Here is a 55,854-nt window from a genome sequence, read left to right on the forward strand (position 1 = left end):
TGACAGATCTTCCGTTCCGTCGCCTGGTCAAACGCAGCGGCGCGGGTCTCGTCGTGTCTGAAATGATCGCGTCCGAAGCGATGGTGCGCGCCTCGCGCCAGTCGCTGAAGATGGCGGAGAACACGCCCGAAGAATTTCCGATGTCGGTGCAACTCGCTGGCTGCGAAGGCCATGTGATGGCCGAAGCCGCGAAGCTGAACGAAGACAGCGGTGCCGCCATCATTGACATCAACATGGGCTGCCCGGTGAAAAAGGTGGTCAACGGCCATGCCGGCTCCGCGCTGATGCGCGATCTGGAGCATGCCAGGACGCTGCTGACGGCCACAGTGAAGGCCGTGAAGCTGCCGGTCACGCTGAAGATGCGCACCGGCTGGGACGATGCCAACCGCAACGCGCCGGAACTGGCCCGCATCGCGGAAGGCGAGGGCATCCGGATGCTCACTGTGCACGGCCGCACGCGGAACCAGCTTTACAACGGACATGCCGACTGGGCCTTCGTCCGCAAGGTGAAAGAGGCCACCAAACTGCCGGTGATCGTCAACGGCGACATCACCACGCTGGACGAAGCCAAGGACGCGCTGGAGCAATCGGGTGCCGATGGCGTGATGATCGGCCGCGGCGCGTATGGCCGGCCGTGGTTCCTGCGCCAGGTGATCGAATTCCTCAAGACCGGCGTGCGTCTGCCCGATCCGGCGCTGGCCGAACAGCAGGCCACCGTGCTGGAACATTACGACGCGATGCTGGCGCATTACGGCGTGTCCACCGGCCTGAAGATCGGCCGCAAGCACGTGGCCTGGTATTCCAAGGGCCTGCCGGGTTCGGCCGAATTCCGCACCCGGATCATGCAACTGGAAGAGCCGCAGCAGGTGCGTAGCGCGATCCACGATTTCTATGCGCCGCAGCTCGATCGGATGGCCGCATGATGGCGACGACGGACAGCTACGAAAGCAACGCCATCGACGCTGCACAGGTCCTGGGCGCCATTCCCAATCCCATTCTCGTTGTCGGCCGCCAGGGCGACATCAGCTACGCCAACCCTGCCGCCGAGCAGTTTTTCGACAGCGGCGCGGCCGTGCTGTGCCGGCAGAACCTGCGCGACCTGGTGCCCTTCGGCAGCCCGGTACTTCAGTTGTTCGCGCAGGTGTTCCGCGAGCGCTACAGCGTGGCGGAATACGATGTCGATCTCGGCTCGCCGCGTATCGGCGAGCGGCTGGTCGATGTGCAGGTTTCACCGGTGCCGGAAGCGCAGGATCATGTGATCGTGCGCTTCGACGAACGCACCATGGCGGCCAAGATCGACCGCGCGCTGACCCATCGTGGCGCGGCGCGTTCGGTCACCGGCATGGCCGCCGTGCTGGCGCATGAAGTGAAGAATCCGCTGAGCGGCATTCGCGGCGCGGCGCAGTTGCTGGAAGCCAATTGCAGCCAGGCCGATCGCGAACTGACCCGTCTGATCTGCGACGAAACCGACCGCATCTGCGCGCTGGTCGACAGCATGGAAGTCTTCACCGACAAGCGTATCGACCGCGGTCCGGTCAATATCCACCAGGTGCTGGAACATGTGCGCAAGGTGGCACAGGCTGGCTTCGGCAAAAACGTCCGCTTTATCGAGCGCTACGATCCTTCGCTGCCGCCGGTGAATGGCAGCCGCGACCAGCTGGTGCAGGTTTTTCTCAATCTGGTGAAGAACGCGGCCGAGGCGCTGGGCGATGATCCCAATGGCGAAATCACCCTGACCACGGCCTACCGTCATGGCGTGCGACTCGCGGTTCGCGGTTCGCGCGACAAGCTGCACCTGCCTCTGGAGGTGACAGTGCAGGATAACGGCCCCGGCGTGCCGGAGGATATTCGTCCTTATCTGTTCGACCCCTTCGTTTCGACCAAGGTGAGCGGTTCTGGCCTCGGTCTTGCATTGGTTGCCAAGATCATTGGCGATCACGGCGGCGTCATTGAATGTGACAGTCGTCCGCGCCGGACAGTTTTCAGTGCCCGTCTGCCGGTTCACAGCCTGGCGGCGGATGAAGCCGGAGAGTTTGAAGAATGAGTAACAAGGGCACCATTCTAGTTGCCGACGACGACCGCTCGATCCGGACTGTACTGGATCAGGCGCTGGGCCGGGTCGGCTACCAGGTGCGCTCGACCGGCAATGCCGCCACGCTCTGGCGCTGGGCCTCGGAAGGTGAGGGCGAACTGATCATCACCGACGTGGTGATGCCTGACGAAAACGGTCTCGACCTGCTGCCGCGCCTGAAGCGGATTCGCCCCGACCTGCCGATCATCGTGATGAGCGCGCAGAAGACCCTGCTGACCGCCGTGAAGGCAGCCGAGCGCGGTGCCTACGACTATCTGCCCAAGCCCTTCGACCTGAAAGAACTGCTGCGCGTGGTCGAGCGCGCGCTGAACCAGCCCAAGCCGGTCCTGTCCGAAGAGGCCGAGGCCGCCGCCGACGAAGAGAAGCTGCCGCTGATCGGTCGCTCGCCGGCGATGCAGGAAATTTACCGCGTCATGGCGCGCCTGATGGGCACCGACCTCACCGTGCTGATCTATGGCGAGAGCGGCACCGGCAAGGAGCTGGTGGCGCGCGCGCTGCATGATTACGGCAAGCGCCGCAACGGGCCGTTCGTCGCCCTCAACATGGCTGCGATCCCGCGCGAACTGATTGAATCCGAGCTGTTCGGCCACGAGAAGGGCGCCTTCACCGGCGCAGCCAATCGGTATGCCGGCCGCTTCGAGCAGGCCGAGGGCGGCACGCTGTTCCTCGATGAAATCGGCGATATGCCCATCGAAGCCCAGACGCGTCTGCTGCGCGTGCTGCAACAGGGCGAATACACCACGGTGGGCGGTCGCACGCCGATCCGCACCGATGTCCGCATCGTGGCCGCCACCAATCGCGATCTGCGGCAGGCGGTGAACCAGGGCCTGTTCCGCGAAGATCTGTTCTATCGCCTCAACGTCGTGCCGCTGCGTCTGCCACCCTTGCGCGAGCGCAGCGAAGACATCCCGGATCTGGTGCGCCATTTCCTCAATCAGGTGTCAGCCCAGGGCCTGCCGACGAAAACGATATCGGCCGATGCGATGGACAGGATCCGCCGCTATCGCTGGCCGGGCAACGTGCGCGAACTGGAAAACCTGGTCCGCCGCCTGGCGGCACTCTATGCCGATGACGTGATCGGCGTGGAGGTGATCGACAACGAACTGGCCGAACCGCCGCAGGCGCCGCGCAACGCCGAGCCAAGCGAGGAAGAAACCCTGACCGGCAGCATCGAGCGCCACCTGACCAGGTTCTTCTCGACCCAGGGCGACGACCTGCCGCCGCCGGGCCTGTATGACCGCATGCTGCGGGAACTGGAAATTCCGCTGATCTCGCTCAGCCTGGCTGCCACCCGGGGCAACCAGATCAAGGCGGCGCATATGCTGGGTCTGAACCGCAATACGCTGCGCAAGAAGATCCGCGACCATAACATCCAGGTCATCCGGGGCCTGAAGTAGGCCCAGCGCAGACCCTGGGCAGACCTGGGCCGGCGGCAGACCATCGAGTCTGTCCGGAAATCGCCGGAAAGCTGCCACCGGACGGATGCGGAGATCGGCCCGGAACGGGTGCCGACCGGCTGCGGCTGGGGTATGATCCGCCGATGGCCGCCTATTCGATTCACCGAGCATGATTCCTGACAGGGCAGGCAAGACGGGTGCCGCATCCGGCGATGCGCCCGGCATGGCGACTGGCGTGACGGGGGAAACCCTTACGCCGGGCCGTCGGCTGTTGCGCGGTGTCCTTAACTGGGCGCAGCGCCATCACCTGCTGCGCCAGCTGGAAATCGCGCTGGCGATCGCCGCGCTGGTGGCCGGCACGCTGACCTATCTGGCGATGACGCCGGGTGCCAACCGCGACCTGACGCCGCGCGAAGTCCAGATCCTGCTGCTGGCCGACCTGATCATCCTGCTCGCACTCACCAGCCTGGTGGCGCGGCGCATGGTGGTGTTGTGGATGCAGCGCCGGCGTGGTGCGGCCGGCTCGCGCCTGCATGCCCGCATGGTGATGCTGTTTGCCGGCGTCACGGCGCTGCCCACCGTGCTGATGACGCTGTTCGCCGTGCTGTTCTTCAATCTCGGCCTGCAGACCTGGTTCAGCGAACGCGTCAATGCGGCGGTCAATGCGTCGGTGGCGATTGCCGAAGCCTATATCCAGGAACACCGCAAGACGATCCGCGCCGATGTACTGGCGATGGCTGTCGATCTCAATCGCGCGGCGCCGAACCTGACGCGCAACCCTTATGCCTTCCAGCAGGCGGTGCGCCAGCTGGCGCGCATCCGCGGTCTGGGTGAGGCCATCGTCTTTACCTCGACGGGCGAAATCCTTGCCCGTAACGAACTCAGCCTGCTGATGGAATTCGATCGCGTGCCGCCGCGCGCCATGGAAGATGCCAATGCCGGCCAGGTGGTGATCATCACCGCTGAAACCGATGACCGCGTGCGCGCGCTGGTGCGGCTCGACGGCTATCTCGATGCGTATCTTTTCGTGGGCCGCTTCATCGACGCCAAGGTGCAGTCCGAGATCGAGCGCACGCGGCAGGCGGCACAGCAGTACAATCGCCTCGAACGCGCCCGCGCCACGCTGGAAATCAACTTCGCCGTCCTGTTCCTGCTGGTCTCGCTGCTGCTGCTGCTGGCGGCGATCTGGTTCGCACTGCTGATCGCCAACCGGCTGGTCACCCCGATTGGCGAGGTGGTGACGGCGGCAGAGCGCATCCGCGCCGGCGATCTGTCGGCTCGTGTCACCGAACGTGCCGATGAGGACGAGATCGCCACGCTGGGCCGCACCTTCAACCGCATGACCGGGCAGCTGGCCGCGCAGCAATCCGAACTGATTGCCGCCAACCGCCAGCTGGACGAGCGCCGCCGCTTTACTGAAACCGTGCTGGCGGGTGTGTCGGCCGGTGTGATCGGCATCGATCCGCAGGGCATGGTCACGCTGCCCAACCCTTCAGCGCAGGTGATGCTGCAGCAGAACCTCGACGATATGGTCGGCCTGCCTTTCGTTGAGGTGGCGCCCGAGATGGCAGAACTGTTCGAGCGGGCGGAACAGCGTCCGGCCGAAGGCGCCGAACGCGGACAGGTGGTGGTGCAGCGCGGCAACGGGGCGCGTACCCTGCTGGTGCGGATCGCACGCGAAGTCACCGGCAATGAACTGCTGGGCTATGTCGCCACCTTCGATGACGTGTCGGAACTGGTGGCGGCGCAGCGCAATGCGGCCTGGGCCGATATCGCGCGCCGCATCGCGCATGAGATCAAGAACCCGCTGACGCCGATCCAGCTGTCGGCTGAGCGGCTGAAACGCAAATACATGAAGGAAGTGCAGACCGATCCGGACGTCTTCGCCGAGTGTACGGATACGATTATCCGCCAGGTTGGCGATATCGGCCGCATGGTGGACGAATTCTCCACCTTCGCCCGCATGCCGCGTCCGGTGTATCGCGAGGAAGACCTCAATCAGCTGGTGCGGCAGGGCGTGTTCCTGCAGCAGGTGGCGCGGCCGGAAATCCAGTTCGAGACCGATATCCCGTCGGTACCGATCCGCATGAATGTTGATGCGCGACAACTGGCGCAGGTGCTGACCAACATCCTGCAGAACGCGGTGGACGCCATCGATGGCCGCGACCGCGTGCCCGGCGAAGCCGTGCTGCCCGGCCGCATCTCGGTCGGCCTGCGAGTGAACGGCACCGCCGCCGATATCACGGTACTGGACAATGGCAGGGGCCTGCCGGTCGAAAACCGCGACCGCCTGTTCGAACCCTATGTCACAACCCGCAGCAAGGGGACGGGGCTTGGGCTTGCCATCGTCAAGAAGATCATCGAGGAACATGGCGGCAGCATTGCGCTCACCGATGCCACCCTGTTTGATCCGGCCCTGAAAAATGGTAGCTTGGCGCGCATTCACCTGCCGGGCGTCCTGACCGGCGGCGAACCCGCCCAAAGCGGGGCTGCCGAAGGTGCGGCAGCGGACAGCCAGAAATCCGGGAAACAGGACGCTCCGCTCGCGGAGATTCAGGCAATGCGGAAGGTTTTAGGGTCGGGCGGTCATGGCGCGTGACATTCTCATCGTCGATGACGAAGCGGACATCCGCAATCTGATTTCGGGCATCCTACAGGACGAAGGCTATGAAACCCGCATGGCCGGCGATTCCGACGGCGCGCTGCGTGAAATGGAAGCACGGCGGCCGAATGCGGTGATCCTGGATATCTGGCTGCAGGGCAGCAAGATGGACGGCCTGGAGATCCTCGACCGCATCATGCGCGATCACAGCAGCGTTCCGGTGATCATGATTTCCGGCCACGGCAATATTGAAACCGCTGTGTCGGCGATCAAGCGCGGCGCTTACGACTATATCGAGAAGCCGTTCAAGAGCGACCGCCTGTTGCTGCTGGTCGAGCGCGCGCTGGAACAGGCACGGCTCAAGCGCGAGAACGAAGATCTGCGCCAGCGCTCGGGCAATATCGCCGAACTGGTTGGCTCCTCTCCGGCCATCGTGGCCCTGCGCCAGGCCATCGAACGTGTCGCGCCGACCAACAGCCGCGTGCTGATCTCCGGCCCGCCAGGCTCGGGCAAGGAACTGGTCGCGCGCCTGCTGCACCAGCGCTCGCGTCGTGCCGGCGGGCCTTACGTTGTGCTCAATGTGGCGGCGATGACGCCCGACCGGATCGAACATCAGCTGTTCGGCATCGAGGAGCAGGTCAACGGCCAGCGCCAGCACAAGATCGGCGTCCTGGAAGAGGCGCATGGCGGCACGCTGTTCATCGATGAAGTGGCCGAGATGTCGCCCGAGGCGCAGGCCAAGCTGCTGCGCGTGCTGACCGAACAGAGTTTCGAGCGTGTCGGCGGCCGCACCCGTGTGCAGGTCGATGTACGCATCATCTCGGGCACGGCGCATGATCTCACCCTGCGTGTCGGGCAGAACCAGTTCCGCCAGGACCTGTTCCATCGCCTGAATGTCGTGCCGCTGAAGGTGCCCGCGCTGCGTGACCGCCGCGAAGACATTCCGATGCTGGCCAAGCAGTTCATCCTGATCGAGGCGCAGCGCCAGGGCGTTTCGGTACGCGACCTGGCCGAGGATGCGTTGCTCGCTTTGCAATCCGCCGAATGGCCTGGCAACGTGCGCGAACTGCGCAATGCCATCGCGCGCCTGCTGATCATGCTGCCGGCCGACCAGAGGGGCGCCGCGATCCACGCCGATATGATGCCGTCCGATCTTGGCGCCACCCCGCCAGTGGCGCTGCGGCCCGAGACGACGACGGAAGTGATGGGGCTGCCGCTGCGCGAGGCGCGCGAGATGTTCGAGCGTGAATACCTGCTGGCGCAGATCACGCGTTTCAGCGGCAATGTCTCACGCACCGCAAGTTTCATTGGCATGGAGCGTTCGGCACTACATCGCAAGCTGAAGGCGCTCGGGGTGATCACCCTCGACCGCAACGGCGGTTAGGAATGGCTGCGTCATGAAGGTCATCGTCTGCGGCGCCGGCCTGGTCGGCTCCACCATCGCACGCCAGCTTGCCGCCGAAGGCAACGAAGTGACGATGATCGACGTCTCGGCCGATCGCGCCAACAAGGCAGCCGAGAGCTACGACCTGCGCGCCATCGTCGGCCATGCCTCGCATCCCGATGTACTGGAGCAGGCCGGCGCATCCGAGGCCGACATGCTGATCGCCGTCACCTTCGCCGACGAGGTGAACATGGTGGCCTGCGAAGTGGCGCATGCACTGTTCAAAGTGCCGACCAAGATCGCCCGCATTCGCGCACAGGGCTATCTGCGGCCGGAATGGTCGGACCTGTTCAACGAAAAGCATATCTCGATCGATTTCATCATCTCGCCCGAGATCGAGGTGGCGCGCGCCATCCATCGCCGCATCCTGACGCCCGGCGCCTTTGACATGATCCCTTTCGCGGGCGACCGGCTGCGTCTGGTCGGTATCCGGCTGGAGGAAGACTGCCCGGTGCTGAACACGCCGCTGCGCCAGCTCACCGGCCTGTTCCCCGATCTGGCGCTGAACATCTGCGGCATCATCCGGCACGGCGCGATGCTGGTGCCGGATGCCGACGATCATCTGGAAGCCGACGACGAAATCTATATCTGCGTGCTGTCCGCGCATCTGCCGCGCGCCATGCGGATTTTCGGCCATGAGGAGCGCGAGGCACGCCGCATCGTGCTGTCGGGCGGCGGCAATATCGGCCTGTTCCTGGCGCGCGAGATCCAGGAGAGCCAGCCCTCGGTGTTGCTCAAGGTCATCGAAGCCAATCGCGAACGCGCCGAGTATATCGCCAGCGCGCTGAAGAATGCCGTGGTGCTGCATGGCGACGCGCTGGATCAGGAAATCCAGCAGGAAGCCAAGGTCGGCGCCGCCGAGACCATCATCGCGCTGACCAACGATGACGAGGTGAATATCCTCACCTCGCTGCTGGCTAAGCAGGCCGGCGCGCAGCGCGCCATCACGCTGGTCAACAATCCGGCCTACGACACGCTGATCGGGTCTCTCGGCATCGATGTCGTGGTCAATCCGCGCTCCACGACGGTGTCGTCGATCCTGCAGCATGTGCGCCGCGGCCGCATCCGGGCCGTCCATTCGCTGTATGACGGCGCCGCCGAAGCCATCGAGGCCGAAGCCCAGCAGACAAGTGCGCTGGTCGGCAAGCCGCTTTCGGAACTCGACCTGCCGGATGGCCTGAAGATCGGCGCCATCCTGCGCGGCGACACGGTGGAGATCGCGCGCGGCGACAGCGAGATCGAGGCGGGCGACCGCGTCATCCTGTTTGCGCGCCGCGATGCCGTGAAGAAGGTGGAAAAGCTGTTTGCCGTCCGCCTGGAATTCTTCTGAGATAAAAGCAAAAAGCCGAGGCCTTTCCGATGTCGCGTATCGCTTATGTCAACGGTCAGTATGTGCCCTATGCCCAGGCAGGCGTGCATGTGGAAGACCGCGGCTTCCAGTTCGCCGATGGCGTTTATGAAGTTGTGGCCGTTAAGGACGGCGGCTTCGTCGATCTCGAAGGCCATCTGGTGCGACTGGAGCGCAGCCTGGACGAGTTGCGTATCGACCGTCCGATGTCGCGCGCGGCGTTAAGCGTCGTGCTGGCCGAAACCGTGCGGCGCAACCGCGTGCGCAACGGCAGCGTCTATCTGCAGATCACGCGCGGCGCGGCGCGGCGCGAATTCCCGTTCCCCGATGGCGTTGCGCCGACATTTGTTGCCATCGCGCGGCATCTCGACTGGGCCAAGGGTGCGGCCAATGCCGCCAGGGGCGTCGCCGCGATCACGCATCCCGATATCCGCTGGGGCCGCTGCGACATCAAGACCGTCGGCCTGCTGCCCGCGGCGCTTGCGAAGCAGGCCGCGAAAGAGTCCGGCGCCTACGAGGCCTGGCTGGTCGACGACCAGGGCTTTGTCACCGAAGGCAGTTCGTCGAATGCCTGGATCGTGACGAAAGACAATGTGCTGGTCACCCGCAAGCCGACCCATGAAATCCTTAGCGGCATCACGCGCTCCGCCGTGCTGGAACTGGCGAAGCGGGAAGGGCTGAAGGTGGAGTTCCGGCCCTTCACGGTTGCCGAGGCGCAGGCCGCCAAGGAAGCCTTTGTGTCCTCGGCCACGTCTTTCGTCATTCCGGTGGTGACGCTGGATGGCAAGCCGATCGGCAATGGCGGTCCGGGTGTCGTCGTCGCCAGGTTGCGCAGCCTCTATGAAGCGCATGCCGCGACCCACAGCACCGACTGGCAGGCGCCTTTCCTCGCTTCCTGATGGCGCGCCCGTAACCGGCGTCACATCCGCGTCACTTCGGCGTGAGTCAGTGGCCGGCGTGGCCTGATGCCGCACTGCACGCCATTGTTTTGCCACTTTCGGAAATTAATGGTTTAATTCATGGGCGAGGGGCAGCGGCCGCCGCCCCCGCAGCACTGGTGGCTGCGTTTTGAAGGACAAATCCCGGGACGCAGTCGGCAGAAGCTGAAAAAAACAAAATAACTACAACAACATAAGATAAGAAACGAAAGGTCCAAACTATGGCCGCCGACAAGCCCCAGAACGTCCAGGACGTTTTCCTCAATCACATCCGCAAGACCAAGACCCCGGTGACCGTCTTCCTGGTCAACGGCGTGAAGCTGCAGGGTATCATCAGCTGGTTCGACAATTTCTCGGTGCTGCTGCGCCGCGACGGCCACATGCAGCTGGTCTACAAGCACGCCATTTCGACGGTCATGCCGTCCGGCCCGATTCAGCTCTTCGACCCGGCCGCCGCCGGCGAAAAGCCTGCTGCCGGGGAACAGGGCTGAGCCGAGCGGGTTTTCATCCTCAACCGGTGCCCATCAGCGGAGCATCGTGTAAGTTGGGCTGATGTCTGATCACGAAACTCTGGAAGACGAGCGCCCCCGCAAGGCGCTCGTCCTGCATCCGTCTCTGAAATCCACCCATGCCAAGGCGAAAGCGGCCGACCTGCGCCGCCGGCCCGAGGCGCGGCTGGCCGAGGCCGTGGGGCTGGCTGCCGCCATCGACCTGCAGCCCGCGCGTGCCGATGTCGTGCCGGTCTCCACCTGGCGACCCGCCACGCTGATCGGCCCGGGCAAGATGGAAGAGCTTGCCGCCTGGATCGCCGAGAATCCGGTGGATGTGGTGGTGGTGGATGCCGCCGTCACGCCGGTGCAGCAGCGCAATCTGGAAAAGGGCCTTAAGGCCAAGGTGATCGATCGCACCGGGCTGATCCTGGAAATCTTCGGCGCGCGTGCGCGCACCAAGGAAGGCCGGCTGCAGGTCGAGCTCGCGCATCTGAATTACCAGCGCTCGCGTCTCGTGCGGTCCTGGACCCACCTCGAACGCCAGCGCGGCGGCTTCGGCTTCCTCGGCGGCCCGGGCGAAAGCCAGCTGGAAATGGATCGCCGCCTGATCGGCGACCGCATCATCCGCATCAAGGAAGACCTCGCGCAGGTGGTGAATACCCGGGCGCTGCATCGTCGCGCGCGGCAGAAGGTGCCCTATCCCGTGGTGGCGCTGGTGGGTTACACCAATGCCGGCAAGTCAACGCTGTTCAACCGGCTCACCTCGGCCGACGTGATGGCGAAGGATCTGCTGTTCGCCACGCTGGATCCCACCATGCGCACGTTGCGCCTGCCGTCGGGCCGCAACATCATCCTCAGCGACACGGTGGGGTTCATCTCCGAACTGCCGACGCATCTGGTGGCCGCCTTCCGCGCCACGCTGGAAGAGGTGATCTCGGCCGACGTGATCCTGCATGTGCGAGACCTGTCGCATCCCGACACCGACGCGCAGGCTGCCGACGTGGCTGATGTGCTGGCCTCGCTCGGTGTTGCCGAAGACAGCCGCCACCGCCGGCTGGAGGCGTGGAACAAGGCCGACCAGTTGCCGGCCGAGATGCGCGAGACGGTGCAGAACCAGGCCGACCGCCAGGACAATGCCGTGCTGATCTCGGCACTGACCGGCTATGGTTGCGACACGCTGCTGGAGCGGATCGACGGCATGCTGGATGCCGACCGGGTCGAAATGGATGTCACGCTGGATGCCGGCGACGGCGCGGCGATTGCCTGGCTGCACCGTCATGGCGAAGTGCTGGAGATGACGGAAGAGGGCGGCAGCCTGAAGCTTTCCGTGGCGCTGTCACAGGCAGAAGCGGGCAAATGGCTCAAGCGTCAGGAGACTGGCCGCGTATGAAGAAGAAGGGGCGAGTATGAAAGTCGATATGGACGCCGTACGGCTGCTGATGGAAGAGGCCGCGACCACCACCATCCTGCCGCATTTCCGCAAGCTTGAAAGCAAGCAGATCGACCAGAAGGCCGGGCCGCATGATGTGGTCACCGTGGCCGACAAGGCCTCGGAAGAATTTCTCACGCCGCGCCTGCAGGCGCTGATCCCTGGTTCCACCGTGGTGGGCGAAGAAGCCAGCAGTGCTGACGAAAGCATCATGGATGCCCTGCGCCGCCCCGGATATGCGTGGTTGATCGATCCTATCGATGGCACCGCCAATTTCGCCGTCGGCAGCCAGCTGTTTGCCGTGATGGTGGCGCTGGTGAAGGACGGCGACGCTGTCGCGGCTTGGATCTACGATCCCATCCGCAACATCTGCGCCATGGCCGAAAAGGGCAAAGGCGCGGTGATGCGTGAGGCCGATGGCAGCACGCGCAAGCTCAGCATGCCGAAGCCGCCGTCGCTGGCGCATATCTCGGGCGCGCCCAACCTGCGCTACGGCGACCGCGATTTCGCTGCACGCATCGCGTATCGCATGGACAAGACCGCTGGCGTGATGATCCTGCGCTGCGCCGGCCAGGAATACCTCGCCATGCTGGACGGCCATTTCCACTACGCGGTTTATAACCGCGCCATGCCATGGGATCACACGGCCGGCTGTCTGCTGATCACCGAAGCCGGCGGCATCGCCAAGCGGCTGGACGGCAGCCTGTATCGCGCCGCCGACAAGCCCTGGGGCAGCCCGCTGGTGGCGGCCTGCGGCGAGGAGCAGTGGAACTGGCTGAAGCAGGACATCTTCGACGCCTGACGCCTGCCTGATTCCGGGCCTGATTCGGGTCTGGATCAGGCCAGAAAACCGCACCCGCGTACCGGGCGGTAGCCCCCGGCCGGGGCGGCCAGGTGTGCGCCATATAAACATTTGAAATATATATGTTTTTAGCCCCTGTTTTCGGCCTTCGCGGCAGGGGTCGAAACGTTGCTGCCATACCCCCGTCATGGTAGTTTCTGCGACCTGATTCCAGGGCCGAATCCGGGCCCTCTCGGGTGGCCTGAGTCGCCCGATTTCAGACCCCAAATTCACTGTTTTTTTGGACGCCGTTTCGTGACCGAACAGCCGAAGCCTCCGCACGATATCCAGCCGATCTCCATCGAAGAGGAGATGCAGCGCTCCTACCTCGGTTACGCGATGAGCGTGATCGTCTCGCGCGCATTGCCCGATGTGCGAGACGGCCTGAAGCCGGTACATCGCCGCATCCTCTATTCGATGCACGAGAACGGCTACACCGCCGAGAAGGCGTATCGCAAGTCGGCCCGCGTGGTCGGTGACGTGATGGGTAAATACCACCCGCATGGCGACCAGTCGATCTACGACGCCATGGTGCGCATGGCGCAGCCCTTCTCGATGAGTCAGCTGCTGCTCGACGGCCAGGGTAACTTCGGCTCGATGGACGGCGATAAGGCCGCGGCGATGCGTTACACCGAAATCCGTCTGGAGCGCGCCGCCGAGGCGCTGCTGACGGATATCGACAAGGACACCATCGATTTCCAGCCGAACTACGACGACAGCACGCAGGAACCCACTGTGCTGCCGGCGCAGTATCCCAATCTGCTGGTCAATGGCGCCAACGGCATTGCCGTCGGCATGGCCACCAATATCCCGCCGCACAACATGGGCGAGGTGATCGACGCCTGCTGCGCCTATGTCGACAACAACGACGTGACGCTGGAACAGCTGCTCGAAATCCTGCCGGCACCCGATTTCCCCACGGGCGGCATTATTCTCGGCCGCGCCGGCGCCAAGTCCGCCATGTGGACCGGCCGTGGCTCGGTGATCGTGCGCGGCAAGGTGCATTTCGAGGAAATCCGCAAGGACCGCGAAGCCATTATCATCACCGAGATTCCGTATCAGGTGAACAAGGCCTCGATGATCGAGAAGATGGCCGAACTGGTGCGCGCCAAGAAGATCGAGGGTATTTCCGATCTGCGCGACGAGTCCGACCGTGACGGCGTGCGCGTGGTGGTCGAGATCAAGCGCGATGCCATGGCCGACGTGGTGCTGAACCAGCTGTATCGCTTCACGCCGCTGCAGAGCAGCTTCGGTGTCAACATGCTGGCGCTGAATGGCGGCAAGCCCGAACTGCTGAACATCAAGCAGATGATCGCGGCTTTTGTGAACTTCCGCGAGGAAGTGATCCTGCGCCGCACCCGTTTCCTGCTTGGCAAGGCGCGCGACCGCGCCCATGTCCTCGTCGGCCTGGCGATTGCTGTCGCCAATATCGACGAAGTGATCAAGACCATCCGCAGCGCGCCCGATCCGCAGACCGCGCGCGACCAGCTGATGACCCGCGAATGGCCGGCGTCCGATGTGGCCGACATGATCGGCCTGATCGACGACCTGAGCCACAAGGTGATCGACGGCAAGTACAAGCTGTCGGAAACCCAGGCCCGCGCCATCCTCGACCTGCGCCTGCAGCGCCTGACTGCGCTGGGCCGCGATGAAATCGGCGACGAGATGAAGAAGCTCGCCGAAGAGATCAACGAGTACCTCTCGGTGCTGGGCAGCCGCGCCAAGCTGATGGGCATCCTGCGCGACGAGTTGGTCTCGATGCGCGAGAAATTCGCCGTGCCGCGCCGCACCCAGATCGCCGAGATCGAATTTGAGCAGGACGACGAGGACCTGATCCAGCGTGAGGATATGGTCGTCACCGTCAGCTTCGGCGGCTACGTCAAGCGCACGCCGCTGTCGACCTATCGCCTGCAGAAGCGCGGCGGCAAGGGCCGCACCGGCATGAGCACCAAGGACGAGGATTTTGTCACCGGCGTGCTGGTGGCCAGCACCCATACGCCGGTGCTGTTCTTCTCCAATATCGGCCGCGTCTACAAGATGAAGGTCTACCGCCTGCCGGAAGGCACGCCGCAGTCGCGTGGCAAGGCCTTCGTCAACCTGTTGCCGCTGGCCGCGGGGGAAAAGATCACCGAAGTGCTGCCGCTGCCCGAGGACGAGACCAAGTGGAGCGAACTGCATGTCATGTTCGCCACCGCCAAGGGCTACGTGCGCCGCAATGACCTGAGCGATTTCGTCTCGATCAATGCCAATGGCAAGATCGCGATGAAATTCGAAGGTGAAGATGCCGACGACAGCCTGGTTGGCGTGCTGCCCTGCACCGGGCAGGACGACATCCTGCTGGCCTCCTATGAGGGCAAGTGCGTGCGCTTCCCGGTCGATGATGTCCGCACCTTCCAGAGCCGGTCGTCGACCGGCGTGCGCGGCATGAAACTGGCCGATGGCGACCGTGTCATCTCCATGTCGGTGCTGCGCCATATCGAAGTGGCACCCGAGGAGCGCGAGGCCTTCTTCAAATACGAAGATGCCCACGAGCGTATCCGCAATGGCGAAAGCGGCGTGGTTCTGCCTGAGGATATCTCGGTGCAGCGCTTCACCGAACTGCAGGCCGCCCAGCAGTTCATCCTCACCGTGACCGAGAAGGGCTACGGCAAGCGCAGCTCGGCCTACGAATACCGCATCACCAGCCGCGGCGGCTCGGGCATCATCAACATCGAGACCACGCCCAAGAACGGCAATGTCGGCGCCGCCTTCCCGGTGGAGCATGACGACCAGATCATGCTGGTGACCGATGGCGGCCAGGTGATCCGCTGCCCGGTGCACGATATCCGCATCGCCGGTCGCAATACGCAGGGCGTCATCATCTTCAAGCTGGGTGACGGCGAGAAGGTTGCGTCGGTCGCGCATTTGCCGGAAAGTGGCCCGAACGAAGCCGGCGAAAGCACGGCGGAGGACGGTGATGCGCCTGGTGAGACTGCGGGCGATACGCCGGAGTAACCTCGCTTACGTGATCTGAGGGGGAGCGGATGACCAGGCAGCGGATCGGACTATACCCGGGTACTTTCGATCCGGTGACCAAGGGCCATTACGACATCATCAAGCGTGCGGCCAAGCTGGTCGACAAGCTGGTGGTCGGCGTTGCCGTCAATGTCGGCAAGGGACCACTCTTCTCGATGGAAGAACGCGTCGAGATGGTGCGCGAGGAAATCGGCCCGCTGATGCCCGGCGCCACCGAGTTCGAGGTCAAGCCGTTTTCCAACCTGCTGATGCATTTCGCCATGGACCTCGGCGCGGTCATGATCATCCGCGGCCTGCGCGCGGTGTCGGACTTCGAATATGAATTCCAGATGGTCGGTATGAACGCCCGGCTGAATTCCGAGATCGAAACCGTCTTCCTGATGGCATCCGACAACCACCAGTTCATCGCCTCGCGCCTGGTCAAGGAAATCGCCACGCTGAACGGCGACATCAATCCCTTCGTTTCGCCGCGCGTGGCGGAACGGGTGCGCGTTGCCCTGCAGAAGCAGAAAGACGAAGCATGATTCGCCGCAGTTTCCTGACGCTTGCTCTGTTTGCGGCTTTCGCGCCCTTCGCGGCGAAAGCGCAGCAGACCGATCCCGAGAATACCCTGATCATGGAACTGCGCGACGGCCGGGTGGTGATCGCCATGCGGCCCGATCTGGCGCCCACGCATGTGGCCCGCATCAAGGAACTGACCCGCAAGGGCTTTTACGACGGCAGCGTGTTTCATCGCGTGATCCGCGGTTTCATGGCCCAGGTCGGCGACCCGACCGGCACCGGTGGCGGCGGCTCGGGCCAGAAGCTGCGCGCCGAATTCAGCCGTGAAACCCATCGCCGCGGCACCGTCTCGATGGCGCGCACCAGCGACCCGAACAGCGCCGACAGCCAGTTCTTCATCTGCTTCGACGACGCGCCGCATCTGAACGGCCAGTATACCGTCTGGGGCCGGGTGGTGAGCGGCATGGAATTCGTCGACAATATCAAGAAGGGCGCGCCGGGCAGCGGCGCCGTCACCGATCCCGACAGGATTGTCCGCATGCGCGTTGCGGCGGACGTGAAGTAACAAGGATTTCTCCATGAGCGCCGATCTCGAAAACACCCTCTATCTCGAACTCAAGGATGGTCGCGTCACCATCGCGCTGCGCCCCGATCTGGCGCCGAACCATGTCGAGCGCATCAAGACGCTGGTGCGGCAGAATTTCTATGATGGCCTGAAATTCCATCGCGTGATCGAGGGCTTCATGGCCCAGACCGGCGATCCGCGCGGCGATGGCACTGGCGGTTCGGGCGAGAACCTGAAAGCCGAATTCAACGACGAGCCGCATGTGCGCGGCACCTGCTCGATGGCGCGCGCCAGCAGCCCGAACAGCGCCGACAGCCAGTTCTTCATCTGCTTCGCCGATGCCCGTTTCCTCGACAAGCAATACACCGTCTGGGGCCAGGTCACCGAGGGCATGGAGCATGTCGACAAGATCAAGCGCGGCAGCCAGGCCAAGAACGGCAGCGTGACCGATCCCGACAAGATCGTGTCGATGCGCGTTGCCGCTGACGCCGAGTGATCGCCGGCCTCCAGAATGGGGGCTAATCCGATGCTGGTTTCCGATTTCGATTTCGAACTGCCGCCGGCGCTGATCGCCGAGCGGCCGGCCGTGCCGCGTGAAGCAGCAAAGCTGCTGCTGCATGCGGGCGGCATAGATCCGCGCACGCTTACCGTGGCCGATCTGCCCGGCCTGCTGCAGCCGAACGACCTGCTGGTCTTCAATGACACCAAGGTGATTCCCGCGCGACTGTATGGCCGGCGCGAGCGCGATCCCGAAGTCCGCGTCGAGGCCTTGCTGCTCAAGCCGATCGGCGAGCGGCGCTGGACCGCGATGGCCAAGCCGGCCAAGCGGCTGAAGCCCGGCGACCGTGTGCTGTTCGACGGCGGGCTGGTGGTCGAGGCGCTCGGCCGCGAAGACGACCAGATCGTGCTGCGTTTCGACCGCGACGATGCCGAGGTGCTGACCGCGCTCGAAACCGCCGGCGCCATGCCGCTGCCGCCCTATATCGTGGCGCAGCGAAAGGCCGATGCGCAGGACAGGACCGACTACCAGACGGTGTTCGCGGAGAAGACCGGCGCGATTGCCGCGCCCACCGCCGGGCTGCATTTCACCCCGGCCCTGATCGAGACGCTTAAACGTCAGGGCATCGGCTTCGCCCGTGTCACGCTGCATGTCGGGGCCGGCACCTTCCTGCCGGTCAAGGTGGATCGCGTCGCGGATCACAAGATGCATGCCGAGTGGGGCGAGGTGACGGACGGCACCGTTGCGGCGATCCGGGCGGCAAAGGAAAAGGGCGGCCGGGTGATCGCCATCGGCACGACGTCCTTGCGGCTTCTTGAGTCTGCGGCCCGTGATGGGACCCTGAAACCTTTCCGGGGCGACACCGATATTTTCATCACGCCCGGCTTCCGTTTCCATGTCGCCGACGGGCTGATGACCAATTTCCACCTGCCGAAGTCCACGCTGCTGATGCTGGTGGCCGCCTTCGTGGGGCTGCAGGAGCAGCGGACGATCTATGCCCATGCGGTGGAGAAGGGCTTCCGTTTCTACTCCTACGGCGATACAAGCCTGCTGTTCAGACAGGCCGGTAAAAAATGACCCTCCGTTTCACCGTTTCCGCCACCGATGGCGCCGCCCGCCGGGGCCGGCTCGAAACCGCGCATGGCGCGATCGACACGCCGGCCTTCATGCCGGTGGGCACGGCCGCGACCGTGAAGGCGATGACGCCGGAGGCCGTGGTCGAGACCGGCGCGCAGATTATTCTGGGCAATACCTATCACCTGATGCTGCGGCCGAGTGCCGAGCGCGTGGCAAAACTCGGCGGTCTGCACAGGTTCATGAACTGGCCAGGTCCTATTCTGACTGATTCCGGCGGCTTCCAGGTGATGTCGCTGTCGCAGCTCAATAAGGTCAGTGAAGCCGGCGTCAGCTTTCAGTCGCATATCGACGGCGCGAAATATGACCTGACGCCGGAACGCTCCATCGAGATCCAGCATCTGCTCGATGCCACCATCACCATGCAGCTGGATGAATGCGTCAAGCTGCCGGCCGATGACAAGCGCGTATCGGAGGCGATGCAGCTGTCCTTGCGCTGGGCCGAACGCTGCAAGACGGCGTTCAAACTGCGTGACGGCTACGGCCTGTTCGGCATTGTTCAAGGTGGAACGAATGGCGCGCTGCGGGAACAATCCGCCAAGGGCCTGATCAAGACCGGCTTCGATGGCTACGCGGTCGGTGGCCTCGCGGTGGGCGAGACACAGGCTGAGATGTTCGCCACGCTGGATGTCACCACGCCGCATTTGCCGCAGGATCGCCCGCGCTACCTGATGGGCGTCGGCAAGCCGTCCGACCTCGTGGGCGCGGTGCAGCGCGGCATCGACATGTTCGACTGCGTGATGCCAACGCGGTCCGGGCGCAACGGCCAGGCCTTCACCCGGCGTGGCACCATCAACATCCGCAATGCGCGCCATGCAGAAGACCCGCGGCCGATCGACGAACATTGCCGCTGCCCGGCCTGCCGCAATTACAGCCGCGCCTATGTGCATCACCTGGTGCGTTCCGATGAAATCCTGGGCTCGATGCTGATGACCGCGCATAACCTGACCTACTACCAGGATGTGATGCAGGGCCTGCGCGCCGCCATCGCCGAGGGCCGGCTGGAGGCTTTCGCCGCCGGGTTCCATGCCGGCGAGGCCAGCGGCGATATCCCGCCGCTATAAATGCTGCTGCGCCACCTCAAGGTTTTCGGCATCGCGGCTGTCTTCGCCGCCATTGCCTATGGCCTGACGCATCTGGTCTTTCGCCTGATTCATCATTGGTGATAGCGTTCTCTGCCTCCAAGGGTGGAACTGCTGGAACAGCCTGGCCGACTACAGAACGATCGCTGCGCTCAGGCGGCAGGCAAATTTGAAAAAATAATCCCCCATAAGTTGCGTTCATGCGAAGGGATATTTATCGTCCCGTCTGCACAGGCAGTGCATGTATCTCGATGGGGGAAGTCTTAAATGAATCGTATTCTGGGAAGCCTTCTGGCTATGTCCCTGCTGGTTGGTTGCGCCGCTGGCGGCGCGGTACAGCAGACCTCGGCGACCTCGGTGGCCGTGGACAGCACGAAAACGGGTGGCGTGGTTGTAAAGAGCTCGGTGAAGGACCGCGAAACCGTGGTCGAGGGCCTGCGCCAGGCCATCAACAGCCAGCTGCTGAACAAGCGTGTGTTCGCCAGTCTGCCGGGCGACGTCACGGTCGCTGACATCCGGCTCGATGTCACCATCATCGAAGTCTCGGAAGTCAGCCAGGCCTCGCGCATCCTGTTTGCCGCGCTGGCGGGGCAGGCCAAGATCGTGGCCGATGTCGATGTCATCGATGCACGCACCAACACGTCGCTCGGTCAGATGCGTGCGGAGGGCAAGTCCTCGGGCGGCCATGTCTTCGCCGGCACCACGTCGGAAGCGCTGGACCAGATGGCTTCGCAGGTGGCGGATTATCTGCTGCGTAATCGCAAGATCTGATGCAGATGGCGGGGGAGTGGCAACGGCTACTCTCCCGTCAGCATCTCAGACGCTGAACGCGTCGTCGTCCTTGTGCAGGTGCAGGAAGCGCCCGATCTGGGTTTTCAGCGTTTCCGGATCGTAAGAGTCGTTCACCTTCAGCGCATGCAGGAACAGCTCGCGCTGCAGCGACTGCGGCAGGTCGTTCCAGGTCAGCACCACGGCGGCGCCCAGGCATTTCAGGATATTGGTTTCCGACAGCGCGAAGTGATGGTCTTCCATGGCGCCGCCTTCGCCTTCCCAGCGGCGGAGCGCCCGGGTCAGTTGTGCGTCGGTGTCGAAACGCGCCTTGTCGTCAGCCATGTCTACGCCTCGTCGTTGTAATAGGTGATGTTGAGCAGCTGCTCGATGCTGCTGCTCCGCCCGATGGTCAGCGGCAGCGTGACCGATTCAAACTGCACGAAACTGCGATCGACAAAATAATAGGTGCCGGCGGCACGCAGGGGCCTGGCATTGTCGGCGGCCCAGGACAGGCCGCGGTCGAAATCGGCATAGGCCTGCTCGGTCATGATCTCGTCAACGAATTTGCCGGTAGAGTCGCGACCGGAATACTGGCTGATCAGCGTGCCGTAGAGCCGGATGCGAAACCGTCGCCGGCCGGGTTCCTGCACGATTTCGTAGATCAGCACGCGGGGCAGGTAAGGGCGCAGCACGAAGGGCGAGAAATCCGCGCGGTCGGGCGCAATGCGGCCCGCGCGCTTTTCGTCCCAGAGCGCGGCTAGCAGACGGAGTTCTGGACGCTGGAACCGCAGCTCGGGGTCGAGGCGGAACCTGCTTTCGACGATCTGCCGGTTCACGGCATCTCCTCCGGTTTGCTGCAGCATATACTGCAGGGCAACCCGACGTCGGGATATTCAGTCAACGATTGGAGAGAGGTGGTGAGCCCGCCGGGATTCGAACCCGGGACCTCTCGATTAAAAGTCGCTTGCTCTACCAGCTGAGCTACGGGCTCACAAAGCCCTTTCCGTCGGTCCCCGAAGGCGACCCTGGCCGGAAAAGCGCCGCGACCATAGGTCGTCGGCCGGTCCCCGTCAACCAGCCGGGATTGTCTGTGGAATGAAGCACTTAAGTCAGGTTCCGAGGTGTCAGCGGGCGCGACTCAGCCGACCTGCGCCAGCAGAGCGACACTCCGGCGTTTTCAGCGGAAACCGTAGCGGCGGTTACCGGATTACAACCTTTGAGGGGCTACAAAATATTTCGCAGTTGCGGGATACTATTCCGGTCCGGCCCGTACAGCCCGGAGGATGAGGATCATGACGAATTTTTACGTTGAAGGCGGGATTTTCAAGGACCTGGCAGACCCGGCGCCGATTTCCGGAACCGAGGAGCGCTACGGCCCGTTCCCGTCTGAGCAGGAAGCCGACAAGGTCTGGCGTGCCCGCATGGCGGACAAGATCGACATCTGCAACCACCGCCTGCGCGTGATCAAGCGCGACGCCTGAGTCGCAGCTCTCGGTTTGCCGATTCCCGGCCGGAGTCGCAGTTGGTCCACCAGGCCGCGCCGCGCTTTCCCTGTTGCTAAGCAGTTTGCCTGCCACGATGATTTCATGGCGGACCATCCGATTCGGCCCATTCTGGCTGTAAGCGGCGCTGGACCGCATGAGTGGCCTGGAACGCGAGACACGGTCAATGTTCGATCCTTACGCTGCCGGACGGCTGATTGCCAACCGGGGCGATTTGAAACGCAAAGCGGTGAATTACGCCCGCGGCCAGGACGTGCGGCTGAGCGCGGAATTGCGTGGCAAGATCGAGAAGGTCATTGTGAAGAACCAGGCTGAATTCGAAGCTGCTGCGCGCGAGACGCTGGTGACCCTGAAGGACGCCTGGGGATCGGCGTCGTTCAATTCGATCGGCCGCGCGCGCTACTACGAATGGATCCGCGACCTGGCGCTGGAACTGAAGGGGCAGGGCAGCCTGTTCGGATATCCACTGGTCACGCTGTATGCTGACTCCCTGAAGAATCTCTGTGATGGCCTGACCAGTCCCAGCCATCGCCTGCATGCCATCATCGGCCTGAATATCGACGCGCTGAATATCATCGTGCGCCGCCGCATCAGCGGGCCGGGCAGCATGCTGGAACGCCGCGTGGCCGAAGCCTTCCGCGAGGCCTACACCAAGATGCGCCTGCGCCAGCCGTCCGAAGTGGCGATGGAGCACAAGGTGGCGGATGCCGTGCGGCAGCTGGATGGCAAGCGCGAACCGTCGGTGAAATCGCCGGATTTGAAGAATACCGGCCGCGAATGGCCGAATGGCGTGCGCCTGACGGCCGATTGAGGCAGGCGTGACTGATTCCGACGACCGCAACAATCCGAACGGACCGCCGGAAGGCTTCAACTGGAAGCCGCAGGCGATCAAGCCGATTGCCGCGCAGGAAGTGATCGCCGAGGCGATCAAGGAAGCCGACAACAGCTATTTCTTCGAGAATTACACCAAGCAGTCTGCCGCGGTGATCGCGGCGCTGCGCAAGCATGGCTATGTGATCGTGCCCTATTATCCCACGGTCGGCATGGTCAAGGCGGCGATGGACGAGCTGCAATACGGCCAGAACCGGTTCACCAATGTGGTGATGCCGATGTATCTGGCGATGATGAAAGCGGCGCCCAAGCCGAAGGGCTGATGTGGGCTAACCCCGCATTAACCGTGATCTGGTATTGCTGCGAAACTGCGGTAGACTACGGGCGGATCGAGTGTCCGGGTCGGCCGTTTCTCAGGAGTTGACCAACGATGAGCCGGGACAAGCTGGTGGCTTTCCTGCGCGTGGCGGGGCCGCAGCGCACCGCTGAAATCCTCAAACGTCTGCCGCCGCAAGAGGCGCAGGCGGTGCAGCAGGCGCTCGACCAGTCTCCGAACATTGCCTCCACCCAGGTGGATGTCGCCGCCGATGCGGCCGCCACCTTTGTTGCCGCGGTCGGCCGCAAGCGCTGATGCGCAGACGTGTTGGCTGGAAGGCCGCGCTGGCGACTGTGATCGTGCTGCTGATGGGCGGTGATGCCCAGGCGCAGCAACTGGCGCAACAACAGGAAGGCCTTCGGGCCGCCAGCCGGCCGAAGCGACCGGATATCTGTTTCAATCGTCCCGAAATCGAAGCTGAAGCCATCGTGCGGGCCGGCATGATTATCCGCGATCATGCGCGCGCCTGCGCCCGTCGCGGTCATGACACAGGCATTCTCCAGCTCTGGGCTGCGTTCGACAGCGCCAATGCCGACAAGCTGCAGGATGCCGTGCAGGTGCGCGCCCAGGCCTACAAGCGCAACTGGCCCAAGGATCCCAACATCGCCCAGCGCTATGCGAATGAGTCGGTTGCTTCGCGCCAGCTCGTCGATTTCGCGCCGGAGGAATGCATGGCGCTGCGCGATCTGGTCGAGGGCTTCAAGATCTGGCCGGATTACATGAAGCATGTCCGCAGCGTCGAGGTCGGACAGGTCCTGGTGCTGATCCGGCAGTGTCCGCGGCGCTCGCCCGGCGAGCCGGGCGCCAGGCTGGACTGAGCCTAGCTCCCCGGCACCACGACGATGCGGTTATTTTCCAGCAGCAGGCTGCCGGCGCGGAAGACCGGCGTGCCGTAAGGATCCATCTGGCCGATCGCCCGCACGCGGTCGCCGGCCTTCACCTTGGTCAGGTCGCGCCAGGTCGGGCCGATCACGATCACCTGGCTGGAATTGCCGTCATTCAGCACAAAGGTCGTGGCCTGCGGCGACAGCACCACACCCTGGATCGTCACGGCCTTGCCGCGCGGGATTTCTGAAATCGGCACCAGCGGCGGCACTTCAAAGGCCATGCTGCGCGTCGTGCCGCGCTGGTTGTTCTGCTGCGTGCCGCTGGGCGCTTTCTTCTCGTCCTTCTTCTCAGTCTGCTGTGGCTGGCCCGGCTGTGCCGGTTGCGACGGCTGCGGCACGATGGGCTGGCTCGGCGGCTGCGCGGCGCGCGGATCGGCCTGGCTCGGTGTCGCCGGCGGTGTCACCGGGGCCGGCTGCTGCGCCAGCGCGGGCGCGGCGATCAGGATGGCTGCGCCAAGGATGAGAAGAGGCTTTAGATGCATCGGCCGCCATCGACCTCCATGCAGACACCGGTGATGAAATTCGCCTCGTCCGAGGCGAGATAGAGCGCGGCGTTGGCGATATCGGTCGGCGTCGAGAAACGGCCGATCGGGATGGTGCTGACGAATTTCGCCTTCATCTCCGAAGTCTCTTCGCCACCCATGAATTCTTTCAGCATCGGCGTCAGGCCGGCCACCGGGTTGAGCGCGTTGACGCGGATCTGCTCCGGCGCCAGTTCCACCGCCATCGCCTTGGTCAGCGTGATCACCGCGCCCTTCGAGCCATTGTACCAGACCAGGCCGGGGCGGGGCCGCACGCCGGCGGTGGAGGCGATGTTGATGAAGCAGCCGCCGCCGCGCTTGCGCATTTCCGGGATCGCATGCTGGGCCGAGAGATAGATGCTTTTCACGTTGACGGCGAAGAGCTTGTCGAAGGTGGCTTCGTCGGTATTCAGCAGCGATGCGTTGCGCTGCGGCATGCCGGCATTGTTCACCATGATGTCGAGCCCGCCGAAAGCTTCGACAGTCTTTTCCACCAGCGCCTTCATCTGCAGGTTCTGGCTGACATCGGCGGCCACCGGCAGTGCCTTCTGCCCGGCCTTGTTGATCTCGCCGGCGACTTTTTCGGCAGCCGCGAGATTCAGGTCGCCGATCACCACGGATGCGCCCTCGGCCGCGAAACGCTTGGCGATGCCTTCGCCAAAACCCGAACCGCCACCCGTTACGATCGCAACCTTGCCAGCCAGACGCATGAACCCGATTCCTTCCCTAAAAAAGCCATTCCGTTCACTCTAGCTTGCCGGCCGGGGCATGCAAGCGCCTGATTCCCCTGCTAGACTGCCAGGTATTAGATTGGGACATATCCAGGAATAGGGAGGCGCAGGTGCTGTTTCCGGGTTTCGAGCAAAAGCGTGTGGCCGGTGAGGGCGCCGAGATCAACCTGCGGATCGGCGGCAAGGGGCCGGCGCTGCTGCTGCTGCATGGCTACCCGCAAACCCATGCGATGTGGCACCGGATCGCGCCGAAACTGGCCGAAGACTTCACCGTGGTCTGCGCTGATCTGCGCGGCTATGGCGACAGCGGCAAGCCGGCCACCACGCCCGACCATGCCCCCTATGCCTTCCGCGCCATGGCTGCCGATATGGCAAAGGCGATGGCCACGCTGGGCTTCGACCAGTTCTTCCTCGCCGGCCACGACCGCGGCGCCCGCGTGTCGCATCGCCTGACGCTGGATCATCAGGCGCGCGTGAAAAAGGTGGCGCTGATGGATATCGTGCCGACGCTGCATCTTTACGAAAACATCGATCAGCAGGTGGCGACCGGCTACTACCACTGGTTCTGGCTGATCCAGCCGGCGCCGTTCCCCGAGAAGATGATCGGCTCCGATCCGGAATTCTATCTGCGCAAGAAGACCGGCCACTGGTCAGGCTCGAGCTTCAAATTCGATGACGCGGCCATGGCGGAATATCTGCGCTGCTTCAAGGAAGAAACCATCCACGCCTCCTGCGAGGACTATCGCGCGGCTGCCACCATAGATCTGGTGCATGACCGGGCCGACCGCGACGCGAACAAACGCGTGACCTGCCCGATGCTGGTGCTGTGGGGCAGCAAGGGCCTGATGGGCAAGGCCTATGATGTGCTGGGCGCATGGCGCGACCGTGTGAGCGGCAGCCTTGAGGGTCATGCCGTCAACAGCGGGCATTTCCTGCCCGAGGAAGCGCCGGACGAGACCTACGCGGCGATGCTCAAATTTTTCAAGGCCTGATCAAAGATGACCGAGACGCCGCCGCCCAATCCTGAAACCGAACTGCCGCCCCTGATCGCTGCCGGCATTGCGCCGGCGCCGAAGATCAGCCCGTTCACCCGGCTGCGCAACTATTTCCTCGCGGGCATCATCGTCACCGCGCCGATCGGCCTGACCATCTATCTGGTCTTCATCACCATCGAGGCGATCGACCGCAACGTGCGCAGTCTGGTGCCGCTGGGCTACCAGCCGGAACGCTTCATCCCCTACGACCTGCCGTTTGGTATTCCGGGGCTGGGCCTGATTGCCGCCCTGGTGATTCTGACCCTGATCGGTTTCCTCGCCACCAACCTGATGGGCCGCACGCTGCTCTCGCTGGGCGAGCGGATCGTGGCGCGCATGCCGGTGGTGCGCGGCGTCTATTCGGCGCTGAAACAGATTTTCGAAACCGTGTTCAGCCAGTCGGGCAATTCCTTCCGCCAGGTGGCGCTGGTGCCCTGGCCCTCCACCGGATCGTGGACCATCGCTTTCGTCACCAATTACATCCAGGGCACCGAGATCGCCGGGCATCTTGGCGAAGAGATCGTCACCGTCTATGTGCCGACCACGCCGAACCCGACCGGCGGCTACATGACCTATTATCGCCGCCGCGACATCCATATCCTGTCGGTGAGCGTGGACCAGGCGATGAAGCTGATCATTTCCTGCGGCGTGATCGTGCCGCCGGGATTGGTGACGGAACTGACGGCCGCAACGAAGACGGCCGAAGGAGGAAAGCCCAGTGGCAAGTCCGGCCCCGGAAACACAAGCCCAAACACCGGCACAGACGGCAACTTCACGCCCTGATCTGCCTGGCCAAGAAGAATTGGGCAGGGTCAGCCGTTTCGATCTGCGGGCGCTGGACAGGGATTTTCTCGACAATCCCTATCCGGTCTACCACCTGCTGCGGCAGCACGATCCGGTGCGTCACATGCCGGACGGCAGCTGGTTCCTGACCCGATACGACGACCTGCACGCGGTCTATAGGGATAATCGGCGGTTTTCTTCGGACAAGAAGATCGAGTTCGGCCCGAAATACGGCGAGGGCACACCGCTGCATCGCCACCACACCACCAGCCTGGTGTTCAACGACCCGCCGCTGCATACCCGCGTGCGGCGACTGCTGGCACCGGCCTTCACGCCGCGCGCGCTGAAACTGCTTGAACATCGCTTCGTGGACCTGGTGGCGCGCATGCTGGATCGCGCCGCGCAGCAGGGTGGCATGGATGTGATCGCCGATTTCGCATCGGCGCTGCCGGTCGAGATCGTCGGCGACATGCTTGCGGTGCCGCATGAAGACCGCCACCTGCTGCGCGACTGGTCACTGGCCATCCTCGGCGCGCTGGAGCCGGTCTTGACACCGGAACGGGCCGAGCAGGGGCATCGCGCCGTCCGTGAATTCGAGACCTATCTGGAGCGTCATATCGCCGACTGGGAAACGCGCATGGATGCGCGCGAAGTCGAGGATGCCTATGGCGATGTGCTGGCCGGGCTGATCCGTGGCGAGAATGGCGAAAAGCTGACCTCTGCCGAACTGGTGCAGAACTGCATCTTCCTGCTCAATGCCGGCCATGAAACCACCACCAACCTGATCGGCAACGGCATCGCCGCACTGCTGGACTGGCCAGACGAAAAGCGCCGGCTGACCGATGATCCCGGACTGATCAAGACAGCGATAGAAGAATTCCTGCGCTTTGAATCCTCCAACCAGCTCGGCAACCGCCGCGTGGTGGAGCGCGTCGAGATCGGCGGCGTCACTTTCGAGCCCGGCGCGCTGGTCACGCTGTGCATCGGCGCGGCCAACCGCGATCCCGCGCAGTTCCCCGATCCCGACCGGCTCGATGTCGGCCGCACACCGAACCGGCATCTGGCCTTTGGCGCCGGCATTCATGCCTGCGCCGGCATGTCGCTGGCGCGGCTGGAGGGCCAGATCGCCGTACAGCAGTTGCTGGCGCGCTTCCCCGGTTTCCGCGCCACCGGCAAGGCCGTGCGCGGCGGCCGCGCGCGGTTCAGGGGCTACCTGTCATTTCCAGTTGAGTTCAGTTGAGCATGACCCGGAGAAAACGTCTCGCCGTTGCCCGCCTCTGGCATGAGGGCAACAGCTTCACCCCGTTGCCGACGACACTGCCCGATTTCGAGCGCCGTGAATGGTTCGAGGGCAGCGAGGGCCTGGCGCGCTATCGCGGTACGGGCACCGAGCTGGGCGCGGTCGTCGCCTTTGCCGATATGCATCCGGACTGGGAGGTCACTGTGCTGCGCTGCGCCTCGGCGCCGCCGGGCGGGCCGGTGGAGGACGCGCTGTATGAACGCATCGTCGCCGACATGCTGCGCGGTCTCGAGGGCCAACACTGGGATGCTGTCTATCTGTCGCTGCATGGCGCGCTGGTGGTGGAGAGTGAGCCGCAGGCGGACCTGATGCTGCTGCGCCGGGTGCGCGCGGTGATCGGCGACGCGGTTCCGCTGGGCGTCAGTTTCGACCTGCATGCCAACATCTCGACCGAACTGCCACGACTGATCGATTTTGGCTCCGGCTACAAGACGCATCCGCATATCGACATGGACCAGACGGCGGCGCGCGTTCTGGCCGAGCTGGCACGGTTGGTGAACGGTGGCGCGAAACTGTCGGGCACGGTGAAAAAGCTGCCGGTGCTGCTGCACAGTTTCAACATGCGCACCGCCGCCGGCCCGATGGCGGATACCGTCAGCGATGCGAAGGCGGCGACCACGGGCAGCGTGAAGGACATCACTGTGTTCGGCGGTTTCGTCTGGGGCGACAGTCCCGATGCCGGCGCCAGCATTCTGAGCTGGGCCGAGACAGAGACGGCCGCGAAAGCTGCCGCTGATGATATCGCGCAGAAGCTGTTTGCGCGGCGCGAAGAATTCCGCACCTCGCTGCCGACGCCGGCGCAAGGTCTGCAGGCCGCGCTGCAGAAACCCGGCCTTGTCTGCGTGGTCGAGCCGAGCGACAATCCGCTGTCGGGCGGTATCGGTGACACCACCGGATTGCTGCGCGCCCTGCTCGATATGAAGATCGATGGCGAGGCGGTCTTCGCCTTCCTCTACGATCCCGATCTGGTGCAGGCCGCGACGACGGCCGGCATCGGCAAAACGATCACGGCCAAACTTGGCGGTCGCATCGCGCCGCATTTCGGCGCGCCAGTGGAGGCGAGGGCCGAGGTCGTGGCGCTGACCGATGGCCGTTTTGTCAATGAAGGTCCGTTCGAGACCGGCATGGCGGTCGATCTGGGCGAGACGGCAGTGCTCAAGACCGGCAACGTCAAGGTGATCGTCACCTCCAGCAGTCAGGCCGGCATAGATCCGGCCTATTTCCGGCTGCATGGCATCGACCTGGCGAAAATACGTCTGATCGCCGCCAAGGCGAAGAACCATTTCCGCGCCGCCTTCGTCGAGCGTGCCGCGATCATCGTCGATGTCGACACACCCGGCCCGGCGGCGCTCGATCTCTCGGTGCTGCCGTTCCGGTATCTGCCGGCGGGCATGGAGACGTAGTCAAAAGGAAAGGCGGCTGTTGAGGCCGCCTTTCCGCTATTGCGCTGGCTTCGACGCTTAATCGATCCTGGCGCCCGAGGCCTTCACGGCCTTGGCCCATTTCTCGATCTCGGTCTTCATCAGGTCGGCCAGCACCTGCGGCGAACCGCCGACGGGCTCGGCGCCCTGCTGGTCGAACTGCGCCTTCATCTCCGGCGACTTCAGGATCGCGTCGATTTCCTGGTTCAGCTTGGCGACGATCGGCGCCGGCGTCTTGATCGGTGCATACATGGCGAACCAGGCGGTGGCGCTGTAGTCCGGCAGGCCCTGCTCGGCAATCGTCGGGATATCCGGCGTCGACGGCCAGCGCTTCGGCGTGGTGACGCCGAGCGCCCGCAGCGCGCCCGAGCGGATATGCGGCAGGGCAGATGGCAGGTTGTCGAAGGTGAATTGCACGTTGCCGCCCAGCAGGTCGGTCAGCATCGGGCCCGAACCGCGATAGGGCACATGCACCAGGTCAGTGCTGGTCATGGTCTTGAACAGTTCGGCCGAGAGATGGCCCGAGGTGCCGTTGCCCGGCGTGCCGAAATTCAGCTTGCCCGGCTGCGATTTGGCCAGCGCGATGAACTCCTGCACGTTCTTGGCCGGAACGCTCGGATGCACGACCAGCACGTTCGCCACCATGGCGATCAGCGACAGCGGCGCGAAATCCTTCACCGGGTCATAGCCCAGCTTGTTGTACAGGCTGATGTTGATCGAATGGGTGCCGATGGTGCCCATCATGATCGTGTAGCCGTCGGGCTCGGACTTCGCGGTGTATTCCGTGCCGATATTGCCGCCGGCGCCGGCGCGATTGTCGACCACGAACTGCTGGCCCAGCCGCTCGCTCAGTTTCTGCGACACATGGCGGGCCAGGATGTCGGTGGTGCCGCCGGCGGGGAAGGGCACAACCACCTTCACCGGCTTGGTCGGATAGGCCTGTGCGAAAACTGCCGAGGAGAGCAGCAAAGTGGCGGCAGCGGCAGCGGAGAAAAGCGTCCGGGTAAAGGTCATCAGCGTCGTCTTTCTTATGTTCGTTTCGCTTCAGCGAGCGGACTCGCCGGGGCCGCATTCTAGGCCTGCCGGGCTGCTCTGCCCACGGATTTGTTTGCAATCGTATGTGATCTTGTTAGATTGAATTGAATTCAATATAGTTGCCGCCATGACCACTCAGCCAGCCAGACCGCGCCTGCGCGTCTCCGCCGCCGAACTGCTGCCGCCCGATCTGCCGGCTTCGGCGCGCGGCAGCGAAACACGTGACCGTATCCTGAAGGCGGCCGCCAAGGTCCTGATCGCCGGCGATGGGCAATGCGAGATCGCCGATGTGGCGCGCGCCGCCGGCGTGTCGGCCGGCCTGAGCTATCACTATTTCACCTCCAAGGCCGGGCTGATCGCCGCCGTGGTCGAGGCTTTCTACGACCGCATGGAAGCCGCGGTCATGGAGCCGAACCCGAAACCCGGTGCGGGCTGGGGCGAGCGCGAACGGCTGCGGCTCGAGCGCATGGTCGATTTTTACTATGGCGAACCTCTCGCGCCGCTGATCCTGACGCGCCTGAGCCGCACGCCGGATGTGGCGGCCGTGGAAGCCGCCCGGCTGGCGCGGCATATCGATCTCGCCGCACGCAATGTCGAACTGGCGCAGCAGAAGGGCGAGATTCCCACCGACCTCGATGCGCATCTGTTGGGTGCGATGATCCTGGGCGGTTTGCGCCAGGCGATTGGCCAGGTGCTCGGCATGACCAAGCGTCCCACGCGTGACAAAATCACCGACCAGCTCTGGTCCTTCATCGCCGGTACAGCCCAGTTGAAACCTGTGAAAAAGAAGGCGGCGCGCTGATGCAGCCTGCTTTGCAGCGGGAATGGCTCGGTCGCGTGCGCGATCACATGGTGTCGCGCACGACGGATATGGCCGAGACAGTGACGCGTATCGACATCGCGCGCTACACCGACCCGCAGCGGCTCAGCGATGAGCAGGCGCTGCTGCGCCGCACGCCGGTTTTCGTCAGCTTCTCGTCGAAGCTCACCAAGCCCGGCGATTTTGTCACGCATGACCTGCTCGGCCTGCCGATCCTGGTGTTGCGCGACATGGACGGAACCCTGCGCGCCTTCCTCAATGTCTGCCGCCATCGCGGCGCCAAGCTGGTCTGGGACAAGGGCGGCTGCGGCAAACGCGCCTTCACCTGTCCCTATCACGCCTGGAGCTATGACCTGCGTGGCACGTTGCGCGGCATTCCGCATGAGGCGGGTTTCGCAGGATTGGACAAGACACAGCACAATCTGGTGCGGCTGGCCGTCACCGAAGCCTTCGGCCTTGTCTTCGTGCTGCCTGATCAGTCGCAGCCGGACTACGATTTCTCAGGCTTCTTCGCCGGCATCCGCGACGATCTCGAAGGCTTTGGCCTCGGTAGTTCCATTTTGCATGACGAGCGCGAGATCGGGCTCAACTGCAACTGGAAAGTCGTGGTCGAGGGCGGGCTGGAAACCTATCATGTGCAGCATGCGCACAAGCGTACCATCGCGCCGATGTTCGCCGACAACGTGGCGGTGGCCGACCGGCTCGATCCGCATATGCGGCTCTACTTCACCAAGCGTAATGCGGCTGAACTGCTCGGCGAAGACGCACAGGGCACCATCCGCGACTACGGCAATCCGCTCTATTACATCTTCCCCAACCTGATCATCCTGGTGCAGCCCGATCATGCCACCGTGCTGGCGGTGCTGCCCAAAGGCACGGATAACTGCATCGTGCATGGCGGCGCGCTGGTGCCGCCGGCCACGGAGAGGGGCGATGCGACCGGCACGCCCAAGGCCGACGCGCACTGGGACCGCAACGTGAAGATCTTCTGGGATGCGCTGGATGAGGATTTCCAGATGGGACAGGCGATCCAGGCCGGCTTCCGCTCCGGCGCCAACAGTCACATCACCTTCGGCCGTTTCGAGCAGGGCTGCGCCTGGTTTCATGACAGCCTTGACCGCCGGCTTCAGCCTGCGCGGCAGACGAACGGTACTTGATCCAGGTCAATTACAGACGTAGCGAGAATGCATAGATTGCCGGGTAGAGCACATCCACGCCCGAGGAAAACATGCAAAGCAATGTCGGTGACTTCGACCGCATCCTGCGCATCGTGGCAGGCATACTCCTGCTCACTTTCGCCGCCATCTATCAGGGCGAGGAGCGCTGGTTCGGCCTGATCGGTGTGGTGCCGCTGCTCACCGGCCTGTTCCGTTTCTGCCCGGCCTATACGCTGCTCGGCATCGCGACCTGCCGACGCTGAGCCGGCGCTTCATGCCCTGAAGAAGGCGACCAGTTCGGCGAGGTCGGCCGACTGGTTCGCCAGTTGCTGCGCCGAGGCCGAGGTCTCCTCCACCAGTGCACCGTTGCGCTGGGTCATCTCGTCCATCTGCGCCACGGCGGTATTGATCTGCTCCAGGCCGCTGGCCTGCTCGCGGCTGGCAGCGGCGATTTCGGCCACGATATCCGACACCTTCTTGATGGCGCCAACGATCTCGACCAGCGATGCACCGGTCTGATTGACCAGCGTGGCGCCGGTCTTCACCTGTGTATTCGATTCCGTGATCAGCCCCTTGATGTCGCGGCTGGCATCGGCCGAGCGCTGGGCCAGTGCGCGCACTTCCTGTGCCACGACGGCGAAGCCCTTGCCGGCCTCGCCGGCACGGGCGGCTTCCACCGAGGCATTGAGCGCCAGCAGGTTGGTCTGGAACGCGATCTCGTCGATCAGGCCGACAATGTCGGAAATACGTCGCGCGCTTTCCTCGATCCGGGTCACGGCGTGCACCGCCTGCTGGGTGATCTCGCCACCCTTGTCGGCGGTGTTGCGCGCCGCCGTCGCCAGCTGGCTGGCCGCCTGGGCGTTGTCGGCATTCTGCTTCACCGTGGTGGTAATTTCATGCATCGAGGCGGCGGTCTCCTCGATGCTTGCCGCCTGGCTTTCGGTGCGCTGCGCCAGGTCCTGGCTGCCCGAAGAGATTTCCGCCGAGGCTAGCTTGGTCGCACGCGCGCTGTCGCTCAGTCGTCCGGCGAAGTCGCGCAGGATTTCGCTCATCCGGTTGGAACTGCTCGTCAGTTCGCCGAAGACGCCGCCATACTGGCCGGCCACGCGTTTGCTCAGGTCGCCATCGGCCATGGCGCCCATCACGCCGGCCAGTTCGCCGGCCATCTCCTGCAGCATACCGGCCAGGCCGTTCATCTGCTGCGCCAGGTCGCGGAACACGCCGTCCAGGCCGGCAGTTTCCACACGGCGATCCAGTGCCCCGCCGCCGATCGCGGTGCAGAATTCGGCGATCTGCTGGCTGATGCGCGCATCGCGCTCGCGGGCTGCGGCGGCCTCGCGCTGCTCGTCTTCCAGCCGCGCCTTCTCGGCGGCATCGGCCTGTGCCTTCTCGATGGCATTCTGCTTGAACACGCCCAGCGCGCGCGCCATGTCGGCCACCTCGTCGGAGCGTTTCAGATCTGGCACCGACTGGCTGTGATCTCCGGCGGCCAATGCTGTCATCAGCCCGGTCATTTGTGCCAGCGGTCGCCCGATGCTGCGGCCGATCACGAAGGCCACGGCCAGGCTGAACACCGCCACCACCAGCAGGCCGATGGTGGCGCCCAGGCCCGCCTGGCTGCGTTTGTCGGCGGCCGCCTGCTTGGCGCGATTCATTTCCTGCAGATTATGGGCGAAGAGCATATCCACGCGGGGCAGCAGCACATTGGCGGCGGCTTCCAGCGCCTCATTCCCGTTGCGGACTGACAGCGTGCCCTGCACCAGTGCGCTGAAATCACGCTGATAGGTATCCAGCAGCGGCAGCTGCGCCGCCATGCCGGCCTGTTCCAGCGCGGCGCGGAACTGGTTGCTGACTTGCGTGAAACGCTCCAGATAGCTGGGATTGCGGCGCAGGATGAAATCCTTTTCATGCCGGCGCAGCGTCAGCATCAGCGACAGCAGGCGATGATCGTTGGCATCCTTCAGCGAGGTTTCGATCGCATGCACCGCAGCGCGCAGCGAACCCTGCAGGCCGCTGCTCTCGTTGTAGCCCAGCCTTTCCCAAAGCTGGCGGTAGGATTCGAAACGCTGCTGATAGACGTCCAGCGCGGCCTGGGCCTCGATCAGATCGCGCTTCAGTTCGTCCTGCTTCGCCATGCCGGTCATCATGTCGACTTCGCTGCGCGCCTCGGCCACGAACTGCTTGGTGGTGTCGGCCAGTCTGGCATCGGGATTGGCGTCGAAATTGCGCTCGCTCAACCGGGCGCTCAGGAAGGCGCTGCGCATCTTGGCGGTGTGTTCGACCAGGGTGGTGGCCTGCTGGTCCGCCTCCATCAGGATGTCGACCTGCCGGCTCATCGCCGCATAGAAGCCGGTGATGACCACGAAAGCGATCAACACGATCACGCCGATGCTGATGATTTTGGTTCCGACCCGCCAGCGCATGCCTGCCCCCTATGGATGATGATTTAGCCCCGTGACCCCACACTCATTGTGATTGCATGACCCTATTATGATATAACCCAGAGGAATTATCTTACCGCGACGCAGCATTTTCAGGATCAGCATTTTTCGTGCTTTTTGCCGCCCGGCCGGTGGCGGGTCGCAATTGCGGGTAGTGAGGCCGGCGCCAGATCACTCTGGCCGGATCAGCGCGGCAGGGGCTAGACTTCCGCCATGAGCAAGCTGTCACGCCGCTATTTCGTCACGGGCCGGGTGCAGGGGGTGGGCTACCGTTACTGGGCCACCACCCGGGCCAAGGCCCTCAACCTGGTCGGCTGGGTGCGCAACCGGCGCGATGGCCGGGTGGAAATACTGGCCTATGGCGAGAAGAGCGATCTCGACAGCCTGGGCCAGGACCTGCATGCCGGCCCGGAAGCCGCCCAGGTCGATGCGGTCGAAGAGGGACCGGTGACACCGGAAGAGGCGGAGCTCGCCGCCGGCGCCACCAAGTTCTCGCAGACGCCGACGCTATAGCGGCGCCGACGCCGCAGTCGCCCTGCTTACAGCGCGTTGATATCTGCCACTTCCAGAATCTGCTTGGACACGCGCGTGCGCGCCACCGCGATCATCGCCTTGCCGACCTGCCGCGTGGTGGTGAGCGCGGCCTGCGGCCACAGGAACTTCACCAGTGACAGATACGGCATCAGCAGGACATACGCCGCGCGGTAGACTTTGCTTTTCGGCTTGATGCCATCCAGCGGCTCGATCACGCCGGGGCGGAACATATAGGCCGCCTTGAACGGCAGTTTCAGCAGTGCATTCTCGGTGCGCCCCTTCACGCGGGCCCACATGATCGGCCCGCGCTCGCTGCTGTCGGTGCTGCGGCCGGAAACGTATGTGAAGACCATCTGCGGATTGCGCTGCGCCAGCGCGGTTGCAGCCGCCAGCGTCAGGTCATGCGTCACGCGCGTGTAGGCTGCCTCGCTCATCCCGGCCGACGACACGCCGAGACAGAAGAAGCAGGCATCGAAACCCGACAGCCGCTCGGCGATGGCGCTGTAGTCGTACATGTCGGTATGGATCAGGTCGTCCAGCTTGGCGGCTTCAGGGAGACGGCCCATGGGCGTCTCGCGCGCCGGGCTGCGGCCGAGAGCGACCACGCGGGTCACGCCGGGATCGAGCAGGCATTCGCGCAGCACCGCCTGGCCGACCATGCCGGTGGCGCCGAAGATCAGGATGTTCATGCCATACCTCCCTTGATGGGCCAAGCTTAGCCTGAGGGGCTGGCGCGGGGCAGGGCGGCGGTCACACTTTGCCCGGAAACCCCGGATAAAATAATTTGCCGCCCGGATGTCGGCCCGGCAGGGGCGCCGGCGTCCTTTGAGGCAGGGCGGTCGTTAGGGCTGCCACCCAGACAAGTCATGGGAAAACCCCAGAGGAGACGACAATGCGCGTGATGGTGATCGTGAAGGCAACCAAGGACAGTGAAGCCGGCCTGCCGCCGTCCAGTGAACTGCTGGAAGAGATGGGCAAGTTCAACGAGCAGCTGGTCAATGCCGGCATCATGAAGTCGGGCGACGGCCTGAAGCCCTCGTCGCAGGGCAAGCGCATCGCTTTCGATGGTGCCAGCCGCACGGTCTATGACGGGCCGTTCGCCGAGACCAAGGAGCTGATCGCCGGCTACTGGCTCTGGGAGGTCAAGGATATGGACGAGGCGGTGGCCTGGGCCAAGCGCTGCCCCAACCCGATGCCGGGCCCGAGCGAACTGGAAATCCGTCCCTTCTACGAGATGGAGGATTTCGCCGCGGCGATCACGCCGGAAGCACAGGCCACTTTCGACCGCGTCCAGCACAAGCTGGACAAGGCTTGAGGCTGCAGCGGCACCGGAGGCGATCCGGTGCCGCCCGTTTCACCTCCGCGCGCGCTCGTACCAGCCGCGGCTGGCATTGACGATGTGAACCACCGTCAGCATCACGGGCACCTCGATCAGCACGCCGACCACGGTGGCGAGCGCCGCGCCGGACTGCAGCCCGAAAATGCTGATAGCGGCAGCGACGGCCAGTTCGAAGAAGTTGCTGGCGCCGATCAGCGCCGAAGGCCCGGCGACACAGTGCGCCACGCCGCATTGCCGGTTCAGCCAGTAGGCCAGACCGGAATTGAAATAGACCTGGATCAGGATCGGCACCGCCAGCAGCGCGATCACCAGCGGATGGCTGACGATCTGCTCGCCCTGGAAGCCAAACAGCAGCACCAGCGTCACGAGAAGCGCGACCAGCGAAACCGGGCCCAGCTTTCGCTGCATCTGCTCCAGCGATCCATTCGCCAGCAGCACGCGCCGCCAGATTTGCGCGATGATCACCGGGATCACGATATAGAGGCCGACCGAGAGCAGCAGGGTTTCCCACGGAATGCTGATCGAGGACATGCCGAGCAGCAGCCCGACGATGGGCGCGAAAGCCACCACCATGATCGCATCGTTCAGCGCCACCTGGCTGAGCGTGAAATGCGGCTCGCCATCCACCAGGTTACTCCAGACGAACACCATGGCGGTGCAGGGCGCCGCGGCGAGCAGGATCAGGCCGGCGATGTAGCTGTCGATCTGGTCGGCCGGCAGCCAGGGCCGGAACAGCCAGCCGATGAACAGCCAGCCCAGCAGCGCCATCGAGAAAGGCTTCACCGCCCAGTTGATGAACAGCGTCACGCCGATGCCGCGCCAGTGCTGTTTCACGTCGCCCAATGCGCCGAAGTCGATCTTCAGCAGCATGGGAATGATCATCAGCCAGACCAGCACGGCAACGGGCAGGTTGACCTGCGCGATTTCCAGTCTGGCGATGGCGTGGAACGCGCCGGGCAGCCAGTGGCCAAGCGCAATGCCGGCGAGGATGCACAGCGCGACCCAGAGCGTGAGGTAACGCTCAAACAGGTTCATCGCCGGCTTTTTCGTCTGCAAAACGGCGCCGTCCATCACAATGCGACCGTCACGAGGCCGCCGACTGGTTTTTGCCGATGGCGCGCAGGCGGGTTTGCAGCGTCAGTTCATCCAGCGCCTTCAGCGGCAGGCTGGTGAAGGCGCGGATGCGGTTGGTTAGCATTTTGTATGTGTCGGCGAAGGCCAGCCGCTGCTCGACCTCGTTCTCAACCACCGCTGCCGGATCGGGCAGGCCCCAATGCGCGGTCATCGGTTTGCCGGGCCAGATCGGGCAGACCTCGCTGGCGGCGTTGTCGCAGACGGTGAAGACGAAATCCATCTGCGGTGCACCGGGCGCGGAAAACTCGTCCCAGGATTTCGAGCGCAGGCCGCTCACGTCATGGCCGCTCTTGCGCAGCAGGTCGAGCGCCATGGGATGCACGTCGCCCTTGGGGAAACTGCCGGCGCTGTAACCCTTGAACAGGCCATTACCGAGTTGATCCATCAACGCTTCGGCCAGAATGCTGCGTGCGGAATTGCCGGTGCAGAGGAAAAGGACATTAAACAGTTTTGCGTCTTGGTCGGGCATCGGTTTTGGTCCGTATGGCAGAGGTGGGCAGGCAGAGTTCGGGGCGTCCGCTGCAGCAGCGGTCGGAGAGAAAGGCGATCACGCCGTTCATTCGTGTGATATCGACGGCATAGATCAGCGACCGGCTGCTGCGCTGCTGCGTGATAAGCCCCGCGCCGCGCAACTGCGCCAGATGGAAGGAAAGCGTAGGAGCGGGCACAGCGAGCGCCTCGGCCAGTGCGCCGGCCGACAGGCCCGACGGTCCGGCTTCCACCAGCTGCCGGTAGATCGCAAGGCGCGTATCCTGCGCCAGCGCCGCGAAACTCCGCACGGCATCCTGATCGGAAATCATTTTCATATTTCCAGATTTATCAAAATATAGGTGATGCGCCAGTGAAGGTTTTGTGACGGCGCTCGGCTAACTGCTGGCGTGTGCTTCGCTGGATGCCGTGCGCAGCATCAGCATGGCGGCGAAACCGGCCACGCAGAGTCCGGAGGTGAACAGCAGCACATACTGGCCGTACCATTCGAGCAGGAGCGCAAAGACGAAAGGCGCTCCCGCCTGTCCGAAGCGGGCCGGCGCGACCAGCCAGCCCTGACGGCGGCCGTAGCCTGCGGGCCCGAAGATCACCAGCGGCAGGGTGCCTTTCGCAATCGTCATCACACCGTTGCCCGCGCCATGCAGGAGCGTGAAGAGATAGGCCGCTGGCGCGCCAAACAGCAGCAGGGCGGCGACGCCAAGCGGATGTGTGATCGAGGCAAGCCGCGCCGAGAGCAGCGGATGGAATTTCTGCAGCAGGGTGTGCTCCAGAATGCGGGCCGCCACCTGCGCCGGCCCGACCAGTGCGGCGGCGGCAATCGCCACCGTCTTGGTGGCGCCGGCGGCTTCCAGGATGCGCGGCAGATGCGCCGCCATGGCCGTGCTGGTGATCCAGGTGACGGCGAAGGCGAAAGCCAGCAGCAGCATCGGCCGGCTGAACAGTGTGGCGTCGACGCTTTCCGCCGTGGCCGCCGGTGCGGTCGCATGCGCACCGAGTTCGCGCGGGATGAGCAGCCGGTTGAGCGGCAATCCGATCAGGAGATGCGCGCCGGCCCAGACAAAGCAGGTGACGCGCCAGCCCCATTCGGCATCGAGCAACGCCGAGATCGGCCAGCAGACCGTGCTGGCGAAACCGGCCAGCAGCGTGATCCCGGTGATCGCGCTGCGTGAGGACTTGCCATAGATCGCCGTGAGGGTGGCGAAGGCGGCTTCATACAGGCCGATGGCCATGCCGAAGCCGATCAGCAGCCAGGCAGCGACGAAGACGACAAGGTTTGGCGCGGCACCCAGCAGGGCAAGACCGGCGGCGAAGATCAGGCTCGACAGCGTCAGGATGTTGCGGCCGCCGAAACGGTCGATGCGATGCCCGACACCGGGACCGATGAAGGCGGTCAGCAGCATCGCGGCCGAGAAGGCGCCGTAGATCCAGCCGGTCGAGACGCCGAAGTCGGCCGCCATCGGCCCGGCCAGGATCGCCGGCAGATAATAGGTCGAACCCCAACCCAGCGTTTGTGCGGTGCCCAGGGCAATGACGACGAGGGTGCGTCGGTCTTGTGAAATCGGCATAAGTCCTCAGCAGCAGGCGTTGGCGGCCACCGGCTGTGCCGGCTTGCCGGCTTTCAGGTTAGCATCGTTGGCCTTGCTGCAGCAGGCGGTCGCCGCGGGCACCGGTTCGGGCGTGCCGCAGCAACTGGTGCCGCAGCGTTCGCCGTCACCCTCGGCGCCGGTCACTTTAGGCAGGTTGGTGCTGCACACGCCGGTTTCCGGCAGGTCGAGCTGGATATCATCGGCGGCGACCATGTCGCCGGCCAGCGCCGCCACAATCGAGCGCACCTGTTCATAGCCGGTCGCCAGCAGGAAGGTGGGCGCGCGGCCATAACTCTTGATGCCGGCGATGTAGAAGCCGGTATCAGGCTGCGCCAGTTCGCGATGGCCATGCGGACGCACGGTGCCACAGGAATGCACATTGGGATCGATCATCGGCGCCAGCACGCGCGGGCTTTCGGTGGCCGGATCGAGATCGAGGCGGACTTCGCGCAGCATGGTCAGGTCAGGCTGCTGTCCGGTGGCGGCGATGATGCGGTCGACTTCCAGCATCTGGTCGTCACCACCCGGTGTCGCCAGCGTCACCTTCAGCGTATCGCCGGTCTCGATGCGCGTCACGGTCCTGTGCAGATGCAGGTCGATGCCGCCGGCCTTCACCAACCTTTCCAGTGCCTGCCCGAGTGCGCCGCGTGCCGCCAGTTTGTCATTCGCACCGCCGCCAAAGAGACGCGCGAGGCTTGCGCCGCGGACCGCCCAGATGATTTCAGTGCCGGGGGCGCGCTGTTTCAGCTGCGCGAGATCAAGCAGTACATTGGCGGCGGAATGCCCCGCACCGATCACCAGCACGCGCCTGCCGGCATACTGTGCGGTGTCCCTGTCGAGAACGTCCGGCACGCCATAGGCGATCACATCGGTGGCAGCGGTCTCACCGGGCACCGGCAGGCCGTTGGTGCCGATGGGGTTGGGCTGCGACCAGGTGCCCGAGGTATCGATCACGGCCGAGGCGAGTTGCTCGCGGGTCTGCCCGTCATTTGTTTCGACAATCACCGAATAGGGCGCATGTTCGCGGCCTGCGGACTTCATCTTGTCGAAGCCAAGACGGCTGACGCCGGTGACGCGCGCGTTGAGGTCCAGCACCGCGGCGATCTCAGGCGTGGCGGCCAGCGGCTGCAGATACTGCTCATACAGCTCCGTGCCGGTCGGATGCGCGCTGCGCTTCGGCGCCTGCCAGTTGGTTTTGTCCAGCAGCGCGCGCGCGGCCTTGTCGATATTGTAGGACCAGGGCGAGAAGAGCTGCACATGGCCCCAGTCGCGCACATGGGCCGCGACAGTGTCGCCAGCCTCCAGCAGTTTCACCGGCATGTTGCGCGCGATCAGATGCGCGGCGGCGGCAAGGCCTACAGGCCCGGCGCCGATCACGATGACGGGCAGGGCGGCGGGGACGATCTTGCTATGGGCGGTCATGTTGTTTCCTTCGGTGTTCGTCGAAATACGAATAAGCGGGCCAAATTTTTTTACAGGTCGCCGATCAGATGCTGCATGCGGCGCAGCTTCTCCAGGTCGATGCAGTAGCAGGGGCGGTCGCCCTCGATCTCGCCTTTGACCAGACCGGCATCCTTCAGGATGGTCAGGTGCTGGGAGGCGGTGGAGGGGGCGACCGGCAGCAGGTCGGCCAGCTTGCCGAAGTAGCAGGCGCCGATGCGCAGCAGGTTGCGCAGGATCAGGATGCGGACCGGATGACCGAGCGCCTTGGCCAGCATCGCCAGTTCCTCATCCGCCGGCCGGAGGGATTCGGCGAGGGCAGCCGGGGGCAGACCAGTGGTGCAGCAGCCATCCTCCAGTGCGGTGGCATGGCTTTCGGGTTTGGTCGCGGAGGTAATCTTGTTCGTCATTCGACGAATAACATATACGCCTGGATTCAGGTGTCAATCAGCATCTGCGCAGGACTTAATTGCGATTAATTCTCATATAGGTTATGCCTGCCCCACTTCCGGGGGACCATGATCACCATCCGCGACATCTTGCTGGCGGCTTTTTCCGAGCACCAGGACAGCCTGAAGCGCTTCCTGGCCCGGCGGCTGGGCAATGTCACGCTGGCCGAGGACCTGGCGCAGGAAACCTGGCTGCGCGTCGCCAAGATCGATGGCGCGGGCGATGTCGACAATCCGCGCGCCTATCTGTTCCGCATCGCTGCCAATCTCGCGCTGGATCACCAGCGCCATGTCAATCGCGGCGTCGAGGTCGAGGCGGGGCCGGATCTGCAGGGCATCGCCGACCACAGCCCGACGCCAGAAAACATCGCGCTTCACCGCAGCGAATTCAGTCGGCTGCTGCGCGTGGTGGAGGGCCTGACGCCGCGCTGCCGCGAGGTCTTCATTCTCGCCAAATTCGAGGAGAGGACCTATGCCGAGATCGCGGAAACGCTGGGGATCAGCCGGAATACCGTGATCACCCATATGGTGGCAGCGCTGTCGGCGATCGAGCGCGCGATGGGGCCGGAAGCCGAGGCGGAAAAAAACGCCGGCGGGTCCTCACTCGGTTTGCCGCGCCGACCGTCTTAAGTACAGACGCCAAGAGATCCGATGACCGAGCCCCAGCACCATACTAAGCCCCTGATCGACGAGGCCCTGCACTGGCTGGTCGTTCTGCGCGAGGACGACACCCCGCAGACGCAGGCGGATTTCCGGGTCTGGCTCGACTCCGGGCCGGAGCATGCTGCCGCCTGGCGACGCGCACAGGATGTGTGGCAGCGCGCCGACATTCTTGCACCGGCTATGAAAGAGACTGCGAATGTTGTGTCGCTGCCACCGCGCCGCGCTGCGGTGCGCTGGATGTCTGCCGCCGCGGCCTGTCTGCTGTTGGTGCTGACCGGCTATGCCATTGCCTCTGCTGACCTGCTGGCCGACCATCGCACCGCGACGGCGGAACTGCGCAGCATCAGCCTGAAAGACGGCTCGGAGGTGCAGCTCAGCAGCGCCACGGCACTCTCCGTCGAGATCGGGCAGGACGCGCGCATCGTCACGCTGCACAGGGGCGAGGCGCATTTCAGCGTCGCGCCGGATGCCGCGCGGCCGTTCATCGTGCGCGCCGCCGGCGGCCAGACGCGGGCGCTCGGCACGGCGTTTGACGTGAAGATCGTGTCTGGCGGCGCCATCGTCACCGTCACCGAACATGCCGTCGCGGTGCGCGCGCCCGATGGCCAGACCGGTAATGCCGTCGAAGGCCAGCAGATCCGCTACGGCGCGGCCGGCCTGTCGGATGCCAAAGCCGTCGATATCGCCGGCGCCATGGCGTGGCGGCGCAACCGGCTGGTCTTCTACGATGCGCCGCTGGGCGAGGTGGTGGCCGATCTGGAGCGCCATCGCCTCGGCCGGATCATCGTCACTGATGCACGGCTCAAAAGCCTGCCGGTCACGGCGGTGTTCGACAGCGCGCAGACCGATGCGGCGATCGAGACGATCGCGCGCACGCTGCCGGTGAAACTGCGGCAGTACGGCACGCTGCTCGCGGTCATTTCCCCCGCCGACTGATTTTTTTCAGATTTCCTCTCATAACCCCCGCCGGGTCCGGGCGTCATACAGTCATGCAGGCGCAAATGCGTCGCAATCTTAATATTGAGGAAGGGCATGTCCGTGGGTCAGCAGGTGCCGTCGCGTTGCAATTATTCCAAAGCCAAAGCAAACACTTACAAGGCCCTGTTGCTGGCCAGCGGCGTGGCCTTCGCCCCGGCTGCGGTGCTCGCCCAGGCGACGGACGTCCAACTCGCCCAGGCCACTGCGCAGACCCGTGGCTTCGACATCGCCGCGCAGGGCCTGCCACAGGCGCTGGTGCGCTTCACCGAAGTGACCGGCCTGCAGCTCTTTGTCGACGGCAACACCACGCGCGCGCTGCAGTCGCCCGGCGTGCGCGGCACGATGACGCCGGAAGCAGCGCTGGTCCGCCTGCTCGAAGGCACCGGGCTGACCTATCGCTTCATCAATCCGACCACGGTAACGCTGGTCGAGGCGCCGAAGTCGGGCGCCGCCGCCGTGCTGCCGACCCTGACGGTGCAGGGCGCGCGCGGTGTGGAGGAGAATGCCTGGGGTCCGGTTGAGGGCTATGTCGCCACGCGCAGCGGCACCGGCACCAAGACCGACACGCCGCTGCTGGAAACGCCGCAGACCATCACGGTGATCACGCGCGAGCAGATGGACGAGCAAAAGCCGCGCCAGATCGGTGAGACGCTGCGCTACGTCGCCGGCGTGCGCGCCGAGTCCGGCGGCTTGCAGATGCAGCATGACGGCATCCAGATGCGCGGCTTCAACCAGTTCGCCGGCTATCTCTATCGCGATGGCACCCGCGAATTGCCGCAGGCCTTTCTCGGCTTCCATGCGCCCGAGCCCTACAACATGGAACGCGTCGAAGTGATCAAGGGCCCGGCCTCGATTCTCTACGGTCAGAATTCGCCCGGCGGCCTGGTCAACATGGTGACCAAGCGACCGACCGACAAACCGATCAATGAAGTGGAAGTGCAGGGCGGCAGCTTCGAGCGCAAGCAGATCGCCGCCGATGTCGGCGGCGCGGCGACCGACAAGGTGTCGTATCGCCTGGTGGCGCTCGCGCGCGACAGCGAAACCCAGGTCGATTACGTTGATGACAACCGCATCTTCCTCGCCGGTGGCCTGACCTTGCGCCCGGGCGACAATACCACCGTGACCCTGCTGATGGATCATCAGCGCGATGACTCGCTGTATCTCTACGGCCTGCCGTCGGTTGGCACCGTGCTGTCGAGCGCGAATGGCAAAATCCCGCTCAACCGCTTTATCGGTGAGCCGGGCTACGATTCCAACACGCTGATCAAGACCTCGTTCAGCGCGCTGACCGAGCATCAGCTCAGCGATATCTGGACCCTGCGCCAGACCCTGCGGTTCAGCGATCACGATTACGATGCGCAGAGCATGTTCCTGGGCACGCAGGTGGGCACCGGCCCCATCTATAATCGCAATATCCAGCGTCGCCTGGCGGCCGGCCGTGTCTTCACCGCCGACCAGCATGCGGAGGCGAAATTCGAGACCGGTCCGGTCAGGCACACGGCGATCCTCGGCTTCGACTACCAGCATAGTTCGCTGGATGTGATGACCGGTAACGGCACGGGCGCCGGCGGCCAGATCAACATCTTCTCGCCGACCTATGGCGTCGCCACGGTGACGACACCGGCCTTCACCAGCGGCTCGGACCAGCGCATCGTGCAGATGGGGGCCTATTTCCAGGACCAGATCAAATACGACAACTGGGTTCTGCTGCTTGGCGGTCGCCAGGATCGCGCCGTCAACGACAACTACAACCGCTTCACCCAGAACAAGGCGCACCAGGACGACCAGGCTTTCACTGGCCGCGCCGGCCTGATGTATCTCTTCGACTCCGGCCTCGCGCCCTACATCTCCTATGCCGAATCCTTCGAGCCGGTTGGTGGCACCGACTTTGCCGGCAGCCAGTTCGTGCCCGAGACCGGGCAGCAACGTGAGATTGGCGTCAAGTTCCAGCCCAAGGGCTATGACAGCTTCATCACGGTCTCTGCCTTCGACCTGAAGCGGCAGAATGTGACGACGACCGATCCGGTCAACACCGGCTTCAGCATCCAGACCGGCGAAGTGACCTCGCGCGGCCTCGAGCTGGAGGGCAAGGCCAGCCTCAACCGCGAACTCGACCTGATCGCCACCTACACCTATCAGGATGTGGAAGTCACCCGCAGCAACGGCACCGATTTCGGCAAGCGCCCGGTGCGCGTGCCCGAGCATATGGCGTCGCTCTGGGCCGACTATACTCTGCGCAGCGGCGAGGCCGCCGGTCTCGGCTTCGGCGCCGGCGTGCGCTATATCGGCAGCAGTTATGGCACCAGCACCAACACCTTCGAGGTGCCGGCCTTTGCCCTGTTCGACAGTGCCGTGCATTACGACTGGCAGAATTTCCGCTTCGCGGTGAATGCGGCCAATCTGTTCGACAAGGAAAACCTGACCTGCAGCTCGGCGACGAACTGCAGTTACGGCATCGGCCGCACCATCATCGCCTCGGTGCGGTATCGCTGGTAATCCCCATGCTGGACGGGGTTGCCACGCGGCCCTTCTGGCTGCTGGTTCACCGCATCGCCGGGTTAGCGACGGCAGGGTTTCTGTTCGTCGCCGGTCTGACCGGTGCGGTGATCGCGTTCCATTTCGAACTCGATGCCTGGTTGAACGCCGATATATTCCACGTCGCCGGCGAGGCTCCGCCGCTGCCGCTTGAAACGCTGGTCGGGCGCGTGGAGGCGTCCGAGCCCAGGGCGACGGTGCGCTATGTGCCACTGAATGCGAAGCCGGGTGAGAGTTGGCGCCTCAGTCTGCGCCCCCGGACCGATCCACAGACCGGTCAGCTGTTCAATCTCGGCTACGACCAGATCTTCGTCGACCCGGCGACGGGCGCGATCCTCGAACGGCGCCAGCGCTTTAGCGATCGCCTCGACCGCCGCCACATCGTGGGTTTCCTGTACGAGTTGCACTATCGCCTGCATCTGCCTGGTCGCTGGGGCGCCTGGCTGATGGGGGGCGTGGCCCTGATCTGGCTGTTCGACTGCTTTGTCGGAGCCGCGCTCACCCTGCCGAAGGCGCGACCGCTGCTGCGGCACTGGAGCGTTTCATGGCGGATCAAGCGACCGGCCAGTCAACGCCGGCGTTATCTCGATCTGCACCGGGTCGGCGGATTGTGGCTCTGGCCAGTGCTGGTGGTGCTGGCGTTTACCAGCATCTACTTCAACCTGAACCGCGAGGTCTTCCGCCCGGTCGTGTCCCTGTTCAGCACGCTGACACCGACGCCGTTCGACCAGCGTGCGGCGCTCCCACCCGGCAAACAGCCGGCCCGGAGGCTCGGTTTTGCCGAGATCGCGATCCGGGCAGCAGCCGAAACGGAACGGTTCGGGTGGGCCGACCGGCCCGGCGGCATCTCATACAATGCCGCCTACAGCATTTACGCGGTGCACTTCTTCCCCGGCCAGTCGGATTATGGCGCCGGGTCGAACCCGCCTTATCTCTATTTTGATGCCCAGGACGGCCGCCTGCTTGCCGCCGAAATTCCCGGGCAGGGCACGGCGGGCGACGTCTTCCTGCGGCTGCAGTTTCCCCTGCATAGCGGCTGGATCGCCGGCCTGGCAGGGCGGGTCACCGTGGCCATCGCCGGGCTGATCACCGCGATGCTGTCGGTGACCGGGGTCATCCTGTGGTACCGCAGAGGTCGCAAAGCCAGGGCGACGCCCACCGCAGGTCCGCTCTGAACTGATTGCCGCCGGCCTGTCTGCGCAGCTTGCCCGCCTTTCGCTTTAGGCTTGACCAATAACGAAAGTTGCCATATTGTTCTATATATAAGTTATTGTTTTGCGGGGCTTATCAGGAAATAAGAAAGAATAAGCATCAAATAAGACGGGATAGGATGCGGGTAAGCCGGGATTGGGCCTTTGCCGGATTTAAACAGCTGATGTAAGCCAGTAGAGATTTGTCGGGAGCGCCGCAGGATAAGCGGGCAGACGCTGCAGCCTGGTCTGAGAATTTAACTTTGAAAGTTTAAACAAGATCATGATTACAAAGAAAAAATTCAGAATGACACTCAAGGAGTGGGTGATCTGTTATGTCGGCGCGCTCGGCCTGGGCGGCCTTGGCTGGGTGGCGACCGGCAACCAGTGGGTCGGCTTTGGCAGTATCGTCATCTTCACGGCGGTCTACGTGCTCTGGCTCAAGGCGAAGAAGGCCGCCGCCGAGCCGGTCGTGATCTCGACCGAAGGGCTCAGCCGCCAGCAGAAGCGCGACATGAAGCGGAAGGGAAAGATTTAGATTTCAGTTTGTTATGATAAATATCTGATCAAGTAGTGCAGCTGGTGCCAAGGCGATCGAGCAGGGCGCCTTCTACAGTGTCACGTAAGATCAGGTCGACCTCTGGCAGCGTCGGCGTCAGGCCCAGATCGGCCAGCGAGGTGACGCCGAAAGGTTCGGCCGCCGTGTTCTGGATGCCGCAGGCGACGATGCCGCCGTAATGGTCCAGGTTGGGATCGACGTTCAGGCTCAGGCCGTGGAAGGTGATCCAGTGGCGGACCCGGACGCCGATGGCGGCGATCTTGTCCTCGCGGCCCGGCCCCTGGTCGGGGCGGTCGACCCAGACGCCGACCCGGCCGTCGCGGATCGCACCGGTGACGTTGAAGCGGGCGAGGCTGGCGATCACCCAGTCCTCCATCCGGCAGACGAAGGCGCGGACGTCGCGGCCGCGCCTGGTCAGGTCCAGCATCAGGTAGACCACCCGCTGGCCCGGCCCATGGTAGGTGTACTGGCCGCCCCGGCCGGTGGCGAAGACCGGAAACTGGGGGGTTAGAAGGTCGGCGGGTTTGGCCGAGGTGCCGGCGGTATAGAGCGGCGGATGCTCCAGCAGCCAGATCGCCTCGCTGGCCCGGCCGGCGTGGATGTCCGCCACCCGGGCTTCCATCGCGGCCTGGGCGGCCTCATAGGCCACCGGAGCGTCGCTGATGATCCAGTCCACCGGTCCGGCCGGGGTCTGGAGGATCTGGTTGGGGGGCGGAAGGACGGGAGGCATGACCTTAAGACTGTGCTAACCTTGCAGGGGTTACTTAAGCCCTGCGACGGCCCAAAGGAAGGTTTGGTATGGCGACCAATGCGGTCAACGACGTTTCGGTCGAAATCTCGGTGGTGCTGGGCAAGGCCACCATGCCGATCCACCAGGTGCTCAAGGTGGGCCGTGGCGCCGTCATCGAGCTGGATGCCAGCGTGGATGACCATGCCTGGATCTTCGCCAACAACAAGCTGATTGCCCGCGGCGAGATCGTGATTTCCGGCGAGAAGGTCGCCGTCTCGATCACGGATACGATGTCGGACGATTAAAGCTGCGTTTTTAAGGCCTTGGGCAGCCTTGAATACCCCGGCGGGATTTGCTATTCCCCCGCGTCGCCCGAAAATGCGGTCGTGGCGGAATTGGTAGACGCGCAGCCTTGAGGTGGCTGTGGCCGAAAGGCCGTGAAAGTTCGAGTCTTTTCGACCGCACCATTCGATCGACACTCTCCTTTATTCCCAGTGCTTTCATCTGAGGGCAGGCTGTTGTAAGCCTGATTTCCCCCACGGCATCCCGTGCCGGGATGCCCTGATCGTACTGATCCTGCGAGAGTTTTTATGACATCCGATCTCGACCGCGCGGCGCTGGAATACCACCGGCTGCCGAAGCCGGGTAAACTCGAAATCACCCCCACCAAGCCGCTCGGCACCCAGCGTGACCTGGCGCTGGCCTACAGCCCCGGCGTCGCCGCCGCCTGCAACGCCATCGTCGAGGATCCGGCCCAGGCCGCCGAGCTGACCGCGCGCGGCAACCTGATCGGCGTGATCTCCAACGGCACCGCCGTGCTGGGCCTGGGCAATATCGGGCCTCTCGCCTCGAAGCCGGTGATGGAAGGCAAGGCGGTACTGTTCAAGAAGTTCGCCGGCATCGACGTCTTCGACATCGAGATCAACGAAACCGATCCCGACAAGCTGGTGCAGATCATCGCGGCGCTGGAGCCGACCTTCGGCGGCATCAACCTGGAAGACATCAAGTCGCCGGAATGCTTCGTGGTCGAGCGCGCGCTGCGCCAGAAGATGAAGATCCCGGTCTTCCACGACGACCAGCACGGTACGGCGATCACCGTGGCGGCTGCGGTGCTGAACGGGCTGCGCGTGGTCGGCAAGACGATCGAGGATGTGCGGCTGGTCGCCAGCGGCGCGGGCGCTGCGGCGCTGGCCTGCCTCGATCTGCTGGTCGAACTGGGCGTGAAGAAAGAGAATATCGTCGTCTCCGATATCGTCGGCGTGGTCTACGAGGGCCGCACCGAACAGATGGACGAGTTCAAGGCGCGTTATGCGCGGCCGACCAACCACCGCACACTGGGCGACGCGATTGCCGGCGCCGACGTCTTCCTCGGGCTGTCAGCCGCCAATGTGCTGAAGCCGGAGATGGTCGAGAAGATGGGGCCGAAGCCGCTGATTCTCGCGCTGGCGAATCCGACACCGGAAATCCTGCCGGAAGCGGCCAAGGCGGTGCGGCCCGACGCGATCCTGGCGACCGGGCGTTCGGACTACCCGAACCAGGTCAACAACGTGCTGTGCTTCCCGTTCCTGTTCCGCGGCGCACTGGATGTCGGCGCGACCACGATCAACACCGAGATGGAACTGGCCGCCGTCCGCGCCATCGCCGATCTTGCCATGGCGGAAATCTCCGATGTGGTGGCGCGCGCCTATGGCAATGACGAGGACCTGAGTTTCGGTCCGGAATACTTCATCCCGAAGCCCTTCGATCCGCGCCTGATCCTGCAGATCGCGCCGGCCGTCGCCCAGGCGGCGATGGACAGCGGCGTGGCCACGCGACCGATCACCGACATGAAGGCCTATCGCGAAGGGCTGGAGCGTTTCGTCTATCGCACCGGTTTCGTGATGCGGCCGACGTTTGAGCGCGCCAAGCGCAAGCCGCTGCGCCTGATCTATGCCGAAGGCGAGGACGAGCGCGTGCTGCGCGCCGCCCAGATCGTGCTGGACGACAAGGTGGCCGTGCCGACCCTGATCGGCCGCCGCGCCGTGGTGGAAAAGCGTATCGAGAAGCTCGGCCTGCGCCTGAAGATCGGCGAGAATGTCGAACTGATCGACCCCGAGCGCGATGATCGGTACCACGAATACTGGACCGGCTATCTGGCGCTGATGAATCGCAAGGGTGTGGCGCCCGATGACGCCCGCATCATGATCCGTACCAACACTACCGTGATTGCTGCCATGGCGGTACAGCGCGGCGAGGCGGATGCGATGATCTGCGGCGCAGTGGGGCAGTATGACCAGCATCTGCCGCATATCCAGGATGTGATCGGCCTGCGCAGCGGCGTCACGCTGCCGGCAGCCATGCAGCTCCTCGTCTTGCCGCACGGCATGCTGTTCATCACCGATACCAATGTCAGTCTCGACCCCACCGCCGAGGAGATCGTGGCGATCACGCAGATCTCGGCCGACGAAGTGCGCCGCTTCGGTGTGGTGCCGAAGATCGCGCTGGTGTCGCATTCCAATTTCGGCACCTCGTCGTCGCCTTCGGCTCTGAAGATGCGCGAGGCGACCCGCCGCCTGCACCAGCTGATGCCCGATGTGGAGATCGAGGGCGAGATGAAGGCCGATGCCGCCGTCTCGGAAGCGATCCGCGAGAAGCTGATGCCCGGCAACGGCCTGAAGGGCAGCGCCAATTTGCTGGTGATGCCCAACCAGGATGCCGCCAATATCTCGGCCAACCTGGTGCGCCAGATGGAGCAGGGCTTCTATGTCGGCCCGATCCTGATGGGCATGGCGAAGTCGGCGCATATCGTGTCGCGCAATGTCACCGTGCGCGGCCTGGTCAATATGAGCGCCGTCGCCGTGGTCGATGCGCAGGATCATGCCGAAGGCGTGATGGGGCGCGGGGCTGCCGGCGCTTAATGCCCCAGCACGGCGCGGTCGGTGGCTGCGTCCCAGTCATGGCCGGCGGCGAAATCGCGCAGCTGCGCCAGTGCGGCATGCGTATCGTCGCGCCAGAGCAGTCCGATGCGATGCATGTCGCGCAGTTCGGGCAGGGTGAGCGTGGCCACCGCATCGCTGATCAGCCAGTGCGGCAGCAGCGCCACCCCGATCCCTGCTTCCACCAGCGCCAGTAACGCCGCATCGCTCTCGGCCCGGCCGATGATGCGCGGCCGTACATTCAATCCGTCGAACAATTTCTCCGCTGCCGGCATGATTTCCGCCTGCGGCCGGATCACGAAGGGCTGATCCTGCAGATCGCTGATCCGTGCGCTGTTGCGCCGGGCCAGCGGATGCTTTGGCGGTACGGCCAGCAGGTAGCGCTGGCGGAACAGCGTCAGGCTGTGGTCGTCGCTGTCATCGCCGAGCGGCAGGATGGCGGCGTCGATACGGCCGAGATCGAGCCGGCGCGTCAGCGTGGCAGCCGGCGCTTCCAGAATCTCCAGCGCGACATCGGGATGGGCAGAGGCGAAACCGCCGAGCAGGGCGGTCAGCCGGCGTTGCGGCAGGCCGGGAATGTAGCCGAGCCGCAGACGCAGTTTGGTTGGCCGGCCTTCCTGGCGCAGGTCGTGCCGCGCCGCCGTCCACTCCTGCAGCAGCAGGCGGGCGCGCGGCAGGAAACGGGCGCCGGCCGGGGTGAGTTGCGGCGCGCGGCTGCGCTCGAACAGACTGGCGCCCAGCGACTCTTCCAGTCGCTTGATCCCGGCCGACAGCGTCGGCTGGGTGACGTTGGCGCGTTCAGCTCCGCGGGTGAAGCTGCCGGTTTCGGCCACGGCCATGAAATAGCGGATCAGGGTCAGGTTCATCGGCCATAGAAAAACCCTATCCAGTTGATAAAAACAATCGATTTTCTCTATTTAGCCTTTCGCGGTATCACGGAAGCCAGAGGAAACCGCCGGGGAAAGGCCTTAAGCCATGACCGAGAAATATGTCGAGACGCTTCGCCTGATGACTCAGGCCTGGCAGTGCGATCATCTGGGCCATGTGAATGTCAGCTTCTACATGGGCTGGATCGGCGATGCGGCCTTTGCCGTGGCCGCCCTGCATGGCTGGCCGCGCGAGCAGATGATGGCCGAACAGGCCGGCGTGGCCGCCGTGAAGGCCGAGGTGGAGTATCAGGCCGAACTGCATGGCGGGGATCTGGTGCGGATGGAAAGTACGGTCGAAAGCATTGGCGAACGCAAGATCGTGTTCCGCCACCGCCTGATCCGTGTTGGTGACGATAAGCAGGTGATGATGGCGCGGCTGACCGGCGTGTGCATCGATCTGGTCAAGCGCCGTTCACGACCGTTTCCGCACAGCTTCGTGGCCCGCATCGCCGAAACCTTCGGCATAGAGCCGATTGCACCGAAGGAGGCTGCGGCATGATCATGCCAACCAATATCGGAACGGGGGAGTTCAAACCGGCCGATGCCGGTTTCGAGGCGCGCGTGCGCGACAGTTTCAACCGCCAGCCGGCCATGCATCTGATCGGCGCGGTGCTGGCTACGGTGAAGCCGGGCCTGTGCGAGGTGGAAATGCCGCGCAAACCGGATGTGACGCAGCAGCATGGCTTCGTTCATGGCGGCATCGTCGGGATGATCGCGGATTCGGCGGCTGGCTATGCCGCCTACAGCCTGTTTCCGGCCGACGCCACGGTGCTGACCGTGGAATACAAGATGAACCTGATGGCGCCGGCCGATGGCGACCGCATGCTGGCCCGCGCCCAGGTTACGCGGCATGGCCGCACACTTACGATTGTGGCCTTCGACGTCTTTGCAGAAAAATCGGGAAAGATGCTGCATTGCGCCACGGGCCTGGCCACCATGATGTGCATGCTGGGACGCCCTGACGCACCCCGCACGGCTGCATCCTGAGCCGCGATCCGCTACACTCCCGCCACCCCGATTCAGGATTCCCCTGGTCCGTCCGAGAAGGGTCAACAACCATGATTTCCAACAGCTATCCGACGCTCGATTTCGGGCTCGGCGAAACCGCCGACATGCTGCGCCAGTCCGTGCGCGGCTTTGTCGATACCGAGCTGGCGCCGCGTGCTGATGCCATCGACAAGACCAACGAATTTCCGCGCGACCTGTGGACCAAGCTGGGCGATCTCGGCCTGCACGGCATCACCGCCGAGGAAGAATACGGCGGCAGCGGGCTCGGCTATCTGGAACATTGCGTGGCGATGGAAGAGGTGAGCCGTGGCTCCGCTTCGGTTGGCCTCTCGTATGGCGCGCATTCCAACCTCTGCGTCAACCAGATCAGTCGCAACGGGTCGCCTGAGCAGAAGAAGAAATATCTGCCCGATCTGATCAGCGGCAAGAACCTCGGTGCGCTGGCGATGAGCGAGCCGAATGCCGGCTCCGATGTCGTGTCGATGAAGCTGCGCGCCGACAAGAAGGGCGACCGCTACATCCTGAACGGCAACAAGATGTGGATCACCAATGGCCCCACTGCCGATGTGCTGGTGGTCTATGCCAAGACCGATCCGGCCGCAGGCGCGCGCGGCATCACCGCCTTCCTGGTCGAGAAGGGCTTCAAGGGGTTCTCCACGGCGCAGAAGCTCGACAAGCTGGGCATGCGCGGTTCGGATACCGGCGAGCTGGTATTCCAGGATTGCGAAGTGCCGGAAGAGAATGTGCTGAACCAGGTCGGCCGTGGCGTGAACGTGCTGATGAGCGGCCTTGATTACGAGCGCGCCGTGCTGGCCGCCGGTCCGCTCGGCATCATGCAGGCGGCGATGGACGTGGTGCTGCCGTATATCCATGAGCGCAAGCAGTTCGGCCAGTCGATCGGCACCTTCCAGCTGGTGCAGGGCAAGGTGGCCGACATGTATACCGAGATGAATGCGTCGCGCGCCTATGTCTATACCGTGGCCAAGGCCTGTGACCGTGGCCAGACCACGCGCAAGGATGCCGCCGGCGCGATCCTGTTTGCCGCCGAGAAGGCGACCAAGCTGGCGCTTGATGCGATCCAGATCCTGGGCGGCAACGGCTATATCAATGACTATCCGACCGGCCGCCTGCTGCGCGATGCCAAGCTGTATGAAATCGGTGCCGGCACGTCGGAAATCCGGCGCATGCTGATCGGCCGCGAAATCTTCGAGGAGACCAAGTGAGGTTGTTGCGTTCTGTTGCCATCGCCCTTGCTGCATTCGCGGCTCTGCCCGCGCAGGCCAGTGACGAAACCGATGTGCGCTGGGAGCCGCTGCGTGCGACCGATCAGCGTGTGCGCTGGGACGCCGAGGGCCTGACGGCAGCGCCGCAACTGGCGGAATCCTTCTCCTCGCCGCTGGGCTACCGGCTGGAGCGTTATCTGTGGAAGGCGCAGAAGCCGGCCGGCAGTTTTGCCCTTGCCGTCCTGCGTGACCTCAGTGGCGAGGATCATTACCTGACCGGCCCGGTCGACCTGATCCGTTTCGCCACCACCGTGCTGAACGGGCTGGAGGCGCCCAAGCCGCAGGCGACACAGGCAAAGGACGAAAAACTGGCGACGCTGAACGGGGCGGTGCTGTCACGACGGTTCGATCTCGGCACGCGGCAATGCGTGGCGCTCGGCTTCTATGCCCAGCCGCAGACGGCGGAAGGCAGCAGCGGGCTTCAGGCTAAGGCGGCCAAGGACGAGCCGCTGACCGAAGGCAGCCAGCGGCTGGATGGTGTGTATTGCGCCACGGCCGGCCGGCCGCTGACGTCTGAACAGGTGCTGGCCTATGTCGCCGGCGTGAAGCTGATGCAGCGGAAGGAATGACATGCTGACCGAAGAACAGCAGATGATCCGCGACATGGCGCGGGACTTCGCCCAGGAAAAGCTGGTGCCGGGCGCATCCGAGCGCGACCGGACGGCGAAGCCGCCGGTGGAGTTGCTGCGCCAGATGGGAGATCTCGGCCTGATGGGCATGGGCGTGCCCGAGCAGTGGGGCGGCGCGGACACAGATTTCGTTGCCTATGTGCTGGCGCTGCAGGAAATCGCCGCCGGCGATGGCGCCGTCAGCACCATCATGTCCGTCAACAATTCGCCTGTCTGTGCAGCTTTGCTGCGTTACGGCACGCTGCCGCAGAAGGAGCAGTATCTGAAGCCGCTGGCACGCGGCGAATGGATCGGTGCCTTCTGTCTGACCGAACCGCAGGCCGGCTCGGACGCCTCTGCGCTGAAAACCCGGGCCCGACGCGAGGGCAATCAGTGGGTGATCAGCGGGGTGAAGCAGTTCATCACCTCGGGCTCGATCGCCAAACTGGCGCTGGTCTTCGCCATCAGCGATCCGGCAGCAGGCAAGCGCGGCATGT

58 protein-coding genes and 2 tRNA genes (2 of these 60 running past the window's edge) are annotated in these 55,854 nt (G+C 64.1%); 44 read left to right on the forward strand and 16 right to left on the reverse strand.

The features are described from left to right. The 17 genes from dusB to FNB15_RS15075 all read left to right on the forward strand — a co-directional run. Positions 1-923, forward strand: the 3' portion of a protein-coding gene (dusB, locus tag FNB15_RS14995) for a tRNA dihydrouridine synthase DusB (RefSeq protein WP_144069487.1). It extends 64 nt beyond the left edge of the window; the window shows 923 of its 987 coding nt (coding positions 65-987); its start codon lies beyond the left edge, outside the window; it ends in the stop codon at positions 921-923. After that, a complete protein-coding gene (locus FNB15_RS15000; RefSeq protein WP_144069488.1) occupies positions 920-2,044 on the forward strand; it encodes a two-component system sensor histidine kinase NtrB in 1,125 nt (374 codons plus the stop codon). The genes dusB and FNB15_RS15000 overlap by 4 nt, the downstream gene beginning before the upstream one ends. Beyond that, entirely contained in the window at positions 2,041-3,489 is a 1,449-nt protein-coding gene (gene ntrC / locus FNB15_RS15005; protein WP_144069489.1) for a nitrogen regulation protein NR(I), read from the forward strand. The genes FNB15_RS15000 and ntrC overlap by 4 nt, the downstream gene beginning before the upstream one ends. A gap of 169 nt (positions 3,490-3,658) precedes the next feature. Further along, positions 3,659-6,088 (forward strand): sensor histidine kinase NtrY-like, encoded by a 2,430-nt coding sequence (locus tag FNB15_RS15010; protein WP_144069490.1) that lies wholly within the window; start codon positions 3,659-3,661, stop codon positions 6,086-6,088. After that, positions 6,078-7,475: a nitrogen assimilation response regulator NtrX gene (ntrX, locus tag FNB15_RS15015; RefSeq protein ID WP_144069491.1), complete on the forward strand. Its 1,398-nt coding sequence runs from the start codon at positions 6,078-6,080 to the stop codon at positions 7,473-7,475. The genes FNB15_RS15010 and ntrX overlap by 11 nt, the downstream gene beginning before the upstream one ends. Positions 7,476-7,488: 13 nt before the next feature. After that, positions 7,489-8,865, forward strand: coding sequence for a Trk system potassium transporter TrkA (gene trkA / locus FNB15_RS15020; protein ID WP_144069492.1), 1,377 nt, complete (start codon positions 7,489-7,491; stop codon positions 8,863-8,865). Positions 8,866-8,894: 29 nt separating this feature from the next. Then, positions 8,895-9,782, forward strand: a complete 888-nt coding sequence (locus FNB15_RS15025; protein WP_144069493.1) for a D-amino-acid transaminase — start codon at positions 8,895-8,897, stop codon at positions 9,780-9,782. Between the two features lie 260 nt (positions 9,783-10,042). Continuing rightward, positions 10,043-10,312, forward strand: a complete 270-nt coding sequence (hfq, locus tag FNB15_RS15030; protein WP_144069494.1) for an RNA chaperone Hfq — start codon at positions 10,043-10,045, stop codon at positions 10,310-10,312. A gap of 61 nt (positions 10,313-10,373) precedes the next feature. Further along, the gene (gene hflX / locus FNB15_RS15035) at positions 10,374-11,702 is read left to right on the forward strand and encodes a GTPase HflX (RefSeq protein WP_144069495.1); all 1,329 of its coding nucleotides are present in this window, start codon (positions 10,374-10,376) and stop codon (positions 11,700-11,702) included. 16 nt (positions 11,703-11,718) lie between these two features. Further along, positions 11,719-12,543: an inositol monophosphatase family protein gene (locus tag FNB15_RS15040; protein WP_144069496.1), complete on the forward strand. Its 825-nt coding sequence runs from the start codon at positions 11,719-11,721 to the stop codon at positions 12,541-12,543. Positions 12,544-12,837: 294 nt separating this feature from the next. Continuing rightward, positions 12,838-15,576 (forward strand): DNA gyrase subunit A, encoded by a 2,739-nt coding sequence (gene gyrA, locus FNB15_RS15045; RefSeq protein WP_144069497.1) that lies wholly within the window; start codon positions 12,838-12,840, stop codon positions 15,574-15,576. Between the two features lie 29 nt (positions 15,577-15,605). Then, positions 15,606-16,121 carry a pantetheine-phosphate adenylyltransferase gene (coaD, locus tag FNB15_RS15050; protein WP_144069498.1) on the forward strand — a complete coding sequence of 172 codons (516 nt, stop codon included), beginning with the start codon at positions 15,606-15,608 and terminating at the stop codon, positions 16,119-16,121. Then, a complete protein-coding gene (locus FNB15_RS15055; RefSeq protein WP_144069499.1) occupies positions 16,118-16,663 on the forward strand; it encodes a peptidylprolyl isomerase in 546 nt (181 codons plus the stop codon). The genes coaD and FNB15_RS15055 overlap by 4 nt, the downstream gene beginning before the upstream one ends. 13 nt (positions 16,664-16,676) lie before the next feature. Next, the gene (locus tag FNB15_RS15060; protein ID WP_144069500.1) at positions 16,677-17,159 is read left to right on the forward strand and encodes a peptidylprolyl isomerase; all 483 of its coding nucleotides are present in this window, start codon (positions 16,677-16,679) and stop codon (positions 17,157-17,159) included. Between the two features lie 30 nt (positions 17,160-17,189). Further along, entirely contained in the window at positions 17,190-18,239 is a 1,050-nt protein-coding gene (gene queA, locus FNB15_RS15065; protein ID WP_144069501.1) for a tRNA preQ1(34) S-adenosylmethionine ribosyltransferase-isomerase QueA, read from the forward strand. Further along, positions 18,236-19,360: a tRNA guanosine(34) transglycosylase Tgt gene (tgt, locus tag FNB15_RS15070; RefSeq protein WP_144069502.1), complete on the forward strand. Its 1,125-nt coding sequence runs from the start codon at positions 18,236-18,238 to the stop codon at positions 19,358-19,360. The genes queA and tgt overlap by 4 nt, the downstream gene beginning before the upstream one ends. A gap of 315 nt (positions 19,361-19,675) precedes the next feature. Next, the gene (locus FNB15_RS15075) at positions 19,676-20,149 is read left to right on the forward strand and encodes a DUF4410 domain-containing protein (RefSeq protein ID WP_185973570.1); all 474 of its coding nucleotides are present in this window, start codon (positions 19,676-19,678) and stop codon (positions 20,147-20,149) included. A gap of 45 nt (positions 20,150-20,194) precedes the next feature. Here FNB15_RS15075 and FNB15_RS15080 read toward each other — a convergent pair whose 3' ends face one another. The 3 genes from FNB15_RS15080 to FNB15_RS15090 form a co-directional block, all read right to left on the reverse strand. Further along, positions 20,195-20,491, reverse strand: a complete 297-nt coding sequence (locus tag FNB15_RS15080; RefSeq protein WP_144069504.1) for a hypothetical protein — start codon at positions 20,489-20,491, stop codon at positions 20,195-20,197. A 2-nt stretch (positions 20,492-20,493) separates the two neighbouring features. Further along, positions 20,494-20,985: a PAS domain-containing protein gene (locus tag FNB15_RS15085; RefSeq protein WP_185973571.1), complete on the reverse strand. Its 492-nt coding sequence runs from the start codon at positions 20,983-20,985 to the stop codon at positions 20,494-20,496. A gap of 79 nt (positions 20,986-21,064) precedes the next feature. Then, positions 21,065-21,140, reverse strand: a tRNA-Lys gene (locus tag FNB15_RS15090). A gap of 301 nt (positions 21,141-21,441) precedes the next feature. Here FNB15_RS15090 and FNB15_RS15095 point away from each other — a divergent pair. The 5 genes from FNB15_RS15095 (at position 21,442) to FNB15_RS15115 (ending at position 23,676) form a co-directional block, all read left to right on the forward strand. After that, positions 21,442-21,630, forward strand: coding sequence for a DUF4170 domain-containing protein (locus FNB15_RS15095; protein WP_144069506.1), 189 nt, complete (start codon positions 21,442-21,444; stop codon positions 21,628-21,630). A 157-nt stretch (positions 21,631-21,787) separates the two neighbouring features. Then, on the forward strand, positions 21,788-22,462 hold the full coding sequence (locus FNB15_RS15100) for a hypothetical protein (protein WP_144069507.1): 675 nt from the start codon (positions 21,788-21,790) through the stop codon (positions 22,460-22,462). Between the two features lie 7 nt (positions 22,463-22,469). Then, entirely contained in the window at positions 22,470-22,805 is a 336-nt protein-coding gene (locus FNB15_RS15105; RefSeq protein WP_144069508.1) for a hypothetical protein, read from the forward strand. Between the two features lie 107 nt (positions 22,806-22,912). Next, positions 22,913-23,113: a magnesium and cobalt transport protein CorA gene (locus FNB15_RS15110; protein WP_144069509.1), complete on the forward strand. Its 201-nt coding sequence runs from the start codon at positions 22,913-22,915 to the stop codon at positions 23,111-23,113. Beyond that, a complete protein-coding gene (locus FNB15_RS15115) occupies positions 23,113-23,676 on the forward strand; it encodes a hypothetical protein (RefSeq protein ID WP_144069510.1) in 564 nt (187 codons plus the stop codon). Before FNB15_RS15110 ends, FNB15_RS15115 begins: the two co-directional genes overlap by 1 nt. A 2-nt stretch (positions 23,677-23,678) precedes the next feature. Here FNB15_RS15115 and FNB15_RS15120 read toward each other — a convergent pair whose 3' ends face one another. Further along, positions 23,679-24,227, reverse strand: coding sequence for a hypothetical protein (locus FNB15_RS15120; RefSeq protein ID WP_144069511.1), 549 nt, complete (start codon positions 24,225-24,227; stop codon positions 23,679-23,681). Further along, positions 24,218-24,976 carry a glucose 1-dehydrogenase gene (locus tag FNB15_RS15125; RefSeq protein WP_144069512.1) on the reverse strand — a complete coding sequence of 253 codons (759 nt, stop codon included), beginning with the start codon at positions 24,974-24,976 and terminating at the stop codon, positions 24,218-24,220. The genes FNB15_RS15120 and FNB15_RS15125 overlap by 10 nt, the downstream gene beginning before the upstream one ends. A gap of 131 nt (positions 24,977-25,107) precedes the next feature. Between FNB15_RS15125 and FNB15_RS15130 the strand changes: the two genes are divergently transcribed. From FNB15_RS15130 to FNB15_RS15145, 4 genes are read left to right on the forward strand one after another with little or no spacing between them, the layout of a single operon-like run. Beyond that, positions 25,108-25,989, forward strand: coding sequence for an alpha/beta fold hydrolase (locus tag FNB15_RS15130; RefSeq protein WP_342777561.1), 882 nt, complete (start codon positions 25,108-25,110; stop codon positions 25,987-25,989). A 6-nt stretch (positions 25,990-25,995) separates the two neighbouring features. Beyond that, a complete protein-coding gene (locus FNB15_RS15135; RefSeq protein ID WP_144069513.1) occupies positions 25,996-26,814 on the forward strand; it encodes a DUF502 domain-containing protein in 819 nt (272 codons plus the stop codon). Between the two features lie 19 nt (positions 26,815-26,833). After that, complete coding sequence (locus tag FNB15_RS15140; RefSeq protein WP_221932659.1) at positions 26,834-28,054, forward strand: cytochrome P450; 1,221 nt, start codon at positions 26,834-26,836, stop codon at positions 28,052-28,054. A 2-nt stretch (positions 28,055-28,056) separates the two neighbouring features. Next, positions 28,057-29,517: a M81 family metallopeptidase gene (locus FNB15_RS15145; RefSeq protein ID WP_144069514.1), complete on the forward strand. Its 1,461-nt coding sequence runs from the start codon at positions 28,057-28,059 to the stop codon at positions 29,515-29,517. Positions 29,518-29,574: 57 nt separating this feature from the next. Here the strand turns inward: FNB15_RS15145 and FNB15_RS15150 are convergent, their stop codons facing one another. Continuing rightward, entirely contained in the window at positions 29,575-30,549 is a 975-nt protein-coding gene (locus FNB15_RS15150) for a Bug family tripartite tricarboxylate transporter substrate binding protein (RefSeq protein ID WP_144069515.1), read from the reverse strand. A gap of 148 nt (positions 30,550-30,697) precedes the next feature. Here FNB15_RS15150 and FNB15_RS15155 point away from each other — a divergent pair, with 148 nt between their 5' ends. The 3 genes from FNB15_RS15155 (at position 30,698) to FNB15_RS15165 (ending at position 32,810) form a co-directional block, all read left to right on the forward strand. Beyond that, on the forward strand, positions 30,698-31,372 hold the full coding sequence (locus tag FNB15_RS15155) for a TetR/AcrR family transcriptional regulator (RefSeq protein ID WP_144069516.1): 675 nt from the start codon (positions 30,698-30,700) through the stop codon (positions 31,370-31,372). After that, positions 31,372-32,547 carry an aromatic ring-hydroxylating oxygenase subunit alpha gene (locus FNB15_RS15160; RefSeq protein WP_144069517.1) on the forward strand — a complete coding sequence of 392 codons (1,176 nt, stop codon included), beginning with the start codon at positions 31,372-31,374 and terminating at the stop codon, positions 32,545-32,547. The genes FNB15_RS15155 and FNB15_RS15160 overlap by 1 nt, the downstream gene beginning before the upstream one ends. Positions 32,548-32,618: 71 nt before the next feature. Beyond that, the gene (locus FNB15_RS15165) at positions 32,619-32,810 is read left to right on the forward strand and encodes a YgaP family membrane protein (protein WP_144069518.1); all 192 of its coding nucleotides are present in this window, start codon (positions 32,619-32,621) and stop codon (positions 32,808-32,810) included. A 9-nt stretch (positions 32,811-32,819) separates the two neighbouring features. On the opposite strand, the gene FNB15_RS15170 is transcribed toward FNB15_RS15165, so the two are convergent. Beyond that, the gene (locus FNB15_RS15170; RefSeq protein ID WP_144069519.1) at positions 32,820-34,970 is read right to left on the reverse strand and encodes a methyl-accepting chemotaxis protein; all 2,151 of its coding nucleotides are present in this window, start codon (positions 34,968-34,970) and stop codon (positions 32,820-32,822) included. Between the two features lie 231 nt (positions 34,971-35,201). Between FNB15_RS15170 and FNB15_RS15175 the strand changes: the two genes are divergently transcribed. Next, a complete protein-coding gene (locus FNB15_RS15175) occupies positions 35,202-35,501 on the forward strand; it encodes an acylphosphatase (protein WP_144069520.1) in 300 nt (99 codons plus the stop codon). A 26-nt stretch (positions 35,502-35,527) separates the two neighbouring features. Here FNB15_RS15175 and FNB15_RS15180 read toward each other — a convergent pair whose 3' ends face one another. Continuing rightward, positions 35,528-36,211, reverse strand: a complete 684-nt coding sequence (locus tag FNB15_RS15180; RefSeq protein ID WP_144069521.1) for an NAD(P)H-binding protein — start codon at positions 36,209-36,211, stop codon at positions 35,528-35,530. A gap of 203 nt (positions 36,212-36,414) precedes the next feature. Between FNB15_RS15180 and FNB15_RS15185 the strand changes: the two genes are divergently transcribed. Continuing rightward, on the forward strand, positions 36,415-36,837 hold the full coding sequence (locus FNB15_RS15185) for a YciI family protein (RefSeq protein WP_144069522.1): 423 nt from the start codon (positions 36,415-36,417) through the stop codon (positions 36,835-36,837). Positions 36,838-36,876: 39 nt separating this feature from the next. On the opposite strand, the gene arsB is transcribed toward FNB15_RS15185, so the two are convergent. The 6 genes from arsB to FNB15_RS15215 form a co-directional block, all read right to left on the reverse strand. Further along, complete coding sequence (gene arsB / locus FNB15_RS15190; RefSeq protein WP_144258775.1) at positions 36,877-37,896, reverse strand: ACR3 family arsenite efflux transporter; 1,020 nt, start codon at positions 37,894-37,896, stop codon at positions 36,877-36,879. Positions 37,897-37,945: 49 nt separating this feature from the next. After that, a complete protein-coding gene (locus tag FNB15_RS15195; protein ID WP_144069523.1) occupies positions 37,946-38,464 on the reverse strand; it encodes an arsenate reductase ArsC in 519 nt (172 codons plus the stop codon). After that, positions 38,436-38,795, reverse strand: a complete 360-nt coding sequence (locus FNB15_RS15200) for an ArsR/SmtB family transcription factor (RefSeq protein ID WP_144069524.1) — start codon at positions 38,793-38,795, stop codon at positions 38,436-38,438. The genes FNB15_RS15195 and FNB15_RS15200 overlap by 29 nt, the downstream gene beginning before the upstream one ends. Positions 38,796-38,861: 66 nt before the next feature. Next, entirely contained in the window at positions 38,862-40,049 is a 1,188-nt protein-coding gene (locus tag FNB15_RS15205; RefSeq protein WP_144069525.1) for an MFS transporter, read from the reverse strand. Between the two features lie 6 nt (positions 40,050-40,055). Then, entirely contained in the window at positions 40,056-41,492 is a 1,437-nt protein-coding gene (locus tag FNB15_RS15210; RefSeq protein ID WP_144069526.1) for an NAD(P)-binding domain-containing protein, read from the reverse strand. A gap of 50 nt (positions 41,493-41,542) precedes the next feature. Next, positions 41,543-41,920: an ArsR/SmtB family transcription factor gene (locus FNB15_RS15215; RefSeq protein ID WP_144069527.1), complete on the reverse strand. Its 378-nt coding sequence runs from the start codon at positions 41,918-41,920 to the stop codon at positions 41,543-41,545. A 108-nt stretch (positions 41,921-42,028) separates the two neighbouring features. Here FNB15_RS15215 and FNB15_RS15220 point away from each other — a divergent pair, with 108 nt between their 5' ends. The 5 genes from FNB15_RS15220 (at position 42,029) to FNB15_RS15240 (ending at position 47,863) form a co-directional block, all read left to right on the forward strand. Then, the gene (locus tag FNB15_RS15220; RefSeq protein ID WP_144069528.1) at positions 42,029-42,589 is read left to right on the forward strand and encodes an RNA polymerase sigma factor; all 561 of its coding nucleotides are present in this window, start codon (positions 42,029-42,031) and stop codon (positions 42,587-42,589) included. 21 nt (positions 42,590-42,610) lie between these two features. Further along, the gene (locus tag FNB15_RS15225; protein WP_144069529.1) at positions 42,611-43,558 is read left to right on the forward strand and encodes a FecR family protein; all 948 of its coding nucleotides are present in this window, start codon (positions 42,611-42,613) and stop codon (positions 43,556-43,558) included. A gap of 96 nt (positions 43,559-43,654) precedes the next feature. Next, entirely contained in the window at positions 43,655-46,096 is a 2,442-nt protein-coding gene (locus FNB15_RS15230) for a TonB-dependent siderophore receptor (protein WP_144069530.1), read from the forward strand. A gap of 5 nt (positions 46,097-46,101) precedes the next feature. Next, positions 46,102-47,310, forward strand: a complete 1,209-nt coding sequence (locus FNB15_RS15235) for a PepSY-associated TM helix domain-containing protein (protein ID WP_144069531.1) — start codon at positions 46,102-46,104, stop codon at positions 47,308-47,310. A gap of 322 nt (positions 47,311-47,632) precedes the next feature. Further along, complete coding sequence (locus FNB15_RS15240; protein WP_144069532.1) at positions 47,633-47,863, forward strand: hypothetical protein; 231 nt, start codon at positions 47,633-47,635, stop codon at positions 47,861-47,863. 28 nt (positions 47,864-47,891) lie between these two features. Here the strand turns inward: FNB15_RS15240 and lipB are convergent, their stop codons facing one another. Beyond that, a complete protein-coding gene (lipB, locus tag FNB15_RS15245) occupies positions 47,892-48,560 on the reverse strand; it encodes a lipoyl(octanoyl) transferase LipB (RefSeq protein ID WP_221932844.1) in 669 nt (222 codons plus the stop codon). Between the two features lie 122 nt (positions 48,561-48,682). Between lipB and FNB15_RS15250 the strand changes: the two genes are divergently transcribed. The 3 genes from FNB15_RS15250 (at position 48,683) to FNB15_RS15260 (ending at position 51,511) form a co-directional block, all read left to right on the forward strand. Then, on the forward strand, positions 48,683-48,919 hold the full coding sequence (locus tag FNB15_RS15250) for a FliM/FliN family flagellar motor switch protein (protein ID WP_144069534.1): 237 nt from the start codon (positions 48,683-48,685) through the stop codon (positions 48,917-48,919). Between the two features lie 75 nt (positions 48,920-48,994). After that, a tRNA-Leu gene (locus FNB15_RS15255) sits at positions 48,995-49,081 on the forward strand. Positions 49,082-49,204: 123 nt separating this feature from the next. Then, on the forward strand, positions 49,205-51,511 hold the full coding sequence (locus FNB15_RS15260; protein WP_144069535.1) for an NADP-dependent malic enzyme: 2,307 nt from the start codon (positions 49,205-49,207) through the stop codon (positions 51,509-51,511). Here FNB15_RS15260 and FNB15_RS15265 read toward each other — a convergent pair. Continuing rightward, positions 51,508-52,395 carry a LysR family transcriptional regulator gene (locus FNB15_RS15265; RefSeq protein WP_144069536.1) on the reverse strand — a complete coding sequence of 296 codons (888 nt, stop codon included), beginning with the start codon at positions 52,393-52,395 and terminating at the stop codon, positions 51,508-51,510. The genes FNB15_RS15260 and FNB15_RS15265 overlap by 4 nt on opposite strands. A 109-nt stretch (positions 52,396-52,504) precedes the next feature. Between FNB15_RS15265 and FNB15_RS15270 the strand changes: the two genes are divergently transcribed. The 5 genes from FNB15_RS15270 to FNB15_RS15290 form a co-directional block, all read left to right on the forward strand. Beyond that, positions 52,505-52,957: an acyl-CoA thioesterase gene (locus FNB15_RS15270; RefSeq protein ID WP_144069537.1), complete on the forward strand. Its 453-nt coding sequence runs from the start codon at positions 52,505-52,507 to the stop codon at positions 52,955-52,957. After that, positions 52,954-53,445 carry a PaaI family thioesterase gene (locus FNB15_RS15275; RefSeq protein ID WP_246068698.1) on the forward strand — a complete coding sequence of 164 codons (492 nt, stop codon included), beginning with the start codon at positions 52,954-52,956 and terminating at the stop codon, positions 53,443-53,445. The genes FNB15_RS15270 and FNB15_RS15275 overlap by 4 nt, the downstream gene beginning before the upstream one ends. 71 nt (positions 53,446-53,516) lie before the next feature. Further along, positions 53,517-54,689 (forward strand): isovaleryl-CoA dehydrogenase, encoded by a 1,173-nt coding sequence (locus FNB15_RS15280; protein ID WP_144069538.1) that lies wholly within the window; start codon positions 53,517-53,519, stop codon positions 54,687-54,689. Between the two features lie 2 nt (positions 54,690-54,691). Next, positions 54,692-55,318, forward strand: coding sequence for a hypothetical protein (locus FNB15_RS15285; protein WP_144069539.1), 627 nt, complete (start codon positions 54,692-54,694; stop codon positions 55,316-55,318). Between the two features lies 1 nt (position 55,319). Further along, positions 55,320-55,854 carry the start of an acyl-CoA dehydrogenase family protein gene (locus tag FNB15_RS15290; RefSeq protein ID WP_144069540.1) on the forward strand. It continues 611 nt past the right edge of the window, so only the first 535 of its 1,146 coding nucleotides appear in the window; its start codon is at positions 55,320-55,322; the stop codon falls past the right edge of the window.

This window comes from Ferrovibrio terrae (assembly GCF_007197755.1).
GTDB classification, from domain to species: Bacteria; Pseudomonadota; Alphaproteobacteria; order Ferrovibrionales; family Ferrovibrionaceae; genus Ferrovibrio; species Ferrovibrio terrae.

Bases quoted from the DNA above. Each gene is read 5' to 3' on its own strand.
- FNB15_RS15060 (WP_144069500.1), top strand. From the start codon at position 16,677: ATGAGCGCCGATCTCGAAAACACCCTCTATCTCGAACTCAAGGATGGT.
- FNB15_RS15115 (WP_144069510.1), top strand. From the start codon at position 23,113: ATGCGCAGACGTGTTGGCTGGAAGGCCGCGCTGGCGACTGTGATCGTG.
- FNB15_RS15165 (WP_144069518.1), top strand. From the start codon at position 32,619: ATGCAAAGCAATGTCGGTGACTTCGACCGCATCCTGCGCATCGTGGCA.
- FNB15_RS15235 (WP_144069531.1), top strand. From the start codon at position 46,102: ATGCTGGACGGGGTTGCCACGCGGCCCTTCTGGCTGCTGGTTCACCGC.
- FNB15_RS15270 (WP_144069537.1), top strand. From the start codon at position 52,505: ATGACCGAGAAATATGTCGAGACGCTTCGCCTGATGACTCAGGCCTGG.
- FNB15_RS15280 (WP_144069538.1), top strand. From the start codon at position 53,517: ATGATTTCCAACAGCTATCCGACGCTCGATTTCGGGCTCGGCGAAACC.
- FNB15_RS15080 (WP_144069504.1), bottom strand. From the start codon at position 20,491: ATGGCTGACGACAAGGCGCGTTTCGACACCGACGCACAACTGACCCGG.
- arsB (WP_144258775.1), bottom strand. From the start codon at position 37,896: ATGAACCTGTTTGAGCGTTACCTCACGCTCTGGGTCGCGCTGTGCATC.
- FNB15_RS15100 (WP_144069507.1), top strand. From the start codon at position 21,788: ATGAGTGGCCTGGAACGCGAGACACGGTCAATGTTCGATCCTTACGCT.
- FNB15_RS15120 (WP_144069511.1), bottom strand. From the start codon at position 24,227: ATGCATCTAAAGCCTCTTCTCATCCTTGGCGCAGCCATCCTGATCGCC.
- FNB15_RS15000 (WP_144069488.1), top strand. From the start codon at position 920: ATGATGGCGACGACGGACAGCTACGAAAGCAACGCCATCGACGCTGCA.
- FNB15_RS15170 (WP_144069519.1), bottom strand. From the start codon at position 34,970: ATGCGCTGGCGGGTCGGAACCAAAATCATCAGCATCGGCGTGATCGTG.
- FNB15_RS15220 (WP_144069528.1), top strand. From the start codon at position 42,029: ATGATCACCATCCGCGACATCTTGCTGGCGGCTTTTTCCGAGCACCAG.
- FNB15_RS15195 (WP_144069523.1), bottom strand. From the start codon at position 38,464: ATGCCCGACCAAGACGCAAAACTGTTTAATGTCCTTTTCCTCTGCACC.
- FNB15_RS15250 (WP_144069534.1), top strand. From the start codon at position 48,683: ATGGCGACCAATGCGGTCAACGACGTTTCGGTCGAAATCTCGGTGGTG.
- FNB15_RS15180 (WP_144069521.1), bottom strand. From the start codon at position 36,211: ATGAACATCCTGATCTTCGGCGCCACCGGCATGGTCGGCCAGGCGGTG.
- ntrC (WP_144069489.1), top strand. From the start codon at position 2,041: ATGAGTAACAAGGGCACCATTCTAGTTGCCGACGACGACCGCTCGATC.
- hflX (WP_144069495.1), top strand. From the start codon at position 10,374: ATGTCTGATCACGAAACTCTGGAAGACGAGCGCCCCCGCAAGGCGCTC.
- FNB15_RS15055 (WP_144069499.1), top strand. From the start codon at position 16,118: ATGATTCGCCGCAGTTTCCTGACGCTTGCTCTGTTTGCGGCTTTCGCG.
- FNB15_RS15135 (WP_144069513.1), top strand. From the start codon at position 25,996: ATGACCGAGACGCCGCCGCCCAATCCTGAAACCGAACTGCCGCCCCTG.
- FNB15_RS15210 (WP_144069526.1), bottom strand. From the start codon at position 41,492: ATGACCGCCCATAGCAAGATCGTCCCCGCCGCCCTGCCCGTCATCGTG.
- FNB15_RS15240 (WP_144069532.1), top strand. From the start codon at position 47,633: ATGACACTCAAGGAGTGGGTGATCTGTTATGTCGGCGCGCTCGGCCTG.
- FNB15_RS15260 (WP_144069535.1), top strand. From the start codon at position 49,205: ATGACATCCGATCTCGACCGCGCGGCGCTGGAATACCACCGGCTGCCG.
- coaD (WP_144069498.1), top strand. From the start codon at position 15,606: ATGACCAGGCAGCGGATCGGACTATACCCGGGTACTTTCGATCCGGTG.
- FNB15_RS15010 (WP_144069490.1), top strand. From the start codon at position 3,659: ATGATTCCTGACAGGGCAGGCAAGACGGGTGCCGCATCCGGCGATGCG.
- FNB15_RS15110 (WP_144069509.1), top strand. From the start codon at position 22,913: ATGAGCCGGGACAAGCTGGTGGCTTTCCTGCGCGTGGCGGGGCCGCAG.
- FNB15_RS15160 (WP_144069517.1), top strand. From the start codon at position 31,372: ATGCAGCCTGCTTTGCAGCGGGAATGGCTCGGTCGCGTGCGCGATCAC.
- FNB15_RS15215 (WP_144069527.1), bottom strand. From the start codon at position 41,920: ATGACGAACAAGATTACCTCCGCGACCAAACCCGAAAGCCATGCCACC.
- FNB15_RS15225 (WP_144069529.1), top strand. From the start codon at position 42,611: ATGACCGAGCCCCAGCACCATACTAAGCCCCTGATCGACGAGGCCCTG.
- FNB15_RS15125 (WP_144069512.1), bottom strand. From the start codon at position 24,976: ATGCGTCTGGCTGGCAAGGTTGCGATCGTAACGGGTGGCGGTTCGGGT.
- hfq (WP_144069494.1), top strand. From the start codon at position 10,043: ATGGCCGCCGACAAGCCCCAGAACGTCCAGGACGTTTTCCTCAATCAC.
- FNB15_RS15275 (WP_246068698.1), top strand. From the start codon at position 52,954: ATGATCATGCCAACCAATATCGGAACGGGGGAGTTCAAACCGGCCGAT.
- FNB15_RS15200 (WP_144069524.1), bottom strand. From the start codon at position 38,795: ATGATTTCCGATCAGGATGCCGTGCGGAGTTTCGCGGCGCTGGCGCAG.
- tgt (WP_144069502.1), top strand. From the start codon at position 18,236: ATGACCCTCCGTTTCACCGTTTCCGCCACCGATGGCGCCGCCCGCCGG.
- FNB15_RS15095 (WP_144069506.1), top strand. From the start codon at position 21,442: ATGACGAATTTTTACGTTGAAGGCGGGATTTTCAAGGACCTGGCAGAC.
- FNB15_RS15040 (WP_144069496.1), top strand. From the start codon at position 11,719: ATGAAAGTCGATATGGACGCCGTACGGCTGCTGATGGAAGAGGCCGCG.
- FNB15_RS15150 (WP_144069515.1), bottom strand. From the start codon at position 30,549: ATGACCTTTACCCGGACGCTTTTCTCCGCTGCCGCTGCCGCCACTTTG.
- queA (WP_144069501.1), top strand. From the start codon at position 17,190: ATGCTGGTTTCCGATTTCGATTTCGAACTGCCGCCGGCGCTGATCGCC.
- trkA (WP_144069492.1), top strand. From the start codon at position 7,489: ATGAAGGTCATCGTCTGCGGCGCCGGCCTGGTCGGCTCCACCATCGCA.
- FNB15_RS15265 (WP_144069536.1), bottom strand. From the start codon at position 52,395: ATGAACCTGACCCTGATCCGCTATTTCATGGCCGTGGCCGAAACCGGC.
- FNB15_RS15145 (WP_144069514.1), top strand. From the start codon at position 28,057: ATGACCCGGAGAAAACGTCTCGCCGTTGCCCGCCTCTGGCATGAGGGC.
- FNB15_RS15025 (WP_144069493.1), top strand. From the start codon at position 8,895: ATGTCGCGTATCGCTTATGTCAACGGTCAGTATGTGCCCTATGCCCAG.
- ntrX (WP_144069491.1), top strand. From the start codon at position 6,078: ATGGCGCGTGACATTCTCATCGTCGATGACGAAGCGGACATCCGCAAT.
- FNB15_RS15185 (WP_144069522.1), top strand. From the start codon at position 36,415: ATGCGCGTGATGGTGATCGTGAAGGCAACCAAGGACAGTGAAGCCGGC.
- FNB15_RS15205 (WP_144069525.1), bottom strand. From the start codon at position 40,049: ATGCCGATTTCACAAGACCGACGCACCCTCGTCGTCATTGCCCTGGGC.
- FNB15_RS15155 (WP_144069516.1), top strand. From the start codon at position 30,698: ATGACCACTCAGCCAGCCAGACCGCGCCTGCGCGTCTCCGCCGCCGAA.
- FNB15_RS15230 (WP_144069530.1), top strand. From the start codon at position 43,655: ATGTCCGTGGGTCAGCAGGTGCCGTCGCGTTGCAATTATTCCAAAGCC.
- FNB15_RS15075 (WP_185973570.1), top strand. From the start codon at position 19,676: ATGTCCCTGCTGGTTGGTTGCGCCGCTGGCGGCGCGGTACAGCAGACC.
- FNB15_RS15175 (WP_144069520.1), top strand. From the start codon at position 35,202: ATGAGCAAGCTGTCACGCCGCTATTTCGTCACGGGCCGGGTGCAGGGG.